Source organism: Nocardia sp. NPDC058518 (genome assembly GCF_042719655.1).
GTDB lineage: Bacteria > Actinomycetota > Actinomycetes > Mycobacteriales > Mycobacteriaceae > Nocardia.
Genome location: NZ_JBHXNJ010000015.1, coordinates 118,313 through 175,399, shown reverse-complemented (window position 1 = coordinate 175,399; position 57,087 = coordinate 118,313). Strand labels below are relative to the sequence as shown.

General features: G+C 67.1%; 55 protein-coding genes, 1 tRNA gene and 1 pseudogene (1 of these 57 running past the window's edge). 27 read left to right on the top strand and 30 right to left on the bottom strand.

What is annotated here, in order from left to right; all coding sequences use genetic code 11:
* Positions 1-15, top strand: a pseudogene (locus ACFWPX_RS24480) (IS5/IS1182 family transposase) (its annotated part extends 127 nt beyond the left edge of the window); the annotation flags it as partial.
* Positions 16-101: 86 nt separating this feature from the next.
* Here the strand turns inward: ACFWPX_RS24480 and ACFWPX_RS24475 are convergent.
* The 4 genes from ACFWPX_RS24475 to ACFWPX_RS24460 all read right to left on the bottom strand — a co-directional run bounded on the left by ACFWPX_RS24475 (position 102) and on the right by ACFWPX_RS24460 (position 2,617).
* Entirely contained in the window at positions 102-527 is a 426-nt protein-coding gene (locus tag ACFWPX_RS24475) for a hypothetical protein (protein ID WP_378929305.1), read from the bottom strand.
* Between the two features lie 133 nt (positions 528-660).
* A complete protein-coding gene (locus ACFWPX_RS24470; RefSeq protein WP_378929303.1) occupies positions 661-1,977 on the bottom strand; it encodes a hypothetical protein in 1,317 nt (438 codons plus the stop codon).
* A 4-nt stretch (positions 1,978-1,981) separates the two neighbouring features.
* Positions 1,982-2,281 carry a WXG100 family type VII secretion target gene (locus ACFWPX_RS24465; protein ID WP_378929301.1) on the bottom strand — a complete coding sequence of 100 codons (300 nt, stop codon included), beginning with the start codon at positions 2,279-2,281 and terminating at the stop codon, positions 1,982-1,984.
* A gap of 6 nt (positions 2,282-2,287) precedes the next feature.
* Entirely contained in the window at positions 2,288-2,617 is a 330-nt protein-coding gene (locus ACFWPX_RS24460; protein WP_378929299.1) for a WXG100 family type VII secretion target, read from the bottom strand.
* Positions 2,618-3,031: 414 nt separating this feature from the next.
* Here ACFWPX_RS24460 and ACFWPX_RS24455 point away from each other — a divergent pair, with 414 nt between their 5' ends.
* Positions 3,032-3,952: a 3-methyladenine DNA glycosylase gene (locus ACFWPX_RS24455; RefSeq protein WP_378929297.1), complete on the top strand. Its 921-nt coding sequence runs from the start codon at positions 3,032-3,034 to the stop codon at positions 3,950-3,952.
* Here ACFWPX_RS24455 and ACFWPX_RS24450 read toward each other — a convergent pair.
* The gene (locus tag ACFWPX_RS24450; protein ID WP_378929295.1) at positions 3,949-5,682 is read right to left on the bottom strand and encodes a BCCT family transporter; all 1,734 of its coding nucleotides are present in this window, start codon (positions 5,680-5,682) and stop codon (positions 3,949-3,951) included. The genes ACFWPX_RS24455 and ACFWPX_RS24450 overlap by 4 nt on opposite strands.
* A gap of 335 nt (positions 5,683-6,017) precedes the next feature.
* On the opposite strand from ACFWPX_RS24450, the gene ACFWPX_RS24445 reads away from it, so the two are divergent.
* Complete coding sequence (locus ACFWPX_RS24445; RefSeq protein WP_378929387.1) at positions 6,018-7,565, top strand: LVIVD repeat-containing protein; 1,548 nt, start codon at positions 6,018-6,020, stop codon at positions 7,563-7,565.
* Complete coding sequence (locus tag ACFWPX_RS24440; RefSeq protein WP_378929293.1) at positions 7,562-8,188, top strand: DUF305 domain-containing protein; 627 nt, start codon at positions 7,562-7,564, stop codon at positions 8,186-8,188. Before ACFWPX_RS24445 ends, ACFWPX_RS24440 begins: the two co-directional genes overlap by 4 nt.
* Positions 8,189-8,221: 33 nt before the next feature.
* On the opposite strand, the gene ACFWPX_RS24435 is transcribed toward ACFWPX_RS24440, so the two are convergent.
* From ACFWPX_RS24435 to ACFWPX_RS24420, 4 genes are all read right to left on the bottom strand, one after another.
* Positions 8,222-9,076 carry an isocitrate lyase/phosphoenolpyruvate mutase family protein gene (locus ACFWPX_RS24435; protein ID WP_378929290.1) on the bottom strand — a complete coding sequence of 285 codons (855 nt, stop codon included), beginning with the start codon at positions 9,074-9,076 and terminating at the stop codon, positions 8,222-8,224.
* Between the two features lie 108 nt (positions 9,077-9,184).
* Entirely contained in the window at positions 9,185-9,841 is a 657-nt protein-coding gene (locus tag ACFWPX_RS24430) for a GntR family transcriptional regulator (RefSeq protein ID WP_378929288.1), read from the bottom strand.
* Positions 9,828-10,559, bottom strand: coding sequence for a maleate cis-trans isomerase (locus ACFWPX_RS24425; protein ID WP_378929285.1), 732 nt, complete (start codon positions 10,557-10,559; stop codon positions 9,828-9,830). The genes ACFWPX_RS24430 and ACFWPX_RS24425 overlap by 14 nt, the downstream gene beginning before the upstream one ends.
* 118 nt (positions 10,560-10,677) lie before the next feature.
* The gene (locus tag ACFWPX_RS24420; protein WP_378929282.1) at positions 10,678-11,418 is read right to left on the bottom strand and encodes an Asp/Glu/hydantoin racemase; all 741 of its coding nucleotides are present in this window, start codon (positions 11,416-11,418) and stop codon (positions 10,678-10,680) included.
* Between the two features lie 86 nt (positions 11,419-11,504).
* Between ACFWPX_RS24420 and ACFWPX_RS24415 the strand changes: the two genes are divergently transcribed.
* Positions 11,505-12,470: a D-2-hydroxyacid dehydrogenase gene (locus ACFWPX_RS24415; protein ID WP_378929279.1), complete on the top strand. Its 966-nt coding sequence runs from the start codon at positions 11,505-11,507 to the stop codon at positions 12,468-12,470.
* Positions 12,471-12,481: 11 nt separating this feature from the next.
* Complete coding sequence (locus ACFWPX_RS24410) at positions 12,482-13,876, top strand: amidase (RefSeq protein WP_378929277.1); 1,395 nt, start codon at positions 12,482-12,484, stop codon at positions 13,874-13,876.
* A gap of 88 nt (positions 13,877-13,964) precedes the next feature.
* On the opposite strand, the gene ACFWPX_RS24405 is transcribed toward ACFWPX_RS24410, so the two are convergent.
* Together ACFWPX_RS24405 and ACFWPX_RS24400 are read right to left on the bottom strand one after the other, a co-directional pair.
* Positions 13,965-14,459, bottom strand: coding sequence for a DUF3830 family protein (locus ACFWPX_RS24405; protein ID WP_378929274.1), 495 nt, complete (start codon positions 14,457-14,459; stop codon positions 13,965-13,967).
* Positions 14,460-14,506: 47 nt separating this feature from the next.
* Positions 14,507-15,748: an aspartate aminotransferase family protein gene (locus ACFWPX_RS24400; protein WP_378912894.1), complete on the bottom strand. Its 1,242-nt coding sequence runs from the start codon at positions 15,746-15,748 to the stop codon at positions 14,507-14,509.
* A 107-nt stretch (positions 15,749-15,855) separates the two neighbouring features.
* Here ACFWPX_RS24400 and ACFWPX_RS24395 point away from each other — a divergent pair, with 107 nt between their 5' ends.
* The 3 genes from ACFWPX_RS24395 (at position 15,856) to ACFWPX_RS24385 (ending at position 19,906) form a co-directional block, all read left to right on the top strand.
* On the top strand, positions 15,856-17,349 hold the full coding sequence (locus tag ACFWPX_RS24395) for an NAD-dependent succinate-semialdehyde dehydrogenase (protein ID WP_378929272.1): 1,494 nt from the start codon (positions 15,856-15,858) through the stop codon (positions 17,347-17,349).
* A gap of 9 nt (positions 17,350-17,358) precedes the next feature.
* A complete protein-coding gene (locus tag ACFWPX_RS24390) occupies positions 17,359-18,432 on the top strand; it encodes a tartrate dehydrogenase (RefSeq protein ID WP_378929269.1) in 1,074 nt (357 codons plus the stop codon).
* Between the two features lie 265 nt (positions 18,433-18,697).
* Positions 18,698-19,906, top strand: a complete 1,209-nt coding sequence (locus tag ACFWPX_RS24385; RefSeq protein ID WP_378912897.1) for a molybdopterin-binding protein — start codon at positions 18,698-18,700, stop codon at positions 19,904-19,906.
* Positions 19,907-20,225: 319 nt separating this feature from the next.
* Here ACFWPX_RS24385 and ACFWPX_RS24380 read toward each other — a convergent pair whose 3' ends face one another.
* From ACFWPX_RS24380 to ACFWPX_RS24370, 3 genes are all read right to left on the bottom strand, one after another.
* Positions 20,226-21,395, bottom strand: a complete 1,170-nt coding sequence (locus tag ACFWPX_RS24380) for a hypothetical protein (RefSeq protein WP_378929267.1) — start codon at positions 21,393-21,395, stop codon at positions 20,226-20,228.
* A gap of 140 nt (positions 21,396-21,535) precedes the next feature.
* Entirely contained in the window at positions 21,536-22,780 is a 1,245-nt protein-coding gene (locus tag ACFWPX_RS24375) for an SPFH domain-containing protein (RefSeq protein WP_378929264.1), read from the bottom strand.
* Positions 22,781-22,783: 3 nt separating this feature from the next.
* Positions 22,784-23,215, bottom strand: a complete 432-nt coding sequence (locus tag ACFWPX_RS24370) for an NfeD family protein (RefSeq protein ID WP_378912901.1) — start codon at positions 23,213-23,215, stop codon at positions 22,784-22,786.
* Between the two features lie 106 nt (positions 23,216-23,321).
* Here ACFWPX_RS24370 and ACFWPX_RS24365 point away from each other — a divergent pair, with 106 nt between their 5' ends.
* Together ACFWPX_RS24365 and ACFWPX_RS24360 are read left to right on the top strand one after the other, a co-directional pair.
* A complete protein-coding gene (locus tag ACFWPX_RS24365; protein ID WP_378929262.1) occupies positions 23,322-24,146 on the top strand; it encodes a DUF3097 domain-containing protein in 825 nt (274 codons plus the stop codon).
* A gap of 112 nt (positions 24,147-24,258) precedes the next feature.
* Entirely contained in the window at positions 24,259-25,071 is an 813-nt protein-coding gene (locus ACFWPX_RS24360; RefSeq protein ID WP_378929260.1) for a hypothetical protein, read from the top strand.
* Between the two features lie 64 nt (positions 25,072-25,135).
* On the opposite strand, the gene ACFWPX_RS24355 is transcribed toward ACFWPX_RS24360, so the two are convergent.
* From ACFWPX_RS24355 to ACFWPX_RS24310, 10 genes are all read right to left on the bottom strand, one after another.
* Positions 25,136-25,639, bottom strand: coding sequence for a hypothetical protein (locus ACFWPX_RS24355; RefSeq protein ID WP_378929257.1), 504 nt, complete (start codon positions 25,637-25,639; stop codon positions 25,136-25,138).
* An 88-nt stretch (positions 25,640-25,727) separates the two neighbouring features.
* Positions 25,728-26,123 (bottom strand): hypothetical protein, encoded by a 396-nt coding sequence (locus ACFWPX_RS24350; RefSeq protein WP_378929255.1) that lies wholly within the window; start codon positions 26,121-26,123, stop codon positions 25,728-25,730.
* Positions 26,124-26,209: 86 nt separating this feature from the next.
* A complete protein-coding gene (locus ACFWPX_RS24345) occupies positions 26,210-27,259 on the bottom strand; it encodes a ferrochelatase (protein ID WP_378929253.1) in 1,050 nt (349 codons plus the stop codon).
* Positions 27,259-28,095: an NADH-dependent enoyl-ACP reductase InhA gene (inhA, locus tag ACFWPX_RS24340; RefSeq protein ID WP_266290283.1), complete on the bottom strand. Its 837-nt coding sequence runs from the start codon at positions 28,093-28,095 to the stop codon at positions 27,259-27,261. The genes ACFWPX_RS24345 and inhA overlap by 1 nt, the downstream gene beginning before the upstream one ends.
* Before the next feature lie 95 nt (positions 28,096-28,190).
* Complete coding sequence (gene fabG1, locus ACFWPX_RS24335; RefSeq protein WP_378912907.1) at positions 28,191-28,907, bottom strand: 3-oxoacyl-ACP reductase FabG1; 717 nt, start codon at positions 28,905-28,907, stop codon at positions 28,191-28,193.
* Positions 28,908-28,991: 84 nt separating this feature from the next.
* Entirely contained in the window at positions 28,992-29,996 is a 1,005-nt protein-coding gene (locus ACFWPX_RS24330) for a VWA domain-containing protein (protein ID WP_378912908.1), read from the bottom strand.
* A complete protein-coding gene (locus tag ACFWPX_RS24325; protein ID WP_266290289.1) occupies positions 29,993-30,943 on the bottom strand; it encodes a DUF58 domain-containing protein in 951 nt (316 codons plus the stop codon). Before ACFWPX_RS24325 ends, ACFWPX_RS24330 begins: the two co-directional genes overlap by 4 nt.
* Positions 30,944-30,972: 29 nt before the next feature.
* Positions 30,973-32,133 carry an AAA family ATPase gene (locus tag ACFWPX_RS24320; RefSeq protein WP_378912909.1) on the bottom strand — a complete coding sequence of 387 codons (1,161 nt, stop codon included), beginning with the start codon at positions 32,131-32,133 and terminating at the stop codon, positions 30,973-30,975.
* Positions 32,134-32,310: 177 nt separating this feature from the next.
* Positions 32,311-33,678, bottom strand: a complete 1,368-nt coding sequence (locus ACFWPX_RS24315; RefSeq protein WP_378929384.1) for an NlpC/P60 family protein — start codon at positions 33,676-33,678, stop codon at positions 32,311-32,313.
* Positions 33,679-34,000: 322 nt separating this feature from the next.
* Positions 34,001-34,552, bottom strand: a complete 552-nt coding sequence (locus ACFWPX_RS24310; protein WP_378929251.1) for a DUF6676 family protein — start codon at positions 34,550-34,552, stop codon at positions 34,001-34,003.
* Positions 34,553-34,835: 283 nt separating this feature from the next.
* Here ACFWPX_RS24310 and acnA point away from each other — a divergent pair, with 283 nt between their 5' ends.
* The 5 genes from acnA to ACFWPX_RS24285 all read left to right on the top strand — a co-directional run bounded on the left by acnA (position 34,836) and on the right by ACFWPX_RS24285 (position 41,407).
* Complete coding sequence (gene acnA, locus ACFWPX_RS24305) at positions 34,836-37,649, top strand: aconitate hydratase AcnA (RefSeq protein ID WP_378929249.1); 2,814 nt, start codon at positions 34,836-34,838, stop codon at positions 37,647-37,649.
* Between the two features lie 131 nt (positions 37,650-37,780).
* Entirely contained in the window at positions 37,781-38,350 is a 570-nt protein-coding gene (locus ACFWPX_RS24300) for a helix-turn-helix domain-containing protein (protein WP_358072240.1), read from the top strand.
* 119 nt (positions 38,351-38,469) lie between these two features.
* Complete coding sequence (locus ACFWPX_RS24295; RefSeq protein WP_378929247.1) at positions 38,470-39,621, top strand: hypothetical protein; 1,152 nt, start codon at positions 38,470-38,472, stop codon at positions 39,619-39,621.
* Complete coding sequence (locus tag ACFWPX_RS24290) at positions 39,618-40,805, top strand: sensor histidine kinase (protein ID WP_378929245.1); 1,188 nt, start codon at positions 39,618-39,620, stop codon at positions 40,803-40,805. The genes ACFWPX_RS24295 and ACFWPX_RS24290 overlap by 4 nt, the downstream gene beginning before the upstream one ends.
* The gene (locus ACFWPX_RS24285; RefSeq protein WP_378912919.1) at positions 40,802-41,407 is read left to right on the top strand and encodes a response regulator; all 606 of its coding nucleotides are present in this window, start codon (positions 40,802-40,804) and stop codon (positions 41,405-41,407) included. The genes ACFWPX_RS24290 and ACFWPX_RS24285 overlap by 4 nt, the downstream gene beginning before the upstream one ends.
* Positions 41,408-41,465: 58 nt before the next feature.
* Here the strand turns inward: ACFWPX_RS24285 and ACFWPX_RS24280 are convergent, their stop codons facing one another.
* Positions 41,466-42,272, bottom strand: a complete 807-nt coding sequence (locus ACFWPX_RS24280) for an alpha/beta fold hydrolase (RefSeq protein WP_378929240.1) — start codon at positions 42,270-42,272, stop codon at positions 41,466-41,468.
* 190 nt (positions 42,273-42,462) lie between these two features.
* On the opposite strand from ACFWPX_RS24280, the gene ACFWPX_RS24275 reads away from it, so the two are divergent.
* Positions 42,463-42,535 (top strand) — tRNA-OTHER (locus ACFWPX_RS24275).
* Between the two features lie 73 nt (positions 42,536-42,608).
* Here the strand turns inward: ACFWPX_RS24275 and ACFWPX_RS24270 are convergent.
* Positions 42,609-43,109 carry a MarR family winged helix-turn-helix transcriptional regulator gene (locus ACFWPX_RS24270; protein WP_378929238.1) on the bottom strand — a complete coding sequence of 167 codons (501 nt, stop codon included), beginning with the start codon at positions 43,107-43,109 and terminating at the stop codon, positions 42,609-42,611.
* A gap of 137 nt (positions 43,110-43,246) precedes the next feature.
* Between ACFWPX_RS24270 and ACFWPX_RS24265 the strand changes: the two genes are divergently transcribed.
* The 4 genes from ACFWPX_RS24265 (at position 43,247) to ACFWPX_RS24250 (ending at position 45,856) form a co-directional block, all read left to right on the top strand.
* Positions 43,247-43,669: a cupin domain-containing protein gene (locus tag ACFWPX_RS24265; protein WP_378929381.1), complete on the top strand. Its 423-nt coding sequence runs from the start codon at positions 43,247-43,249 to the stop codon at positions 43,667-43,669.
* Positions 43,670-43,754: 85 nt separating this feature from the next.
* On the top strand, positions 43,755-44,174 hold the full coding sequence (locus ACFWPX_RS24260; protein WP_378929236.1) for an acyl-CoA thioesterase: 420 nt from the start codon (positions 43,755-43,757) through the stop codon (positions 44,172-44,174).
* 287 nt (positions 44,175-44,461) lie between these two features.
* Positions 44,462-44,881 carry a hypothetical protein gene (locus tag ACFWPX_RS24255; protein ID WP_378912925.1) on the top strand — a complete coding sequence of 140 codons (420 nt, stop codon included), beginning with the start codon at positions 44,462-44,464 and terminating at the stop codon, positions 44,879-44,881.
* Between the two features lie 15 nt (positions 44,882-44,896).
* A complete protein-coding gene (locus ACFWPX_RS24250) occupies positions 44,897-45,856 on the top strand; it encodes an MvdC/MvdD family ATP grasp protein (protein ID WP_378929234.1) in 960 nt (319 codons plus the stop codon).
* Positions 45,857-45,880: 24 nt separating this feature from the next.
* Here ACFWPX_RS24250 and ACFWPX_RS24245 read toward each other — a convergent pair whose 3' ends face one another.
* Positions 45,881-46,153 (bottom strand): helix-turn-helix domain-containing protein, encoded by a 273-nt coding sequence (locus tag ACFWPX_RS24245; protein WP_266290315.1) that lies wholly within the window; start codon positions 46,151-46,153, stop codon positions 45,881-45,883.
* A gap of 215 nt (positions 46,154-46,368) precedes the next feature.
* Entirely contained in the window at positions 46,369-48,000 is a 1,632-nt protein-coding gene (locus tag ACFWPX_RS24240; RefSeq protein WP_266290317.1) for an ABC-F family ATP-binding cassette domain-containing protein, read from the bottom strand.
* A 123-nt stretch (positions 48,001-48,123) separates the two neighbouring features.
* On the opposite strand from ACFWPX_RS24240, the gene ACFWPX_RS24235 reads away from it, so the two are divergent.
* Entirely contained in the window at positions 48,124-48,888 is a 765-nt protein-coding gene (locus ACFWPX_RS24235) for an SDR family oxidoreductase (protein WP_378912927.1), read from the top strand.
* Between the two features lie 91 nt (positions 48,889-48,979).
* Here the strand turns inward: ACFWPX_RS24235 and ACFWPX_RS24230 are convergent, their stop codons facing one another.
* Both ACFWPX_RS24230 and ACFWPX_RS24225 read right to left on the bottom strand, forming a co-directional pair.
* The gene (locus ACFWPX_RS24230; RefSeq protein ID WP_378929232.1) at positions 48,980-51,364 is read right to left on the bottom strand and encodes an MMPL family transporter; all 2,385 of its coding nucleotides are present in this window, start codon (positions 51,362-51,364) and stop codon (positions 48,980-48,982) included.
* Positions 51,365-51,691: 327 nt separating this feature from the next.
* Positions 51,692-52,759 (bottom strand): lycopene cyclase family protein, encoded by a 1,068-nt coding sequence (locus tag ACFWPX_RS24225; protein ID WP_378929229.1) that lies wholly within the window; start codon positions 52,757-52,759, stop codon positions 51,692-51,694.
* Positions 52,760-52,869: 110 nt separating this feature from the next.
* Between ACFWPX_RS24225 and ACFWPX_RS24220 the strand changes: the two genes are divergently transcribed.
* The 5 genes from ACFWPX_RS24220 to ACFWPX_RS24200 all read left to right on the top strand — a co-directional run bounded on the left by ACFWPX_RS24220 (position 52,870) and on the right by ACFWPX_RS24200 (position 56,994).
* The gene (locus tag ACFWPX_RS24220; RefSeq protein ID WP_378912930.1) at positions 52,870-53,769 is read left to right on the top strand and encodes a Ku protein; all 900 of its coding nucleotides are present in this window, start codon (positions 52,870-52,872) and stop codon (positions 53,767-53,769) included.
* Between the two features lie 15 nt (positions 53,770-53,784).
* Positions 53,785-54,321, top strand: coding sequence for a GNAT family N-acetyltransferase (locus ACFWPX_RS24215; protein WP_378912931.1), 537 nt, complete (start codon positions 53,785-53,787; stop codon positions 54,319-54,321).
* A gap of 131 nt (positions 54,322-54,452) precedes the next feature.
* Positions 54,453-55,322 (top strand): MetQ/NlpA family ABC transporter substrate-binding protein, encoded by an 870-nt coding sequence (locus ACFWPX_RS24210; protein WP_378912932.1) that lies wholly within the window; start codon positions 54,453-54,455, stop codon positions 55,320-55,322.
* Entirely contained in the window at positions 55,319-56,332 is a 1,014-nt protein-coding gene (locus ACFWPX_RS24205; protein WP_378929227.1) for a methionine ABC transporter ATP-binding protein, read from the top strand. Before ACFWPX_RS24210 ends, ACFWPX_RS24205 begins: the two co-directional genes overlap by 4 nt.
* Positions 56,332-56,994, top strand: coding sequence for a methionine ABC transporter permease (locus ACFWPX_RS24200; protein ID WP_378912935.1), 663 nt, complete (start codon positions 56,332-56,334; stop codon positions 56,992-56,994). The genes ACFWPX_RS24205 and ACFWPX_RS24200 overlap by 1 nt, the downstream gene beginning before the upstream one ends.
* Positions 56,995-57,087 lie beyond the last annotated feature (93 nt).

The following is a 57,087-nucleotide window of genomic DNA, read 5'->3' as shown; positions in this document are numbered from 1 at the left end:
CTTCAGGACCGCGAGCGTCAAGCTGCTGCTGCGGCAGGAAGAAAAGTCTCACTGCAACGTCTCTCATACTATTACGCCAAACAATTTATGAATCGCAGCCATTAGTCGTCAGTAAGCACGATAAGCGCAACCTTGTCGGACGTCCTGTCGATGGCGATAAGTTCATGGAACTCCATGTGGAGATTTCCGTAGTCGTTTATCGCTGTCTCGTCCAATTTCTTGAGGACGTAGACTGATTCGCTTCGTGCGATAGCGTTAACCACCGACTGCTCAAGCTCGTTCGTCAGCGAAGGTGGAATAGTTCCGCAGTTTAGCAGCCACTTGTAAAATATATCCGTCGCAGAGGTTGCGCCAATTTCGTCAAACGATGACGGTGAGATACTCGAAATCCAGTAGGGGCCGTGGCGGATTCCATCGGGGTCGATTCCCCCTCCAACATAGTCATCTCGATATTCGACCGTGTCGATTACATTCGATATGATTGCATCGTTTGCAGTATCGCCTTGGGCGATCTTGAACGTTCTCACATCAGCCCATTGAAATTTATGATTCCCACCAGCGCCGAAATCGTAGTCGCGGAAATTAACGAATTGCATTCCAAGGTACTCCACCTTGCCCGGTACCACCCTTCGTGTCGACTATGGTTGAATACACTGCCGATTATATATGCCAGCGTTTGATTGGAACACCTGGAACACTATTGAAATCTAGAGTCGCACCGCCGGATCGACTGAATGGGCGGTAGGTGACGGTCGATGGCGGGTTGCCTGGAATCGTCCATACCTCGATATCTCCCTTCGGAGTCTGCTTCACGTCGGGTTGTCCGAGTTTCTCGGTAAGTTCCTGCCGCGCCTGCTCCAGTGCTGCCGCGGTGACGATCTGGACACCTTCAGCAGATTCTGCCCCGATCAGTTCGCCTGCTTCGTCGGTCACGACATCCAAGACTTCCTCAGCCTCTTCGGCGCCCTCATCCAACAGGACCTTCATCGCGATGATCTCCACGAGCGCGAGTGCGACCTTGCTCGTGTCGGGTACCTTTTCGAAGGCGGTGATGGCTGCGACCGCGCCACCGAACGCCCCGCTGAAGCCGAGGATCTTCAGCAGTTTCTGCGCGTTCAGGGCTTTGCGGATGCCGCTCATGGCGTTCGCGATAACCACACCGATACGAACAACGGCCAAGGCGCCGGAGCCGCCCATGGTGAATAGGAAGCCAACGGCCGCGACGCCGATGGTGACCGCAATCTCGGCGGCGAGCATTGTGAACTCATGGTTGATCGCGGTGTTGGTCTCGTGTATTCCGGTGTTGAACTCCGAGATCGGAGCCGCGATATTCTGACCTGCCAGGACAATAGTTTCAGCGGAAGTGCTGATCGTGTTCAGATGTTGCTGGATCAGCGCGCGGTTCTCTACGCGGTCCATATTGTCGAACATCTGCGAAATCGTTTCGAGCCGGGCCTTCGCCCCAGACAACGCTTCGCTGGCCGAAAAAGTAGACCATACAGTTGATACCTCAGCGAGTGCATCGATATCAGCGTTTGGTAGCTTTTTGAATTCCGCGGTAATCTCGTCGAGGAGTTTGTCGAAGAATTCGCCGTCGCCGTCGTTACGAACGCCCATGCTAGCAATCGCGGTTGTAGCCGATGGCAGTTCGACCTTGTATTCCGTCATCGCGGTTATATTCGGACGCGGCGGTGCCGGGTTGCTGTTGTTACTGGTCCCATAGTTGTAGCCGGACGCGTACAGGATGTTTCCAAAATTAGTGAGTGCGTCCGACAGGTTGGTGCAGGCCTGCAACGTGGAGCGTGCAACACCGTCGTAGGCTTGCGCCCATTCGGTGCATCCGGGCGCGTCGCCAGCCATTCCGGCGCCTTTTCCCTTGACCGCATCGTGGACAGACTTGTCCGCAGCGCGAAGGTCATTCGCCAGATCGTGGCACTTTTTCGCAGCATCATAATAGGTGACCCAGTCGACATACATCGTGTCATCCGCCTTGCAGCATACGATAATTTATGTCTATCGCATTCGTGTATCTGGAGTGTGCTGCCTTGGCGGCGGTGCTCATATCACGAATACCATCGACAAAATCACGGGCGCCGAGCGACCATCGTTGGTGAGCTCCCTGATAAGCGTCGGCCGCGACGCTCTCCCAACCGGTGCCGACCAACCCAGCGACTTGGTCATCTATCTCGTCGAGGTGTTCTGCTATGAAGCCGGCGAGCCCGCCGAGTTTGGCGATGACCTGTTCGATGTCGTCGAGGTCGACCTTGAATTCGGATCCCATCCAGGCCTACAAATCGAGACTGAACGTGCCGAGGGCGGCCGCGTTCGTTTCGTCACGTTGACTGTAGGTGTCCGCTGTGACACCCAACTTCTCGGCCATATCGGTCAGCGCGGCGATGATTTCCAGTCCGCCGGTTCGGGTTTCGGCCCATCCTGATGCGAAGGCGTCTGCGTAGTCGCCGGTCCAGGTGGCGCCCGCGCAAGCGTCAACCTCGCGGGTTGCGGTATCAAGGGCTTGTCGCAAGGTGTCTGCCAGGCCATAGACGTACTTGCCGACATCTCGAACTTTGTCGGGGAGCACAGTCAGAGACTGCCCTTCTCCCCCTGGGCTGCTCATGGTTCTGATCGTAGATGAGGATCTACCGCCCGCAAGAATGACTATGTAATTCGTCACATTCAAGCCCCTGGCGCCACTTGCGTGGGTGTCTCGCTGGCTGGGCGTGTCAACTGAACAATTGCTCACGCTGATGAGCGTTTATTCCCGTGTGTGCTGGCCGTGGACTAACGCGTCCGCGTGGACGGCACCACCGCTACTCGTCACTACATCGAGAGTCCCAGCGAGGTTGCCGACTACACCGGACTGCTCGGCCCCGGGTTTGGCGTGAACTCGTGTCGAGCCTTTGCGTCAACTCGTGTCGAAAGCGTGTCACAAGTCTAATCTCGGCCCTCACCACCCCCCTGGGATGGCACCCACCGAACCCCCGATTCAGCCCGGTTCAGAGGTTCCTCACCGGTACGGGACAATGGCTACGTGAGCACCCCCGACCACCTCGACCACCCCACTGACCTGCACATATCGCCGGTCACGGAGTGGCAGGCCGCCGCGCGCGCGCACCGTGACCGGCTCGATCGGCTGGTCGGGCCGTATCTCGAGCGGCGGGCGGCGGGAACCACCCATCCGGTCGTGGATTTCTTGTTCACCTACTACGGCAACAAGCCTTCGCAGCTGCGCCGATGGCATCCGGGGTTCGGGGTCGCACTGCGTGACGCGGGCGACTATCGGGGTGCTCGGGGGTATCACGAGCTTCCCGGCGAGCAGAACGTGTTCACCGCCGACCCGGCCTATCTGGCCAAACGGCGCGACACGATCGAGTTCGTGTCCGGACTGCTCACCGCCACCGCGCGGCGCCCGGCGCAGTTGTCGTGTTTCGGGCTGCACGAATGGGCGATGGTCTATCGCACCGACGACGTCCGCCACCAGCAGGTTCCGCTGCGCTTGGGGCACGCGGGCACCGACGCGGTGGTGGAGTCGATGTCGTTGCGGTGCACGCACTTCGACGCGTTCCGGTTCTTCACACCGGAGGCGGTGGGGCGCAATGTCGAACCGCTCACTCGCGCAGACCAAGTGGCGCGCGAACAGCCCGGGTGTCTGCACGCGAATATGGATCTTTATAAATGGGGTTTCAAACTCGCCCCCCTGATCTCCTCGGACCTGCTGCTCGACTGCTTCGAACTCGCCTGCACCGCACGCGAACTCGATATGCGAGCCAGTCCCTACGATCTGTCCGGCTTCGGCTACGAGCCGGTGCGCATCGAAACACCCACTGGGCGAGCGGATTACGTTCGCGCCCAGGCGGCGATCGCCGAATCCGCGGACGCACTGCGGGATCGCCTGCGCCTGGCCTGCGCCGAGTTGTCGTCGGCGCAGGCCAGGATCGACGCCGCGGACTAGCCGCGTTTGTCGGTATCGACGCGGGGGTTCTCGGGCGTGTCCGGCGACGCTTCCGTGACGAGAGAGAAGTCGCCGTCATGTATTTCGGTGCCCTGGTCGACAGCGACCTCGACCAGTTCGATGCCACGATCCATGCGCACGATCAGCGGGTCGTCACGCAGGTCCTTGTACAGCGACACACACATCGCCACCATCACCACCAGGAACGGCAGTGACACCACTGTGGTCAACGCCTGGAGGCCGGTCAGAGCACCGCCGAGATTGTCGGAATCGGCGATCACCAGCATGATCGCGGCGACGGCGCCGGTCGCCGCGCCCCAGAAGATGACAACCCACTTCGACGGTTCGATGTTGCCGCGCTCGGACAGCGTGCCCATCACGATGGAGGCCGCGTCGGCGCCGGAGACGAAGAAGATGGCGACGAGGATCATCACCACGACCGTGGTCACCGACGTGATCGGGTACTGGTCGAGCAGGTGGAACAGGGCGAAGTTGGAGTCCACCGAGCCGTCGGGTTCGGTGAGCGCACCGTCTTTTGTCTGTTCGGCGATGCCAGCGCCGCCGAAGATCGCGAACCACAGCAGGCTCACCACGCTCGGCACCAGCAGCACGCCCGTGACGAATTGGCGGATGGTGCGGCCGCGGCTGATCCGCGCGATGAACATGCCGACGAACGGCGTCCACGAGATCCACCAGGCCCAGTAGAAGATCGTCCAGCTCGACAGCCACGTCTGCATCGCGTCGTCACCGGCGCCGGTGCGCGAAGCCATCGTCGGCAGGCTCTCGATGTAGTCGCCGAGCGAGGTCGGCAGCATATTGAGGATGAACAACGTCGGCCCCGCGATGAACACGAATGCCGCGATCGCCAGGGCAAGCACCATATTGATGTTGGACAGCCACTGGATGCCGCGCGCGACACCCGAGACCGCCGACAGAACGAAGGCCACGCACAGGCCCGCGATGATCGCGACCAGGCCGATCTTGCCGATGCTGTCGATCCAGCCGTTGAATTCCATGCCGGCGCCGATCTGCAACGCGCCGAGGCCGAGGGAGGCGGCCGAGCCGAACAGGGTGGCGAAGATCGCCATCATGTCGATGACACGGCCGCCGATACCGTCCGCGTGGTGACCGAGCAGCGGCCGGAACACCGCGGAGATCAACTGCGAGCGGCCTTTTCGGAATGTGCCGTAGGCGATGGCCAGACCCGCGACGGCGTAGATCGCCCACGGGTGCAGGGTCCAGTGGAACAGCGTGGTGGCCATGGCGACCTCGGCGGCTGCCGGGGAACCGGGCTCGGCGGTGTGCGGCGGCGGATTCACGAAGTGCGACAGCGGTTCCGCCACACCCCAGAACATCAGGCCGATGCCCATGCCCGCGCTGAACATCATCGCGATCCATGACACGGTGCGGAATTCGGGTTTCTCGTCGTCGTCGCCGAGCGGGATCCGGCCGTAGCGGCTGATCGCCAGCCAGATCACGAAGATCACGAACGCTGTCGCGGTGAGCACGAACAACCAGCCGGTATTGGTGATGACCCATTTCTGAGCGGTGCTCGCGGCGGAGGCGAGGCTTTCGTCGTCGAAGACACCCCAGGCGACGAAGGCGAGTGCACCGATCGCGGTGGCGCAGAAGATGAGCAGATCCAGCCTGGATTTGCCTGGCGACCTACCGGCTACCACTTCCCGGGGCGGCGGTGTGCCCCCGGACCTTCCTACGACATCGTTCGACATGGATCCGAGTCCTCTCCGATCGCGGAAACTCCCCGCCTTGACAGACGCTGGCCGTACAGAGCAACCGTACAGCGTATGGGCGGCCGCCCGAGGTAAGCACGAGCCCGCCCAACACCCTGTTCCCCGAAACACCCTTCCGCAACCATTCATCCGGCCTACCATTCGTGACACGGCACAACTGTCTGAGCCAGTTGTGTTGTCAGCAGCATTGATTGGGGAGGGCAACGATGCCACCGAAACCGCGCACCGACACACCATCCAGCGCCGAGGCCACGACCCGGCCGGTCGAACCAGGGGCAACCGCACCACAGCCCCCTGACCGGCGACATTCTCTGATCCGGTATGTGGCAGCTGCCGCGATCACCGCACTCGTGGCGCTCGGCCTGCCGTCGGGAGCGTCCGCGGATTTCGGTGCGGACCTGACCGGTGCGGTGCACGAATTTCTCGAGGTGGGCCGAACGGCGGTGCCGCGCGCCGACTGCGGGCCCGGATCGCTGCCGGAGACCGGGTTGCAGGGTGATGTACCGGCGATTGACCGAGACAGTGGGCGCAGCACCCAGGGTTATCGCTGCAATATATCCATGATCGGGGGCTACGCCGGGCGGGGAGCGGGCATCACCTCCACCAGTTTCGAGCACTGCGCCTACGTCGGCACCTTCTTCCCCGGGAACATGCTCAGCGAGCACCCCGGCGTACAGGTCCTCGATGTCTCCGATCCCACCGCGCCGCGGCTGACCGCGACGCTCGCCGAGCCCGCCATGCTGGCCGGGACCTGGGAGACGTTGAAGGTCAACACGACTCGCAAACTGCTGGTCGGGACGGGCGTGCCGGTGGGCATGGGCGCCGGATACCTGTCGGTTTACGACGTCTCCGATTGCGCGCATCCGCGCCTGCTCAATCCGGGGACCGGCACGAATCTGCTGATGCCACTGCCGATCACGACGCACGAAGGCGGCTTCTCGCCCGATGGTCGCACGTATTGGGCGTCGGGCCTTGTGCCCGGATTTCTCAGCGCGATCGATCTCACCGATCCGGCGAATCCCCGGGTGATCTGGCAGGGAGTGACGGGGATCGAGGCACACGGGCTCGGCGTGAGTCCCGACGGGAACCGGCTCTACATCTCCGCGCTGGGCGGCTTCACCGTGCTCGATGTGAGCGCGGTGCAACGACGCGACCCGAATCCGCACGTGCCGCATCTCGGCCGCACCTTCTGGACCGACGGGTGGGCCACCCAGCACAGCGTGCCCGTGACCTATGACGGCGTGCCCCATCTGTTCACCGTCGACGAGGGCGGTGCCGGTGGGGTGAAACTCATCGACGTCTCCGACGACAGCGCGCCCCGCATCACCGCCAAGATCAAACTCGAGATCAACCTGCCCGCCAATATCGACTCCGGTATCGGTTCCTCGATGGGCGGTTCGGCGTTCTCCTACGAATCGCACTACTGCACCGCCGACCGTCCCGACAACCCGACCGCGCTGGCCTGCGGCTGGATCTCCTCCGGTATCCGGGTGTTCGACGTCCGCGATCCCGGCGACATCCGCGAGATCGCCTACTTCAACCCGCCTGCCAAGACCGGCCGTAACCTCGAGATCTGGAACTCGCCCCACGCGCTGGCCTCGATCATCGGGATCCCACTGATGAGCGCCCCGGCCGCGCTGCGGGCGATGGCCGAGGGGCTGTTCGATCCGGCGCAGGTGCTGACCGCCCGAGCAGGCGATATCGCGTTCGGTGACCTGTCCACGGACTGGTGCCTTTCGCCGCCGGAGTGGCGTGGCGATCAGCTGTATGTCACCTGCTCCGACAATGGGTTCATGGTGTTGCAACTCGACAACGAGGTGTACACACCGCCCGCGAATCAGCAGTCCACGGTCGGGTCGTGACCGTGAACCGGGTGATCCGCCTGGCGTTCGCGGGCGCCGCCACCCTTTTCCTGCTGGCGCTCGGTGCCGCACTGCGACCGCTCTTCGTCACCGAAACAGCCACGCCCGCTCCGATTCTCACCGCGACGGAGCTCGGCTTCGTCCAGGACATGACCGCCCATCACCAACAGGCGCTGATCCTCACCGAACGCCTCGACCCGGCCGCCGACCCCACCGTGCGCAGACTGGCCGACCAGATCGCCGACACCCAGCGGGTGGAGATCGGCACGCTGCTCGGCTGGACCCAACTCGCCCGCGCCGCACCCACCGCGGCTGTGCCGATGACCTGGATGGCCCGAACCCACCAGCACTCGACCACTGCCTCGGCAACGATGCCCGGCATGGCCACCACGGCCGACCTCGACACCCTCGCCGCGGCCCGCGCGGCCGACGCCGAAATCCTCTTCCTGCAACTGATGTACCGCCACCACGCGGGCGGCGTCACGATGGCCCGCGCCGCCGACACGCTCCTCACCTCGGGCCCGGTAAAACAGGCCGCCCGCGCGATGGCCCAATCCCAAAGCCAGGAACTGGGCTACCTCGGCATGCTCCTCGACCTGAGAGGTGCCCGGCCCACCTCCTGATCGAGATCAGCAGGCGCCGGCACGGATCGGGTCTCAGGTGCGATCGGTGAAGTGGGCGTTGAGAGCCGATTGGGTGAGTTGGGTGTTGCCGTAGGTGAAGGTGCCGTGCTCGGCGAGCTCGTTGGCCGCGTCGAGCAGGTGGCGGTAGAGCAGGCGCGCGATGCTGCCGCCTACGGTGACCCGGCGGACGCCGAGGTCGGCCAGTTCGGCCATCGACAAGGCGCCACCGGTCAGTCCCATGACGACATTGAGTGGTCCGTCGAGCGCGTCGACGAGGGCGGCGATCGTGGTGGCGTCGGCGGCCCCGGGCACGAAGGCACAGTCCGCGCCCGCGGCGAGGTAGGAGTTGGCACGGCGAATCGCTTCGTCGAGACCCGCGTCCACGAGCAGAGCGTCGGTGCGACCGACGAGCACGAACGGTTCACCGCTGGCAGCCACCGCCGCGCGCGCCGCGCGGACCCGGTCCACCGCGTGCACCTCGTCGAACAGTGGGGTGGTTCGGTCGCCGGTGAAGTCCTCGATATTGCCGCCCGCCGCACCGGCGTCGATGGCGAGCGAGATCGTGGTCGCCACTTCCTGGGCGTCGGGGCCGTACCCCTCCTCGAGGTCGGCGCTGACCGGTACCCGCACGGCGGCGGTGATCTCGTTGATCCGACGCATCATCGTCGAACGATCGACGCGACCGTGCTCGCCGTGCTCGGTGAAGAAATCGTGATCGGGGCGACCGAAGGAGAACGCGACGCCCGCGCTGGTGGTGGCGATCGCCGGAAATCCCACTGATTCGAGAATCCGGGCGCTGCCGGCGTCCCAGGCATTCGGAAGCAGGAAACAACCCGCGCGGTGCAGGTCGACGAAAGCCTGTGCGCGTATTCGCTGTTCGCTGTCCACAAGAGCTCCTGGGGGAATCGGAGTGTCCTTACGAGCCCATTCTGCCCCGCCCTGCCCATCGACCACACAGTTGCTCGACTGGTGGAAGGCAGTGCCGCTGACCTGAAACTAGCGCGCACGCAGGCGACGCACGGCGTCGTCCATGTGTTCCACGAGTAGGGCGCGTGCCCGCTCGGGCGAGCCGGTGCCGATCGCTTCGTGCAGTTCGACGTGTTCGCGGGCTTGTTCGCGGAGGTCGGGGTAGGTGGTTTGGAGCGCGCCGAGGCACATGCGGGTTTCGATGAGCAGGGTGCGGGCGGCCCGGACGAGGCGGGGACTGTCGGCGGCGGTGACGAGGGCTTCGTGGAAGGCCTGGTCGGCGTCGGAGACCCCGGGAGCGTCGCCCGCTTCGGCGGTGAGCCGCATGGCGGTGACGCTGGGTTGCAGTGCGGCGTAGGCGATATCGCGGCGGCCGTCGAGGATGAGATCGAGTGCGCCGCCTTCCAGGGCGGTGCGGGCGCGATAGATGTCGACGACGTCGTCGGTGGTGAGTTCGATGACGAAGATGCCGCGGTTGCGGATGCTGAACAGCAGGCCCTCCTGGACGAGGCGTTGCATGGCCTCGCGCACGGGTCCGCGGGAGACGCCGAAACTGGTTGCCAGATCGGCTTCACCGAGCTGGGCGCCGGGGGCGAGCGCACCGCGCATGATCGCCTCGCGCAGTCGGCCGGCGATCATCTCCGCGGTGGACTGCTGGTTGACCGGCTCGAAATCAATGATCGACATGCCGACTCTCCTCCGCGAACAACGCGCCGAGTTCAGGGGCGAAGGCGGTGACCCCGGCCAGCCGCAAACCTTCCCAGATGGTGACCTGGTTCGCCGTGAGCACCGGCTTACCGAGCGCGGCTTCGAGTTTCGGGAGCACCTCGAGAGTATGCATGGCGGTATCCGGGATGAGCAGTGCCTGGGCGTCGGGGTGGTCGTTGGTGACGGCCAGAGTCAGGACCTGGTCGGGGTCGAGGGTGCCGACCTCGGCGGCGGTGTCGATGCCGGCACTCGACATCGACACCACCTCGATGCCCGCGTCGGCGAGGAAGTCGACGAACAACCGCGCCACCTCCTCGGGGTAACTCGCGACGACGGCCACCCGCCGCACACCGAGCGCACGCGCCGCTTCGACGAACGCGAAACTCGTACTGGAGGCGGGCACACCGGCCGCCTCGGCAAGGCTCTCGACCTGACCGCGAGCGCCCTCGGGCCCATAGACGAAACTGCCCGAGGTGCACGCCCAGACAACGGCGGCGGGTTCCTCGGGTGCCAGCAACGACGCACCGTGACGCAACTTCTCGGGGCTGCCCAGGTCGAGCAGTTCGGCGATCGCGTGCAGATCGGTGCCGTAGATGTGAGCCACCGGCATCGCGGCGTCGAGCAGGGCCGCGGCGCGCGGGTAGTCGTCCTCGGCGGCGTGATCGGGATAGATGAATCCGATTGTCGGCATATGCATCTCGCTCCGTTCAGAAGACATCGACGAGCCACTTTCCTGGGCAGAATGTCGCGTCAGCATTGGCTCAGAAGACATCGACGAGCCACTTTCCTGGGCAGAATGTCGCGTCAGCATTGGCTCAGAAGACATCGACGAGCCACTTTCCTGGGCCCATCATGGGCAGTTTCATACGACCCAGGCAGGCCCACATGGTCAGTTGATTGGCGGTGAGGACCGGTTTGCCGAGTGCCTGTTCGAGTGGCTCGATCACGTCGTAGGTCGGCAGGTTGGTGCAGCTGACGAAGATCGCTTCCGAGCGTGGGTCGTCGGCGCCGAGAATCCGTTCGGCGATGGTGCGGTAGTTGACCTTCCAGATACCGCCGCCGAGCCCGAGGTGATCGGACTTGATCGTGGCGCATCCCGCTTCGTCGAGGAAGTCGTGCAGCTTGCCGGTGAGGACCTCGTCGTAGGGCGTGATCACCGACATCCGGGTGATGTTGAGGTGCTTGATCGCTTCCACCAGGGCGCCGGAGGTGGTCACCGCGTCGGGTGCGCCCGCCAGGCAGATGGTTTCCCGCAGGGATCGTTCGTAGGCGAGTCCGTTGATGAAGCTGCCCGAAGTACACAGGTACGCGACGACTTCCGGCTCCACGTGCAGGACGTCGTGAGTGGCCGCGGTGAGGTGCAGCGGGTTGGACACCAGTTCGGCCATGGCCAGCGACACCGGCACCGGTTCATAGGGGGTGCGGGCCAGATGCAGACTCACCTCCAGGGGCGCCCACCGCCACAGTTCCCGTTCGAGGGCGAGGTCGAACGGCGCGATCACGCCGATGCCTCGTTGGGCAACCGGCCCGTCGATGTCCGGGAAGCTGAACTCCACTGCGGCCCCTCTCGCGCTCAGCCGGGCAGACCTCCGAACACGATCGGATTGTTGACAATCATACGATCTGATCGTACGGTGTCAATGTGGAAAACGGGCCGATTGTCACCGTCCTACATCGTGACAGTGTGCCCGAATCGGACCTCATGGCCCCCGTTGCCGAACGCGCCGACGTGCGCTACACCGAGGCCGACGGGCTCGCCGATGCGCTAAGCGGCGCCGATGTGCTGTTCGTCTACGACTTCCAGTCTCGCGCCGTACCCGGTGCGTGGCACAGCGCCGACCGCTTGCGCTGGCTGCACATGGGTGGCGTCGGCGTGGATCCGGTGATGTTCCCGGAACTGCGAGCATCTGATGTGGTGGTCACCAATACCCGCAATGTCTTCGACGCGGCCATCGCCGAATATGTTCTCGGACAGATCATTTCGTTCGCCAAGGACCTGCCGGGGTCGATCCGGCTCCAGCAGCGGCACGAGTGGCGGCACCGGGAATCCGAACGCGTCGCCGGCGCCACCGCGCTGATCGTCGGGACCGGCTCGATCGGCCGCACCATCGCGCGACTGCTGCGCGCCGCGGGAATGACAGTGCGTGGGGTCGGGCGCCGTGCGCGCACCGGCGACCCGGATTTCGACACCATCAGCGACGATCTGCATGCCGAATTGCCCGGCGCCGACTACGTGATCGCGATCGCGCCGCTCACCGCGCAGACCACGCACATGTTCGATGCCGCCGCGTTCGCGGCGATGAAACCGCATGCCAGGTTTGTCAATGTCGGGCGCGGGGAACTAGTGGTTACCGACGATCTCGTCGCCGCGCTCGGCAACGGTTCGATCGCCGCGGCCGCACTGGACGTGGTCGACCCGGAGCCGCTACCTGCCGGTCATCCGCTGTGGGATCTGCCGAATGTGGTGCTCACGCCACATAATTCGGGCGATTTCCACGGCTGGCGCACCGAGATCGTCCGCGCATTCACCGACAACTTCGGCAGGTGGGCAGCCGGTCTGCCGCTGAACAACGTTGTCGACAAGACGCTCGGGTACGTGCCCGGCTGAAGGAGCCCGCCATGACGCAGCCCGATCTCCCCACCGATCCCACCGTGATGACGGCGGTTCAGCTGGTTTCGGCCTACGCGGTCGGCCAGCTCTCCCCCGTCGAGGCCGCGCAGGCCTGTCTGGATGCCATCGCCGCCCGCGACGGCGCGCTCAACGCGTTCTGCCTGGTGGATCCGGATCGGGCGCTGGTGCAGGCCAAGGATTCCGAGGCGCGCTGGCAATCGGGCAATCCGCGCGGGCTGCTCGACGGTGTGCCGATTTCCATCAAGGACATCTTTCTCACCGAGGGGTGGCCGACCCTGCGCGGTTCCACCTGTGTCGACGCGGGCGGACCGTGGCTGGTGGACAGTCCGGTCGCCGCTCGGCTGCGCGAGGACGGGCTGGTGTTCGTCGGTAAGACGACCACGCCGGAGATCGCCTGGAAGGGGGTCACCGACAGTCCACTCACCGGGGTCACCCGCAATCCCGCCGATCCGGCCACGACGGCAGGCGGGTCGTCCGGGGGCAGCGCGGCGGCGGTAGCGGGTGGGATGACGCCGGTCTCGGTCGGCACCGACGGGGGTGGCAGCATCCGGATTCCGGCCTCGTTCTGCGGGATCGTCGGTTTCAAACCCACGCACGGGCGGATTCCGCTCTACCCGGCCAGCCCGTTCGGCCCGCTCGCGCACGCCGGACCGATGACGCGCACCGTGGAGGACGCGGCGCTGCTGATGGACATCCTCTCGCTGCCCGATCCGCGCGACCCGACCGCGTTGGCGCCCACCTTCACGACCTTCCGCAGTCAGATACAGCGCGATGTGCGCGGGCTGTCGGTCGGCTACTCCGCCACGCTCGGGTACGCGCAGGTGGACCCCGAGGTCGCCCAGATCGTCGAGAGTGCGGTGGCGCGATTGGCCGAGGCCGATCTGACCATCGATGCGGTCGATCCCGGATTCGCCGATCCGCGTGCGGCTTTCGAAACGCTGTGGGCCGCGGGTGCGGCGACCATGCTGGCGAAGTTCCCCGCCGGGTCGCGCGAGAAGGTGGATGCCGGTTTGGGCGAGGTGTGGGCGCGCGGCGAATCCGTCAGTGCCATCGACTATCTCGACGCCCGCCACGTCGCCGCCGAGGTCGGCATCACGATGGGCAACTTCCATATGGCCTACGACGTCCTGATCACCCCGACCATGCCGATCACCGCGTTCGAAGCCGGACACGATGTGCCGCCGGGCAGCGGGCTGAGCGGCTGGCCCGACTGGACCCCGTTCACCTACCCGTTCAACATGACCCAGCAGCCCGCCATCAGCATCCCGGTCGGCAGAACTCGCGCCGGAATGCCGGTGGGCTTACAGATCGTCGGACCACGTCATTCCGACGACTTGATTCTCGCGGTCGCCAGGCACGCCGAGTTCGTGCTGAACTACTGAAGTAGATAGACCATTTCGGCGCCGCCGTATCTGTTCGGCGGCGCCGAACAGATACGGCGGCAAGCGAAAGTCTTGCCGTAGTGCCTGCTCATGCGCGGGCGAAGGCCAACGTCTCGCCCTCGACACCGCGCAACCACAGCCCGTTGCAGGCAGCCGCCAAGTCCGCGAGCCCATCCTCGATGGTGGCGAAGACGCTGCCGGGAACCCAGCCCAGGTCGCCGTTGATCAGCAAATTGTTGCGGCCGTAGAACAGGGCCACGTCGGTCGCGCCCTGGGCGTGGTGGGCGGCCGAGCCTGGTTCGTAGCCGTAGGCGGGGTTGCCGATTTCCCACGGCTCGAAATCGAAGAGGCAGACGTCGCCGGGAATCGGTGTGACGGTGGGGTTTTCGCGATGCGGTGCCGCGGTGATGCGTGGCACCAGGGCGTAGACCTCGTTGCGGGCGTATTTGGCGTGGAAGGCGTCGCCCTCCTGCGGGAGCGCATCCCAGACGGCGGCGCACGTGAGCGGAGCTTCGTCGTCGAGGAGGCGGGCGCGGCAGGTGACGCCGGCTTTGGTGAGGGTGATGCTCATGTAGCGGGCCATCGGGTCCTGCTTCCTGTGCGGTGCGAGCAGAGCGTGGTCGGTGCGGACTACAGCTCGGCGAGAACCTCCGACCAGATACCCAGGGCGTCCTTCACCTGGGTGTCGGTGACGATCAGCGGCGGGATCATGCGCACGACGTTCATGTGCGCACCGCAGGTGAGCAGCAGCAATCCTTTGTCGACGGCCGACTTCTGCGCGGCGGACGCGGTCTCGGTGTCGGGTTCACCTGTCGCCGTGGTGAATTCGGCGCCGACGAGCAGGCCGAGCCCGCGAACATCACCGATCGCCTTGGTGGCGAGCGCCCGGACACCGGCGAGCAGCTGCGTGCCGCGAACGGCGGCGTTGTCGACGAGCCCCTCGGCCTCGATCACCTCGAGAGTCGCGACGGCGGCGGCACAGGCCACGGCATTGCCGCCGTATGTCCCGCCCTGTGACCCCGGCCAGGCCTTCGCCATCAACTCCCGCGACGCCGCGATGCCCGACAGCGGGAAGCCGCTGGCCAGGCCCTTGGCGATGGTGATCACGTCGGGGCGAACGTCGAAGTGCTGGTGGCCGAAGAACTTTCCGGTCCGGCCGAAGCCGGTTTGGATCTCGTCGAAGACCAGCAAGATCCCGTGCCGGTCGGCGCGCTCGCGCAGACCGTGGAAGAACCGGGTGTTGCCGGGTATATAGCCGCCTTCGCCCAGCACCGGTTCGACGATGAACGCCGCGGTTTCCGCGGGCGAGGTGAGGGTGGCGAGCAGGTAGTCGAGCTCACGCAGCGCGAAGTCGGTGGCTTCCTCCTCGCTCCAGCCGTAGCGGAACGCGGTCGGGAACGGGGCCACGTGCACACCCGACATCAGCGGGCTGAACCCGGCCGAGAACCGGGTCCCCGAGGTGGTCATGGTCGCGGCGGCGACAGTACGGCCGTGAAAACCGCCGTGGAAGACGATCACGTTCGGCCGCCCGGTGGCTTGGCGGACCAGGCGCAGCGCCGCCTCGACCGCTTCGCTGCCGGAGTTGGCGAAGAACAGCGCGTCCAAGCCCTCGGGCAGGACGGTGCCGAGCCGCTCGGTGAGTTCCAGCAGCGGCCGGTGCAGCACCGTCGTGTACTGGCCGTGGATCAGGCTGGCGACCTGGGCTTGCGCGGCCGCGACCACGGTGGGATGGCAGTGCCCGGTGCTGGTGACGCCGATCCCGGCGGTGAAATCCAGGTAGCGGCGACCGTCGGTGTCGTAGAGGTAGCAGCCTGCGCCGTGGTCGACATGGACGGGCGTGGCCTGCTTCAGGACGGGAGACAGCTCGGTCATCAAAGACTCCCCAGATTGTCTATTGTCGGATTGTTGACAATATGCATAACATGGCGGCAGGGGTCACAGCAATGGTTGATCCACCGCGTCGGGAGTGAGGACACCGTATGGACGAGTCCGGGGGCAGCGCGCAGCTGCTCGAAAACCTGAGCGCAGCCGAACGCGCCGCGATCGACAGCGTCCCGAAAGGGTTGTTCATCGGCGGCCGTTGGCACGACTCCCCTGCTACCCTGCCCGTCCTCGACCCCGCGACCGGCGCGGAGCTGTGCGCGGTCGCCGATGCGACCGCGGCCGACGGACTCGACGCACTCACCGCCGCGGCCGGGGCACAGGCGGACTGGGCGAACACCCCGGCACGCACCCGCAGCGACATCCTGATGCGCGCGCACCACGCACTGCTCGCCGACACCGAACGCCTCGCCCTGATCATGACTCTGGAGATGGGCAAACCACTGACGGAGGCGCGCGGCGAAATCGCCTACGCCGCGGAGTTCTTCCGCTGGTTCGCCGAGGAGGCCGTTCGCCTCGACGGCGGGTACATGCCCGCGCCGACGGGCGGTTCCCGGTTTCTGGTGACGAAACAGCCGGTGGGGCCGAGCCTGCTCATCACGCCGTGGAACTTCCCGATGGCGATGGGTGCCCGCAAGATCGCGCCGGCCCTGGCCGCAGGCTGCACCTGCGTCGTGAAACCCGCCGAGCAGACGCCTCTTTCGATGCTGGCGCTCGCGGCGATCCTGGCCGATGCGGGGGTGCCGGCCGGGGTGGTCAATGTCGTCACCACCGCCGACCCCGGCGCGCTGATGGGACCACTCATCGCCGATCCACGCTCGCGCAAACTCTCCTTCACCGGGTCGACCGCCATCGGGAAGCTCCTGCTGGAACAGTGCGCCCGCACGGTCATGCGCACCTCCATGGAACTGGGCGGCAACGCACCGCTGCTGGTGTTCGACGATGCCGATCTCGACGAAGCGGTCGAGGGTGCACTGGCCGCCAAAATGCGCAATATCGGCCAGGCTTGTACGGCCGCGAACCGAATTCTCGTGCAGCGCGGCATCGCGGAGGAGTTCGCCGCACGACTGGCCGCGCGGATGGCGGCTCTGCCGATGGGCCGTGGCACCGAGCCCGGCGTCGTTGTCGGGCCGCTCATCGACGCCGACGCCGTCGCCAAGGTCGAGTACCTGGTGGCGGACGCACGCCGACGCGGTGCCGAGGTGCTGCTCGGTGGCACGGCGATCGACGGTCCCGGCACGTTCTACCCGGCGACCGTGCTCACCGGCGTCCCGGACGACGCCGAGTTGTGCCGGACCGAGATCTTCGGGCCCGTCGCCGCGATCGGCACCTTCGACACCGAGGACGAAGCGATCACGCGCGCCAACGACACCCCCTACGGGCTGGTCGCGTACGTGTTCACCGAGAACCTGCGACGGGGGCTGCGCGTCTGCGAAGCTCTCGAAACGGGGATGGTCGGCCTGAACCAGGGCGTGGTCTCCAATCCGGCCGCACCGTTCGGCGGGGTGAAGGAATCGGGGCTCGGGCGCGAGGGCGGGTTCACCGGGATCGACGAATTCCTCGAGACCAAATACATCGGCGTCAAGGTTTAGGGAGACAGCGTGCGCACATACCGGATCGCGACCATTCCAGGCGACGGAATCGGCGTCGACGTGACCATCGAGGCGGTGAAGGTGCTCGACCGGGTCCTGCCGGGAATCAGCTGGACCGAGTTCGACTGGTCGTGTGAGAACTACCTGCGGACCGGTGCGATGATGCCGGCCGACGGGCCGGCGCAGCTCGCGGAATTCGACGCGATCCTGCTGGGCGCCGTCGGATTCCCCGGGGTGCCCGACCATATTTCGCTGTGGGGCTTGCTGATTCCGCTGCGGCGCGCCTTCGCCCAGTACGTCAACCTGCGGCCGGTGCGGCTACTGCCCGGCACGGAATCGGCACTGCGCGACCGCACCGCCGACGACCTCGACATCCTGATCGTCCGCGAGAACTCCGAGGGCGAGTATTCCGAGATCGGCGGCATCCACAACCCGGGCAGGCCGGACGAATTCGTCCTGCAGGAATCGGTGTTCACCCGCACCGGCTGCGAACGGATCATCCGCTACGCCTTCGACCGCGCCGCCGAACGCTCGGGAAAGCTCTGCTCGGCGACCAAATCGAACGGCCTGATCCACTCGATGCCCTACTGGGACAGTGTTTTCGAGCGCGTCTCGGCCGAATATCCGTCGGTGCAGACGCGGCAGATGCACGTCGACGCGCTGGCCGCGGAAATCGTGCTGCACCCCGACCGCCTCGACGTGATCGTCGGCTCGAACCTGTTCGGTGACATCCTCTCCGACCTCGCCGCCGCCGTCACCGGCGGACTAGGGCTAGCCCCCTCGGGCAACATCAACCCGGCGGCGGACGCACCGTCGATGTTCGAGGCCGTGCACGGCAGCGCACCCGACATCGCGGGCATGGGCATCGCCGACCCGGTGGCCCAGATCCTCGCCGGCGCCATGCTGCTGTCCCACCTCGGCGAGCACGCCGCTGCGGCCGCCGTCGACCGGGCGGTCTGCGATGTGCTCGCCGCGGGGACGGTCCGCACACCGGACCTCGGCGGCACCGCCACCACCGCCGACCTGGGCACCGCAATCGCCGACCGCGCCGCCGAACTCGCGAACGCCCTCACCGAAGCGTGACCCGGATACCACCGGTGCCGAGGAAACGGCGGCGGTCCGACGCCCGAACACGCGGGTCGATGCGGCGCACCAGCGTCTGAGCGGCCGGAGCCCGTCCCGCACGCGAGCGGCGGGCACGTACGTGACGCCGAACTACGCACCGTGCGGCGTGCGCTTGCGTGAGCACAACGTCATCGCGAGGCAACTGCCCAGAAAATCGCAGGCAATCGGTGGTGCGCACCATGAGTCGCAGTGTCGGTGACGGTTCCTCGGAAGGCGAGACGTGGTGACGAGCGCACGGGTGGGCGTAGTTCCGGCAGTGCAGTGTGGGCTGGGTCGGGTGCGCGCGCAGATAGCCGCCGATCTCGAACCGATCGCGGTGCGGGAGCGACCCGTGGCCGAGGCGGTCGGGGCGACCCTCGCCCTGGCCCTCGCCGCGGGCACTCCCCTGCCGCGGGTGGACAGCGCCGCCATGGACGGCTACGCGGTCGCGGGTCCTGGACCGTGGTGGCGGCTGCACCAGCAGGTCAGCTACGCCGGACGTGGCTGCTCGGTGGTCCTGGCCCCCGGCGAGGCGGTGCGGATCGCGACCGGCGCCGCGACCCCGCTGGGCACCACGGCGACCCTGCGCGACGAACACATCGTGACCACGACCGTGTCCGGCAAGCCGGTCGTGATGCGAGCGCCCGGCGCACCGGTGCGCGACGACACCCGTCGCCAAGGCGAACACTGGAGCAGTGGAACAGAATTGGCTCGCGCCGGTGCCCGTGTCTCGGCGGCACTGGCTTCCGCGGCGCTCAGCGCCGAGGCCGAAACCGTCACCGTGCGTGGACCTCTGCGGGCCGATGTGGTGATGACCGGCGACGAGATCCGCGCCGTCGGCCCGCTCGGCCCCGGCGAAACTCGCGACTCCCTCGGCCCCGTGCTGCCGGAGTTCCTGCGCTGCTGCGATATCGAGAGCACCGGCCTGTGGCACCTCGCCGACAGTCGTGACCTGCTGCGCTCCTGGCTCACTCTGAAATCCCACGCCGACCTGGTCGTGATGGTCGGCGCCACCGGCCGCGGCGCTGCCGACCACCTGCGCACCCTGCTCGCCGACCTCGGCGCCCGCATCATCGTCGAACGGGTGGCGATCCGCCCCGGCGGCTCCACCCTCGTCGCCCAGCTCCCCGACGGCCGCGTGCTCCTCGGCCTACCCGGCAACCCCTTCGCCGCCGTCGCGGCCCTGTTGGCCATCGGTCCGGCCATCGTCGACGCGCTCACCCTGCGCTCCCCCGGACCCACGATGTGGGGCCGCCTGTCCGACGCGGGCGTCATGGAAGGCGAAGCCACCCGCATCGTCGGCGTCCAGCAACACCCCGGCGGCGTCTGGCGCAGCACCGGCCCCGCCCACACCCCCCACCTGGCCGGCCTCATCGCCTGCCAAGCCCTTGCCATCCTCCCGCCCGGCACCGGCCGAGGCTCCCTCGTCGAACTCCTCCCGCTCCCCCACTGAACTACAACCACCGCTTTTCACGAAGCCCTGGTTGTCCGATGAGCCGCCGGGGCACGCGAACCGTCTCGCCGCGACATGCGCGCAGTCGCCCACAGCACGAGGTGGTACGCCAGCACAGCCGGCACCATGACCAGCAACACAATGCGCAGTGACACCGTCACTGCCGCGACAATCGAGAAGCCGAGACCGACGCCGTCGGGCGAACCGAACCCCTGTCGGGCCGATAGGATCGCCAGAACCCATCGCAGGGAGAAATAGACCGCGATAAGGATTGTCGGCACACGGACAAGGCGCCAGACAGCGAACAGCCGGGCTGTGCTCATCGGGCCAGTTCCGGGCCGGAGGTGAGGAAGGCGAGCAGCAGGGCGTTGCCGATCACGCCACCGGTGGCGAAACGCAAGCGAGTCCCGCTGCGTAGCGACAGACCGAAGAGCTCCGTGGTGCGGAACAGGCGTGTGAACCTGTCGCGGTGACCGAAGGCGCGGGCCGGGGCGAGCGCGAAACCGGTGGCCGACACCGATATTCCGAGGATCAGGGGGCCATTGTCCATGTCGCCGATGCCGTCGTAGCCGTCGCCGTACTCCTCGATCGCACCGAAGCCGAGAACACCGCGCTCTTGGCGGAACAGCGCCGCCGCCAATTCCTCGGCGAGCGCCCGGTCGGCGAAACCGGCGAAGTAGGCAGCCAATCCGGTTCCCGATGCGCGCGGAGCGTCCTGGGCCTGCCCGTCGACACCCATCCGTTGGATCACCAGCCCGGTGCCAGGATCGATCTGCACCGCGCGTACCCGCTGTGCCCAGTGCGCGATCACCGCCGTGTGGTCGGCGCCGGTGGCCCGACCGTGGACCGCTATCGCCGCCGCGACCGCCGCCACATCGGTCGGGTAGGCCCGGCCGGGAAAGGTGTCGAGCAGCCCGGTCGGCGAGGCGAGTAGCCGCCGCTCGAAGGCGGCGATCAGCGCATCGTGCTGGACCGCGAGGTCGGCGGGGAACGCGGGATCGACCAAGCGCGCCATGCCGAGCGCGAGCGCGGGGTAGGAGAGGTAGGCGTGTCCGTCCGCACTGTCGAGATCGGCCAATCCGTCCCTGTCCTGCCAAGCAGAGGTGAATTCGGCGCGCAACTGGGGCAGCAGACTCTTGGTCGCCGCACGGGTGACGACCGGCGCGTACCGTTCGCGCCACTCGGGATGCTCCAGCACCACCTGCGCCAATCCCAGCGCGGTCATCTGGTGCGCGAGCAGCCCCCACATCCCGACCAACCGATCCCGCCCGCCGGTGGCACGCCACCGATCGTCGTCGGCTTCGAAAGCCACCACTTCCTCGGCGAGACCGCGTGCCCGTCCCGGATCACCTCGATACCACTCGTCGGCATCGCGACCACACCACCACCGTGGCAGCGAGCCCGCGACCGCAACCGCCACCACGATCGCGATCACTATCGCGAACGGACGGCGAAACCCACGCAATCGCCGCACTGTCGAGCTCCTCATCGAACGAAGATACCTGCGGGGCACGCAACGCGACCGCGCCGAATCTCTTGGCGGACCGATATTTTCGAGGTTCGGAGGAGAACAGAACGGCCCCGACGCAGCCTTCGCGTCGGGGCCGTTCACTGGTCGGATCGGCGAGATCAGCCGTGATGGGGCGGCTGCCAGGGGCGACCGTACGGGTCGTCGGGGCGAGGCGCCTGCTGTTCCTGCGGGGCGATCGGGGGTGGGGTCGGCAGCTCCGGGTCGGCGGCCTTGGCCACCGAGGTCTTCGGGCGCGCCACCGGTGTATCGAAACCTTCGACCGGGGTGCGCGCGGTGGCTTCCGCCGCGCGGACGGCCTCGGCGATCTTCGGGTCGGAGGCGGTTTCGAACCAGTCGGCGACGTCGGCGTCGTCTTCGATCTTCACCGGAGCTTCGTCGGTGGACGGCTCGTAGCGGAAGACGCCGTCCTCGCCCTTGGTGGCGAAGTTCTGGGCGAAGCCTTCCAGGGCCTTACCGAAATCGCTGGGGACCAGCCACACCTTGTTCGCGTCGCCCTTGGCCACCATCGGCAGGGTCTGCATGTACTGGTAGGCAAGCAGTTCCGGAGTCGGCTTGCCGTTCTTGATGGCGGCGAACACCTTCTCGATGGCCTTCGCCTGACCTTGGGCCTGCAGGTAGGAGGCGGCGCGTTCACCCTGTGCGCGCAGGATGCGGCTCTGGCGTTCGCCCTCGGCCGACAGGATCGAGGACTGCTTGCCGCCCTCGGCGGTCAGGATCGCCGCCTGCTTGGCGCCCTCGGCGGTCTTGATCTGCGCTTCGCGGTTGCCTTCGGCGGTGAGGATGGTCGCGCGCTTCTCGCGATCGGCCTTCATCTGCTTCTCCATCGATTCCTGGATCGACGGCGGCGGATCGATGGACTTGAGCTCCACCCGGGCCACGCGAAGGCCCCAGCGGCCGGTGGCCTCGTCGAGCACACCGCGCAGCTGGTTGTTGATTTGATCGCGCGAGGTCAGCGTCTCTTCCAGGGTCATGCCACCGACCACGTTGCGCAAGGTGGTGACGGTGAGCTGCTCGACCGCGGCGATGTAGTTGCTGATCTCGTAGACGGCGGCCTGCGGGCTGGTGACCTGGAAATACACCACCGAGTCGATCTGCAGGGTGAGGTTGTCCTGCGTGATCACCGGCTGCGGCGGGAACGACACGACCCGCTCACGCAGATCCACTTTCGCGCGGACGCGATCGGCGAACGGGACGAGGAACGTCAGCTGACCGGACACGGTGCGCGAGTAACGCCCGAGCCGTTCGATCACCGCCGCCTCGGCCTGCGGGACGAGCGCGATCGATTTGAAAACCACCACCACGACCAACAGGACGAGGACTGCGGCCACGATCAAGGCAACCATGTTCTAGGGACCCTTCCAGACGACAGCGGTCGCGCCATCGATCTTCATCACATAGACAGTCACACCGGCTTCGTACACTTCGCTCGGGTCGAGCGGACGCGCCGTCCAGACTTCGCCACCGAGCTTGACCTGACCCGAATACTCGGCCACCTGCTCGAGCACCAGCGCCGACTTGCCCGGCAGCGCATCGGCATTCGTCGGCGTGGGCGGCGGGGTACCGAACTTGCGCCGCAGCAGCGGGCGCACCCCGAGGAACAGCACAGCGGCCATCGCGGCGAACACCAACGCGTCGCCCCACACCGGTAGGCCGGTAGCGGCGCTGACGCCCGCGGTGCCGAGTGCGGCTACGCCCAGCGTGAGCAGCATGAGATCCCCGGTGAGCATTTCCGCCGCCGCGAGAACGATGCCCGCGATCAGCCAGACTATTGCGGCCACACTGCCAGCGTAGCCCTGATGACCCGTTTGCGGGCGGCCTCGCGTGATCAGTGGGTCCGGTGCGGCGCTGCGGCGAAGTGGGTTCCGTGCGCGGTAGTTTCGGGGCGTGAGTGCACGAGACAGCTACGGCGATATCTATTCCGGACACGATCGGACCAAGAAGAAGCCGGTGCCGACGGTGAGTGCCGAGCGCGACCTGGTGGTGGAGGACGCGGCGAGCGGATTCTGCGGTGCCGTAGTCGGTTTCGACCGCAGCTACGACGGCGAGTTCGTGAAACTCGAGGACGCGCGCGGTGTGGTGCGGTTGTTCGCGATGCGGGAAGCGGCCTTCCTGATCGACGGGAAACCGGTGACGCTGACCCGCACCACCGCCGCCGCGCCGAAACAGCAGACCCGGTCGGCGTCGGGCTCCACCCGCGTCGAGGGCTTGCGCGCAAGAGTCGCGCGGACCAGCCGGATCTGGGTGGAAGGCGTGCACGACGCGGCGCTGGTCGAACGGGTATGGGGCCACGACCTGCGGGTGGAGGGCGTGGTCGTCGAGCATCTGGAGGGCCTCGACAATCTCGGTGCCCGGCTCACCGAGTTCGAACCCGGTCCGGGCGCGCGGGTGGGGGTGCTCGTCGACCACCTGGTGACCGGCTCGAAGGAGACGCACCTGACCACCGGCCTCGGACCGCATGTGCTGGTGACCGGCCATCCGTACATCGACGTGTGGCAGGCGGTGCGCCCGGCCGCGCTCGGCATCGACGCCTGGCCGACGGTGCCGCGCGGCGAGGACTGGAAGACCGGAATCTGCGCACGCCTCGGCTGGGGAACCCCACAGCAGGGCTGGCGCCGTGTCTACGATGCGGTCGGCTCGTTCCGGGATCTGGAATCCCCGCTCATCGGCGCCGTCGAACGGCTCATCGACTTCGTCACCGAGCCGCAGTGACCGCACAGCAGGTCAGGTGGGTCCTCGCACCGAAAACAACGGTCCGCGTAGACACCATCGGCGGCCGCAGTGCGCGCACGCGATCGTCGGCGAACCTTTATGCTCGATGATTATGTGCTCTCCCAGTGCCACGCTGACGCTGTGGGCCGGCTCCTGGCTGGCCGGTACCAGCGCGCCCGACGACGTGCTGGAGGCACTGCACGCCTGGGCGCCGCGCCACACCATCGCGGCGGGCGACCCGGTCACCGGCGGGCGCACGGATCTGCCGTGGACCTCACGCGGCGAGGCGGGCTCCGGTGCCATGCCACTGCTCAAGGTGATCCGCGAGGCGATGGCCCCGGCCGGAGCGCAGTTGCGCCTGGTCCTGCCCGCGCCGGGTGACGTGCGTGGGCTGCCGGTCGGCACCGCCTTCGCGGCCGACGCGATCGACGCCGAGGAAGGCCTGCTGCTCGGTGTTCCCGGTGAGCCGGGCACCGGCCTGATCCCACAGTGGGACGACGACGAGACCCTGCAGTGGACCGTCTACGGCGTCGACCTCCCCCGCATCGCGGGTCACGATATGTCGCTCGGTGAGGCCGAGTACACGATGCGCGAATCGGTCCGCGACGCCGCCGACGCCCTCATGCAGCTGCACACCACCTCGGTCGGCAACGGTGACGACGATCCGCGCGAGCAGATCGAGGCGCAGCTCGCGGCCTACTCGCGCCACGCCTACCCCGACTCGATCCCGTTGCGCGCCAAGCGAATTCTCGATACCGCCGATCACGTGGCCGCGATCCTCACCGTCGCCCAGCACGAACCGGCGTCGTCACCCACCTCGGCCACCGCGATCGGCGCGCACGAATCCCTGCTGCGCCCGCTGTGGAACACGATCCGCGAGGCCCGCCTCGTCGCGGTCCACGCCGCCGCCCGCCGCGACGGCTAGACCTGCCGACTTCGAGGCGCCGCGCAGCGCCGCGGCGCACGCCGGATCCGACGGTGCCGATTCGTCAGCGACGATAGGGCTGCTGGTACTGCGGCTGCTGCGGGTACGGGTACGGCGCCTGCTGCGGGTACGGCATCGGCTGCTGCTGCGGATAGGGCTGGGGGTACTGACCCTGTGGATACTGCGGCGCGTACTGGGCCTGCGGATAACCGGGGCCGGACGGATGCTGCTGCGGGTACGGCTGCTGATACTGAGCCGGATACGGCTGGGGCGCCATCTGCTGGGGCGCCATCTGCTGCGGCGGCATCTGGTATGGCGGCATCTGATGTGGCGCAGCCTGATTCGAGGAACCGCCGAACTTGCGGATCAGCACGATCACCACGATGAGCACGATCACGGCGATGATCAGATACCAGACCCAGTCCGGGAAACCGCCACCGACGCTCACGCTGCTGCCGCCCCCACGACGGGCCAGCACCGCCTCCTCGTCGCCCGCGAGTCCGCGATCGCCGGTGAGCAGACCACCTCCCCGGGATAGTGCGGTCGCTGTCATATCGGCATAGTTCATCGGGCCCTCCCCGTAGCGTCACCGGACCTTCGGGCGAAGGTCCGCGGCGATGCTAACGCAGAGCCGACCCGAAGTGGGAAGTGCCAGTTCAGAATCCGCCGAGGGCGGCCTTCAGGTCGGGGACATCCAGCGACTCGAGCGTGGCGTCGCGGACCCGCGGGCAGGTGCGGATGGTGACAGTGTCGACGACGCGGCGATTGTAGGAAATGGCGGCATTGGCGACGGTGTCGTTCACTGTCCACAACCTCATCGCGCCGGTGAACGCCACCCGCGCCACCCTCGGGCCCAGCGCCTTCCACGTGCCCTTCTGTCCGTCGAGGATGCCGCACAGTTCCTGTACCGAGGCTTGCGAAATCGTGGGCTCGGTGGGCTGCGGGGGCTGGGTCTGGTAGCCGGAGTCCTTGCCGCACCCGGTCAGGCCGAGCGCGGCGGCGGTCAGTACCAGGGCGAACCCGGCGGCGCGGCGCGGCGGTGTCGAGATCATCGGAAATCCTCCGATCAGTCGAGCGCAACTGTGGAAAGGCTACTCCTCGAACCGGGGCTTACCGATGAATGGTTATCCGGTTGTGTTCAGCGCCGGACCGGGCGCGCGGGCAGTTCGCAGCAACCCGGAGCGCACAGGGCACCGTCGACGGTGCAGCCGTAACCGGGGACTTCGCCGAGTTCACGCACCGGACCGCCACGTACCTGTTCGGCGATCAGTTCGACGACCATCCGGGAGAACCGTGGGTCGGTGCCGGGGGTCCCCGCGCGGGCGAACGCCATGCCGAGTTCGGCGGCGCGGGTCGATGCTTCGTTGTCGAGGTCCCAGATCACCTCGAGGTGATCGGAGACGAAACCGACCGGGCACACCACCACGGCGTCGATTCCCTTGCCGTGCAGCACATCCAGGTGGTCGACGATGTCGGGTTCGAGCCACGGCACCTGCGGTGGGCCCGAGCGCGACTGCCACACCACGTCATGATCGGCGAACCCGGTTGCCGCGGCACACAATCGGGCGGCTTCGGCGACCTGGCGACTGTAGAGGCGCCCGCCGTCGGCAGGCGGGCCCGCGGTCACGTCGGCGGAGACAGGGATGGAATGCGCGGTGAACACCAGACGCACACCGGCGCGGCGATCGGCCGGAATCTGTTGCACCGCAGCGGTGATCGCGTCGGCGAAGGACTCGATCAGCAGCGGATGATCGAAGTACTGGCGCAATTTCACCAGTTCGGGGGCGCCGTCACCGACCGCGGCGCGGGCACGGGTGATGTCCTCGTCGTACTGACGGCAACCGGAATACCCGCCCCACGCGGAGGTGGGGAAGACCAGTGCCGAGCGCACGCCGTCGGCGGTCATCCGCGCGACCGTGTCCTCCACCATCGGGTGCCAGTTGCGATTGCCGAAGTAGACCGGCAGGTTCAGCCCGGCATCGGCCAGGTCGGCCTCGACCGCGGCGATGATCTGCTGATTCAACGCGTTGATCGGCGAGATCCCGCCGAAATGCAGGTAGTGCTGCGCGACCTCGGCGAGCCGTTCGGGGGGTACCCCGCGGCCCCGAGTGACGTTCTCCAGGAAGGGGATCACGTCCTCGGGACCTTCGGGGCCACCGAAGGACAGCAGCAGCAGGGCGTCCGGCATCAGCTCAGGGACATGTTCTCCGGGAACCACATGTTGTGGCTGGCGCCGCCGTCGACGTAGATGATCGAGCCGGTGGTGGCGGGCAGCCAATCCGAGAGCAGTGCCACGATCGACTTGCCGACCGCGCGCGGATCGTTGCCGTCCCAGCCGATCGGCGACGCACCGTCCCAGTACTGGTCGAGCTGCACGAGCTGCTTGGCATCGTCGGTGGCGGTGCCTGCGATGGCCTTGGCGGCCAGGGTCTTGATCGGGCCCGCGGCGATCAGGTTGGAGCGCACCTTCTTGGCCGCACCCACCTCACGCGCCACGTAGCGGTTCACCGACTCCAGCGCGGCCTTGGACACGCCCATCCAGTTGTAGTACGGCATGGCCACGCGCGGATCGAAGTCCATGCCGACCAGCGAACCGCCCTCGTTCATGACGGGGAGCACGGCGCGAGCGAGCGAGGCGTAGCTCCACGCGGAGATCTCGAACGACTTGGCGACATCGGGGCCGGGGCCCTCGAGGAACGGCAGCGCGCCGGGTCCCATGATCGAACGCGGCGCGAACGCGATGGAGTGCAGCGCGCCGTCGATGCCCTCGGGCGCGAGCTCACGCAGCTTCTCGGTGAGCGCGGCCAGGTCCTCTTCGTTGGTCACGTCGAGGCCGATGGCAGGCGGCACTTCCTGCGGCAGCCGCTTGGCGATGCGGTCGATGAGCCGCAGGCGGTCGGGGATACCGGTGATGATCACCCTCGCGCCCTGCTCCTGCGCGATCGCGGCCGCGTGGAACGCGATCGACGAGTCGGTGATGATGCCGGTGACCAGGATGGTCTTGCCTTCGAGCAGTCCGCCCATGAGTTTTCGGTTCTCCTGAAATCAGTTGAGTTGTCGGTGGATCAGTGACCCATGCAATGGCGGCCGTCGACGTGGACAGCAGTGCCGGTTGCGGATCAGTGACCCATGCCCATGCCGCCGTCGACCGGAATGACGGCGCCGGAGACGTAGCGGGAGTCCTCGGAGGCGAGGAAGCTGACCACAGCGGCGATGTCTTCCGGCTGGCCGAGACGCTGCAGCGGAATGTACTTCTTCGCCATGGTCTTCAGATCTTCAGGCAGATCCGCGGTCATGTCGGTCTCGATGAAGCCCGGGGCGACCACGTTGGAAGTGATCGAACGCGAGCCGAGCTCCCGAGTGAGCGACCGCGCCATACCGATGACGCCGGCCTTGGACGCGGCGTAGTTGAGCTGACCGGCCTGGCCGGCCATGCCGACCACGGAACCGAGGAAGATCATCCGGCCCCAGCGACCCTTCAGCATGGCCCGGTTGGCACGCTTGGCACAGCGGAACGCACCGGTGAGGTTGGCGTCGATGACCCGCTCGAACTGATCCTCGGTCATGCGCATCAGCAGGGTGTCGTCGGTGATGCCCGCATTGGCGACCAGCACCTCGACCGCACCCTGGTGCTCCTCGACCTCGGTGAACGCACGATCGACCGACTCACTGTCGGTGACATCGCATTTCACACCGAACAGACCCTCGGGCACCCCCGATCCACGATGGGTGACGGCGACCTTGTGGCCGTCGGCCAGCAGACGCTGCGCGACGGCGAGACCGATACCGCGGTTACCGCCGGTGACCAGGACCGACCGGGATGTGACGTTCGACATAGGGTCCAACCTATCTGTTCCGATTCGTGCGCCCCGCGTCAGGGTCGCGCCGTTGCGACAGCTCACAAGGCGGGGCGGTGGGAGCTAGGGCAGGCGTTGACGATAGAGCAAACTGACCACGACTCCCGCCGCGATGGCCAGCATGCCGAGCAACAGCCAGGGCCTGCTCGCATCGCCACGCGTGGTCTCGTAGCCGATCTGTTCCTCGAGGGTGTCGTAGACCGCGGTGAGTTCGGCCAGCGACGAGGCGGTGTAGAAATCACCGCCGGACAGCTCGGCGATCTCGCGCAACGAGTCGTTGTCCACGGGCACCTTCACCCGCTGCGAACCCTTGCCGTCGGAGTCCGGGATCTCGACCGTGCCCCATTCGGTGCCGAAGGAGATCGTCGAGACCGGGATGCCCTTGTTCTTGGCCAGGCGTGCGGCGGTGAAACCGTGCCGCGGGTTGTCGACGTCCTTGTCGTCGGGCACGGTCTGCTTGCCGTCCGACATCAGCACCACCCGCGCGGGCGGGGGCGTCTCGGCGCCACCGAGCACGGCGGCCAGGGTGTCGATCGACTGCAGGGCGGTGAGGATGCCCTCGCCGGTGGCGGTGCGCTCGGCCAGCTTGATGTTGTCGATCGAGTGCTTGACCGCTTCGCGGTTGGTCGTCGGCGACACCATCACCGAGGCCGTGCCCGCGAACGTGACGAAACCGAGGTTGATGCCGGGGGTCAGGCCTTCGACGAATTCCTTACCGGCCTTCTGCGCGACCTGCAGCCGGTTCGGCGGCACGTCGGTGGCCTCCATCGACAGCGAAACATCCATCACCAGAACAACGGTCGCGCGGTTACGCGGCACCTTCTGCACGGCGGTCGGACCGGCCGCGGCGATGGTGAGCAGGACAAGTCCGGCCAGGATCAACGCGATCGGCGCGTGGCGCATCGGGCTCGGTCGCGACGGGGCGACGCGCTCCAGGATGGCCATGTTGCCGAACTGCAGCATCCGCTTGTGCCTGGCGCGCTGCACCAGCACATAGCCGAGCACGAGCAGGGCGACGACCGCGAGGAAACCGAGCCAGACGACGGCCGTGAAATGCGAAATACTCACTGGCGAGGCACCCGCCCGCTCGGGGCGCCGAGGCTGTGGCGCCGGGTGGACACGAACCGGACCACGTCGGCGATCCAGTCCCGATCGGTCTGCAGGGTGAGCACCGGCGCACCGCAGCTGCGCAGCGCCTGCGCCACCTGCTCACGCTGGGCTCCGGCCGCGGCCGCGAAATCGGCACGCAGCGTGGGGGTGACGCTGAACTCGCGGGTGCGCCCCGATTCGGGATCGTGCAGCACCACGTCGCCGCCGTCGGGCAGCGCGATGTCGAGCGGGTCGAGCACCTCCACCGCGAGCAGGTCGTGGCGCGCGGAGATCGCGCGCAGGGAACGCTGCCAGTCGACGTCGCCGAGGAAATCGCTGATCACCACGGCCAGACCGCGTTTGCGTTGCGGACGGCGCAGCGATTCGATCCCGGCCTTGAGATCACCGCGCACACCGTCGCGGGCGTGCGGGGTGGTCGCGATACCGCGCAGCAGGGTCTGGGCGTGCATGCGCCCGCTGCGGGCGGGGATGCGCACCAGATCCTGACCGGTCGCCACGACGGCGCCGATCCGGTTGCCGCCGCCCGAGGTGAGGTGGGTGATCGCCGCGGCCGCCGCGATCGCGAGATCGCGCTTGTGCACCCGGCCGGTGCCGAAGTCCAGGCTGGACGACAGGTCGACGACGAGCCAGGTCTCGAGCTCGCGGTCGGCGATCATCTGCCGCACGTGCGGATGGGTGGTGCGGGCGGTGACCGACCAATCCATCTGCCGCACATCGTCACCCGGCTGATACAGCCGCGCCTCCCCCGGTTCCGAACCCGGACCGGGGATCAGGCCCTGGTGGTCACCGTGCAGCACGCCGTCGAGACGGCGCCGCACGGTCAATTCCAGGGTCTTGAGCGCGGCGGCCAGTTTCGGGTCGGTCAGTTCACCGGCACGGAACGACGGCGGAGCGTGAGACGACATGGGCACGCGGACAACGGGTTCCGGCGCACTCACTGGGGCGCGACGGAGCCGGCGGGCTGGGACTGCTGCCCGTTCACCGGCTGCGGCACAGGCTGTTGCTGGGCGGGCGGCTGCGGCACCGGCTGCGGGGCGGCCTGACCGTTGACGGCCTGCGGAGCGACCTGCGGCAGACCGACGGTCTGCAGCACCCGCTTGATGACGTCCTCGGGCGAAACCTCGTCGGCCAGTGCGTCATAGGACAGCACCAGACGGTGCCGGAGCACGTCCGGGATCACCTCGACGACGTCCTGGGGCACCACGTAGTCACGGCCACGGATCAGCGCGACCGAGCGCGCCGCGGCGATGATGCCGAGGCTCGCACGCGGGGAAGCGCCGTAGGAGATCCAGCTCGCCACATCGTCCATGCCGAATTCGCCGGGCGTGCGGGTCGCGGTGATCACGCGGACCACGTAGTCGACGAGCGCGTGGTGCACGAAGACGTTGGCGGCCACCTTCTGCAGGCGGATGATGTCCTCGGGCTCGAGAATCTGATTCGGCTCGGGCGCGCTCACACCCATCCGGTAGATGATCTCGCGCTCTTCCTCGACCGAGGGGTAGTCGACGAGGACCTTGAACAGGAAGCGGTCGCGCTGCGCCTCTGGCAGCGGGTACACGCCTTCGCTCTCGATCGGGTTCTGGGTCGCCATGACCAGGAACGGATCGGGCATCGGGTAGGTCTTGCCGCCGATCGACAGTTTGCGCTCGGCCATCACCTCGAGCAGTGCCGACTGCACCTTGGCCGGTGCGCGGTTGATCTCGTCGGCGAGCACGAAGTTCGCGACGACCGGGCCGAGCTCGGTGTCGAATTCCTCGCGGCCCTGCCGGTAGATGCGGGTACCGATGAGGTCGGTGGGCACCAGGTCCGGGGTGAACTGCACCCGGGAGAACGAGCCGCCGATGACCTTCGCGAAGGTTTCCACCGCAAGAGTCTTCGCGACGCCGGGCACACCTTCGAGCAATACGTGTCCGCGTGCCAGCACGGCGACGAGCAAACGCTCGACGAGCCGATCCTGACCGACGATAACCCGCTTGACCTCGTAGATCGCCTTCTCGAGAGTCTGGACGTCACGCTCCAGGGTGCTCGGCGCAGCCGTACCGGCGTCCTTCGCCAGCTTCGGCCCGCTCACACCTTCCGTCGAAGTCACCAACATCCCCGCTTTCGCTTTGGTCCTGTGCGTGCGGCACCAACTATTCCATTGAATCGCCCGGTGCGCCGCAACCGGCCAGTACTAGACGGGGATTCGTCATGTGCGTGACGGCACTCACCCGCGGCGGCGAGTGTGGCGCCCATCGCACCGATTTCGCCCCCCACCAGCGGCGATACGCTCTCAGCCGGTGACGATGCGGACCGCGTACGGCATGATGCCGTCTTCGCGGACCGGGGAAATCTTCACGACATCCCCGGATTCAGGGGCCTCGATCATCTTGCCGTTGCCCAGATACATCGCCACGTGTTCGCTGCCACCGGGGCCCCAGAAGAGCATGTCGCCGCGTTCGCGATCCTCGACGTTCACCCGGGTGCCCGCGTTGTACTGGTAGCCGCTGTAGTGCGGCAGCGAGACGCCGATACCGGCGAAGGCGTAGAGCATCAGGCCCGAGCAGTCGAAGCCGACCTTCTCGAAGTCGCCGTGGGCGTCGCCGGTGCCGCCGTCGCGGATGCCGAGGGTCGGCCCGTCCTCGTCGCCGCCACCCCAGGCGTAGGTGACGCCGAGTTGCGACATCGCGCGGTCGACCACCGTTTCGACCGCGGCCGAACCGGTGACCTGTGGCTGCGAGGGGCGCGGCTTGGTTCTGCGCGGGGACGCCGGGGTCGACTCGAGGTCGGTGTGCGGGCGCTTGCCCTCGTTGAGCTGGGCGGCGCGGTCGCGGGCGGCTTTGTCGGCAGCGGCGCGCGAGGCGGCGGCGTTGGCCGCGGCCAGCAGGGCCAGCACCTCGGCTTCGCGCTGCTCGTCCCAGCTCAGGAAGATCTCGCGCTGGCTCTGGAGTCCGGCGACGGTCGAGCGGGCGACGTCGAGGGCGGACTGCGCGGCGCTGCGGTCGCGGCGCAGGTTGTCGCGGGCCACGGCCTGGGTGTCGAACTCGGATTTCGCGATGTTCACCGCGGTCTGGGCGGCGTCGCGCTGGCGTTGCGCGCCCGCAGCGGCGGTATCGGCGTCGACCTTGGCTTGGCGGGCGGCGGAATTCTGGTTGGCCTGGGCGACCTGGGCGCGGCGCAGATCGTCGAGGATCTGCCGCTGGTTCCTCGACACCATGCCGAGCACCTGCGCGCGGTCCATCGCGGCATCGGGGGTCGACGAGGCGAGGTAGGTGATGACCGAGCTGTTGACGGGGCGCACGTAGGCCTGAGTGGCGACCTGATCGAAATCCTGGCGTGCCGCAACGACTTTCACGCCCGCGTCGGCCAGTTGGGTCTGGCTGTCGGTGACGGCGGCCGCGGCCGCGTCGGCGGCGTCGCGTGCGGTCTGCAGGTCGACGAGCGCCCGGTTGACCGCTTCGCGTTTGCCCGCGAGCTCGTCGTCGAGTTCGCGCAACTGCTGATCGGCCGCGGCGACGCGATTGATCAGCACGCCGATCTCGCTCACCCGCGCGTCGACCTGTGCGCCCGCGCCCGCGATCTCGCCGTCGGACGGATTGGGTGGCGGGGGTGGTACCGCCGCGACCGGTCCCGCGACGCCGAGTACAACCAGCACCGCCAGCAAACCGATCGCTATCCGTAATAGACCTGGTTCGTCCTGCCTGCCCGTACCGCGCACGGCACCTCCGAGTATCTCGACTCGACATACGCCACCGGCACATCAGCCGAAACACCGACCACAAGAGTCGACCAATGCCCCCTGTACCACTGCATTCACGATCGCGATCACCGCAACCGTACGACACATAGTTCCCAAAGGAAACATCTGCCACAGCGGCACGCGGCAACAATTCATCGATTGCTCAGAATTTGCCTGACGCAGGACAGTTTTCTACCCGAAAGAACAGACCACTGGTCTGGAAATGTGACTGGAGTGAAACCAGTTAGTTGGTGGAACTCGCATCGATGCGCGGCGACGCGGCGGCGGCCGGTTCCTCCGCATCGGGACCGCGGCGGACCTTGACCAGGTACAGCCCGGCGATCACCAGCACCATCAGGGTCATCAACACCGCGGTGATGACGCCCCAGGAGACGCCCTCCGGCTGCTCGAGCCGGTTGACGAAGGCCTGCACGGCCTCTTCGGGGTGGTTGCCCTTGTACTTGGCCGAGTCCTCGGCCCACTCGAGCCGAACCCGGCTGATGCTGTCGCTGTAGGTACCGATCCAGTCGTCGCTGAACACCGCGACGGTGCCGTGCGTGCTGTCACCGACCTCGGTGGCCAGATCACGTAGGCTCGAGTCGTGGCCGGGATTACCGGGAACGATGACGACACTGAGCGGGATCCCCTCGGATCGCGCCTGTGCGACGATCGCCGCCAGTTTCTCCTGATCCTGACCCTTGGGGGCCGCGACGTGATTGTCGGCGAGGTCGGACGCGACGCTGCTCAGCACGGTGTTCGGCGGCAGTTCGGCCGCCATCGGCGCAAAAGTGGTCATGTTCCATCCGGTCTGTCGAGCCACGATCGCCGGTGTCGCGACGGGCGTCCAACACTGCCAAGGTGAGCGTCACTGCGTCTTCCCCGACTTCGCTCGTCAGGCACAGTACGCGACGTAGCGCTCGACCACGCCTACACGGCACCACCGACGGCCCCCGCGTATTTCATAGGACAAGCGTACTGTTAGGCTCGTACGGCGAGGAAACCGGCGTCTCACGGCGCCGGATACCCCCTCCGAAGACGCGAGTCGCCGGCACAGCCCCGCCGGCGGCACACCCTCACACATGAGTGGAGCTGACGTGACGAAGATTGATACCTTCGGCGCCAAAGGCACGCTCGAGGTCGGAAGCAACTCCTACGAGATCTTCCGTCTCTCGGCTGTTCCCGGCACCGAGAAGCTGCCCTACGCCCTGAAGGTGCTGGCAGAGAACCTGCTGCGCACCGAGGACGGCGCGAACATCACCGCCGACCACATCCGCGAGATCGCGAACTGGGACCCCTCGGCACAGCCGAGCGTCGAGATCCAGTTCACCCCCGCGCGCGTGATCATGCAGGACTTCACCGGCGTGCCCTGCATCGTCGACCTCGCCACCATGCGTGAGGCCGTCACCACCCTCGGCGGCGACCCGAGCAAGGTGAACCCGCTCTCCCCCGCCGACATGGTCATCGACCACTCGGTGATCCTGGACGTCTTCGGCCGCGCCGACGCGCTGGAGCGCAACGTCGACCTCGAGTACGAGCGCAACGGCGAGCGTTACCAGTTCCTGCGCTGGGGCCAGGGCGCCTTCGACGACTTCAAGGTCGTCCCCCCTGGCATGGGCATCGTCCACCAGGTCAACATCGAGTACCTGGCCCCCACCGTCATGGTCCGCAACGGCCAGGCCTACCCCGACACCTGTGTCGGCACCGACTCGCACACCACCATGGTCAACGGCCTCGGTGTGCTGGGCTGGGGCGTTGGTGGCATCGAGGCCGAGGCCGCGATGCTCGGCCAGCCGGTCTCCATGCTGATCCCGCGCGTCGTCGGCTTCAAGCTGACCGGTGAGATCGTGCCCGGCGTGACCGCCACCGACGTGGTGCTCACCGTCACCGACATGCTGCGCAAGCACGGCGTCGTCGGCAAGTTCGTCGAGTTCTACGGTGCCGGTGTGTCCGAGGTGCCGCTGGCCAACCGCGCCACCCTGGGCAACATGAGCCCCGAGTTCGGTTCCACCGCGGCGATCTTCCCGATCGACGAGGAGACCATCAACTACCTGCGCCTGACCGGCCGCACCGACGAGCAGCTCGCGCTCGTCGAGGCGTACGCCAAGGAACAGGGCATGTGGCACGACGCCGACAAGGAGCCCGCGTACTCGGAGTACCTGGAGCTGGACCTCGGCACCGTCGTGCCGTCCATCGCCGGTCCGAAGCGCCCGCAGGACCGCATCCTGCTCAGCGAGTCCAAGAACGCGTTCCGCTCCGACATCGTCAACTACGTCGGCGAGGGTGAGCTCACCGCGCTGGACGAGGCGGGCGAGGAGTCCTTCCCCGCGTCGGACTCGGTCGCCGTGTCGGCCAACGCCGCCGACGACACCTACACCCCGGCCCACTCGGCCGCCTCGGGTGCCAACGGTCGTCCGTCCAAGCCGGTCGAGGTCGTCGGCGAAGACGGCAACAAGTTCGTGCTCGATCACGGCGCTGTCGTGGTCGCGGGTATCACCTCCTGCACCAACACCTCCAACCCGTCGGTCATGCTGGGCGCCGCCCTGCTCGCCCGCAACGCGGTGGAGAAGGGTCTCGCGACCAAGCCGTGGGTGAAGACCAACATGGCGCCGGGTTCGCAGGTCGTCACCGACTACTACGAGAAGGCCGGTCTGTGGCCCTACCTGGAGAAGCTTGGCTTCTTCGTCGGTGGCTACGGCTGCACCACCTGCATCGGTAACACCGGTCCGCTGCCCGAGGCGATCTCGGCCGCGATCAACGACAACGACCTCTCGGTCACCGCGGTGCTCTCGGGTAACCGCAACTTCGAGGGTCGCATCTCCCCCGACGTGAAGATGAACTACCTGGCCTCCCCGCCGCTGGTCATCGCCTACGCGCTCGCGGGCACGATGGACTTCGACTTCGAGACCGACGCGCTCGGCCAGGACACCGACGGCAACGATGTCTTCCTGAAGGACATCTGGCCCTCGGCCCAGGAGATCGACGACACCATCAAGGCGTCGATCAGCCAGGACATGTTCCGCAACTCCTACGCCACCGTCTTCGACGGTGACAAGCGCTGGCAGGGTCTGGCCACCCCGGAGGGTGACACCTTCGCGTGGGACGAGAAGTCGACCTACGTGCGCAAGGCGCCGTACTTCGACGGCATGTCGATGGATCCCTCCCCCGTCACCGACATCTCCGGCGCTCGCGTGCTGGCGCTGCTCGGCGACTCGGTGACCACCGACCACATCTCCCCGGCAGGCCCGATCAAGCCCGGCACCCCCGCCGCGCAGTACCTCGACGCCAACGGTGTGGCCCGCAAGGACTACAACTCGCTGGGCTCGCGTCGCGGTAACCACGAGGTCATGATCCGTGGCACCTTCGCCAACATCCGGCTGCGCAACCAGCTGCTCGATGACGTCTCGGGTGGTTACACCCGCGACTTCACCCAGGACGGTGGCCCGCAGGCGTTCATCTACGACGCCTCGCAGAACTACCAGGCCGCGGGCATCCCGCTGGTCGTGCTCGGTGGCAAGGAATACGGTTCGGGCTCCTCGCGTGACTGGGCTGCCAAGGGCACCAGCCTGCTGGGCGTGAAGGCCGTCATCACCGAGTCGTTCGAGCGCATCCACCGCTCCAACCTCATCGGCATGGGCGTTGTGCCGCTGCAGTTCCCGGCCGGGCAGTCCGCCGCGTCGCTGGGCCTGACCGGCACCGAGACCTTCGACATCGCGGGGATCACCGCCCTCAACGAGGGTGTCACCCCCAAGACCGTCAAGGTCACCGCCACCGCGGAAGACGGCAAGGTCACCGAGTTCGACGCGGTCGTCCGCATCGACACCCCCGGTGAGGCCGACTACTACCGCAACGGCGGCATCCTGCAGTACGTGCTGCGCAACATGATCCGCGGCTGATTGTTCGACCCGGTGGCGCAGCATCGTAAGGTGTTGCGCCATAAGGGCATTCATTTGCCCGTGAATAATGCGACAGCCCCCGTCTCGGTTCGCCGGGGCGGGGGTCCGTGTATCCGCTAGCTGGAGGAATCATGCCCAAGGTCAGCGACGACCACCTCGCCGCCCGCCGCAGCCAGATCCTCGACGGTGCACGACGCTGCTTCGCCGAATACGGCTACGACGGCGCCACCGTGCGCCGCCTGGAAGAGGCCATCGGCCTGTCCCGCGGCGCGATCTTCCACCATTTCCGCGACAAGGACGCCCTCTTCTTCGCCCTGGCCAAGGACGACGCCGAACGCATGGCCGAGGTCGCCGCCAACCAGGGCATCGTCCAGGTGATGCGCGATATGCTCGCCCGCCCCGAGGAATTCAACTGGCTCGGCACCCGCCTCGAGATCGCCCGCCGAGTCCGCACCGACCCCGAATTCCGCGCGGGCTGGACCCAGCGCTCGGCCGAACTGACCGCCGCGACGCTCGCCCGCCTGGAGCGGCGCAAGGCCGCGGGCGCCCTGCGCGACGACGTCCCCACCGACGTCCTGCTCGGCTACCTCGACCTGGTTCTCGATGGTCTCATCGCCCGCATCGCCTCGGGCCACACCAACGAAAACCTTTCCGCCGTACTGGATCTCGTCGAGGCCTCGGTGCGGCGCAAGGAATCCTGAGACGCCACACCCGCCTGTTGTGAGCGGCGTCCACCGGTCCCTGCGTGGGTGGTGGATGTGGCCTACATTGGTCTCCGGGGTGGTCCTGATTCACGCAACACTCAGGGGTGGTGGCGGTCGTGCTCGAGCATGCGTCCGGGGCGAAGACACCGTGGCCCGGTGCTGCGCGCGATGTGCCGCGTGACCGGTCGGTGCGGGTGCCACGCGATGCCGTGGATGTCGCTGCGGCGGGAACGGTTGTCGCCGCGGCAGCACTCGGCGCGCTGACGCTGCTCGCGACCATCACCACCACCGATTCCCGGACCACGGTGGCCGTGACCGCGGCGCTGCTGGCGGTGTGCCTGCCGATCTATCTGCGGCACATCGCATGCGCCGTCCGCGACGCGATTCCACCCGCCGGACACCGCACGTCCGTGGTCCTGGCCACGCTGGTCATGGGCGCGTCACCGCTGGTGGGCGCCGGGTGGTTGAACAGCGTGCATCTCGTCGCCGTGGTCATCGCACTGACACTTCGACCAGCGCTCGCGATGCCGATCGCGCTGGCGCTGGTCGCCGCTGTCGCACCGCTCGCCACCCTGCTCGGAGCGTCGGCGCCGGAGACGATCTGGTTGGCGGTGACCACCGGCATGCAGGTGGTCGCGGTCTACACCCTGGTGTGGATGGTCGTCGCGCTGCGTCGATTGCGCGGTGCGGCGGCGGTGCTCGCCGAGCAGGCCGTCGCGAAGGAGCGGCTGCGCATCGACGCAGCGATCACCCGAACTGTCGAGACAGCGCTGGAATCGATCGCCGAATCATGTGATCGGGCAGCGGAATTCACTACCCACGGCGACGCGGCGGCAGCGCGCACGGAACTCGGTACGCTCGTCGCCACCGCACGGAGTGGTCTGTCAGAGGCGCGAGGATTGATCCACAGCTTCCAGGAGCCCGACTTCCGCCGCGAGATCATCTCCGCCGCAGCACTGCTGACGGCGGCAGGTATCGACGCCCGCATCGACCTGCCCGCGGCCGGACCGCCGACGCCCTACCGAGACCCCCTGCGGGCCGAGCTACGCCGCGTGCTCGCCGGGCTGCTCCGCGATGGCCCGACCGGCCCCGTACTGATCGCCGTGCATCAGGTCGACGCCCATTGGCTGCTCAGCTGCACCGTCGGCGTGTCGAGCGACGGCAACTCCGCCGCGTCCATCGACGCCGCCGATTCCACCAGCTTCGCCCGGACCGCCACCGCAAACCGTCGAACCGAAAACTGTTCCCGCATCGCTGGTTCGACATGACTGAGGTCGCGCACCCGCTGGTCGGCCCCTGGCTCGCGACGCCGCGAACCGCACGATCGCTGCTCATCGGTGCGACCTGTGCGACCGGCCTTCTCCCGCCGACGCGGGCGACTTTCGCAGGAACCGAGCAGGTGGGACCCGCAGTCCTGTGGTGGGCGCTCGCGGCCGGGCTCGTTGCCGTCCACCTGTACCACGCGTTCAGCATGGTCGGCCCGTCCCACAGCTTGGGCAGCGACGGCACGGACCATCAGGTGAGTACCGACGACCGCCGTCCGCGCGGGTGGCCTGCGACGTTCGCGCTATCGGCGGCGCTCGTCTATCTCCCGATGATCTGGTCGCCGACGGCGTGGGGCATCAGCCAGGTGTACTTCGTCGCCTCCGCCGCGCTGCTGTTGCGTGGCGTGCCGCGTGGCCTGCTCGTCACAGCACCGATAGTCGTCACTGCTGTCGGCACTGCGGTCACCGGTGTCGACTCCCGACATCTTGTCCCGGCCATCGAAGTCGTGGTTGTGTTCACCGCGCTCGCAGGTTGCCTCGTCGGTGTGACTCACCTGGTCCGCGCGGTGCACCAACTCGACCGCACACGCTCCTTGCTCGCCGAACGAGCAGCCGACCGAGAACGGCTGCGAGTGTCTCGGGACCTGCACGACTTACTCGGACAAAGCCTTTCGGCGGTATCGCTCAAAGGTGACCTGGCCACCGCCTTGCTGCCGAATGATCCGGACGCGGCGCAGTCGGAGATACACGGCATCGGTGAGCTCACCCGCGACACTCTCCAGGCGATGCGGCGGGTCACCCTCGGTGAACACACCATCTCGCTGCACACGGAAGTCGTCGGTGCCCGCGCGCTACTGTCGGCCGCCGGAATCGACACCCACCACCGACTCGACCTGCCTGCGCTGACACCCGAAGTCGACAACACGTTCGCGTGGGCCACTCGCGAAGGCGTCACCAACGTGTTGCGCCACAGCACCGCACGCACCTGCTCGATCGTGGCAGGTCGGCGCGAGGGAATGTATTTCCTCGAAATCGTCAACGACGGCGCGCACCGCACGAAAGGCACCGGACACGGGCTGTCCGGACTCGCGGAGCGCACCTCCGCTCTGTCTGGAACCGTGTCCGCGCGGTGTGGCAGTGACGGCAGTTTCCGTCTGCGTATCGAACTCCCAGGGGGGACACCATGATTCGCGTGCTCGTCGCCGAGGACATGCACATGATCCGGGGTGCGCTGGTCGCCCTACTGACCCGCGAGGAGGACATAGAGGTGGTCGCCGAACTCGACAGTGGCAACCACGTCATCGACGAGATCACCCGCACCCGACCGGATATCGCCGTGCTCGACATCGACATGCCCGGTCTCGACGGCCTCAGCGTCGCCGCGCTCATCAACGAACAACTGCCCGAAACCCAGGTGCTGATCCTGACCGGACTGAGCCAACCGGGCTACCTGCTACGCGCGTTGCAGGCGCACGTGCGCGGATTCGTCGTCAAAGACGCGCCTGCGCAGACGCTTGCCGACAGTATCCGCAAGGTCGTCGCAGGTGAGCGGGTGATCGACACCGACCTGGTCGCCGCGGCATTGGAGACCGGCGCAAGTCCGCTGACCGCCCGCGAAGCCGAGGTCATCCGAGCGGCCGAGACGGGGATCAGCACCGACGAGATCGCGACGACGTTGTTCCTGTCGCCCGCGACCGTGCGCAACTATCTGTCGAACGCGATCACCAAGATCGGTGGGCGCAACCGCATCGATGCGATCCGCATCGCACGCAACGCGGGCTGGCTGTGACATCGCCCGGCCGACGAACCCGACCGCCGATATGCCGCCGGGTTCGCGCTGCCACCACTCAGTCGGAAGCGGCCGTGATCGTCGCCACCACCTCGCTGGGATGCGACACCGGGGAGGCGTGCGACGACTTCACCTCGCTGACCCGAGCTTTCGCACGCTCGGCCTGGAATCGTTGGGACGCGGGCGGCAGGATCTGATCTTCGGTCGAGACCAGATACCACGACGGGACCGACGCCCACGACGGCTCCCCACTCGGCTCGGCCTGCGCGGCTGCCGCCGTAGGACGTTGGCGCGCGGCGAGGCTCGACGCGACCTCGGCATCGACATCGTGCGCGAACACAGCACCGTACTGTTCGGATTTCAGCGTCACCTCCGCCCCGGCGTCGGTGGGCTGGATCAGCAATGCCGGACCGATCCTGCTGCCCGGGTACTTCGCGGGATCCGAGAGTTCCTGTACGGCTTCCCCCTTCATCGGCGCGAAACCGGCGATGAACACCGCGGCTTTGACATCGGGCCGGTGGATATTGCTGATCACCGCACCGCCGTAGGAGTGCCCGACCAGCACCACGGGCCCGGCGATCTTCGCAATCGCCGACGTGACAGCGGCCGCGTCCGAACTCGGACCGCGAAGCGGATTCTCCGGTTGGACCACCTGATAGCCCTTGCCGCGCAGCAATCCGGCGACCATATCCCAGCTGGAACTGTCGGAGAACGATCCGTGCACCAGCACGATCGTCGGCTTGACCGCGACAGCGGTCGTCGGCGCCGAGACTGATCCCACATCGCTCCCGCACCCGGCCGCGACCACCACGGCGGTAGCGGTGAGCGCGATAGTGACAAGTCGGAGCCGGACAAGCTTGTGCATGGCGTTCCATTCTCGTAGTCGTCGGTCTCTCGACTGAGAATCACAGCCCGACCCGTGTGCCGAGTAGATGCCGATGTCTACGGAATCCGATGGCAAATGTCATCGTTCCAAGCGAACTCTGTTCCGCTGTAATCGATCTCACGGAACCATCACGACGACACCGAGAATCCTGAGCTACGCTCGAGTCGGCCATGGAGTAGTTCAGCAGGTAGAACGCCGACTCCACAGGACGGATGTCGCGGGTTCGATTCCCGCCTCCATGGCCGCCGAACTTTTCACCGATTGCGCGCGGTGGGATCCTCATCGGCGGTCATTTCACCGACAGGGATCGGCGGGTCAGGTCGCCCACCCACTGAGCAACGCTCGCGAGATCCGGTCCAGGGCGGCACGATCCGCGGGCTCGAGCACCGACAGCATCGCGGTCTCGTTCTCGGTGTGCGCCACGACCACCGTGTCGACGAGTGCGCGCCCCTCCTCGGTGAGCGCCACGCGCACGGCGCGCCGATCCTCGCGATCGGCGATGCGGCGAACCAGGCCCGCCGCTTCGAGCCGGTCGATCCGGCCGGTCATCCCCGCGCGCGAGAGCATCAGGGTATCGGCGAGCACCGACGGGTTGAGTTCGAAGGGCGTCCCCGAACGGCGCAGTGCCGCAAGCACATCGAACTCACCGCGTTGCAAACCGTGTGTGGTGAACACACTTTCGATCCGCGCCGTGGCGATGTTCATCAGCCTGCCGAGCCTGCCGAAGACCGCCATCGCCTCGAGCTCCAGATCGGGTCGCTCCCGCTGCCACTGCGCCGTGATCGCGTCGACGACATCCGGTTCGCGTTCATCCATGGACACGATTCTATTCGCTGAGATATAGTTCGGTAGCGAATTATCAACCAGCGAATGGAAAAGACATGACGAACGCCCGCGACATCGCCCTCTGCCTGCCCGAGGACGCCGAGACCCTCGGCACCGAGAACGTGCGGATGCGCCTGCTCACCGACGCGAATGCCAGCGACGGCGCGGTCAGTACGCTCGAGGTCACCATGGTGCAGGGTGCCGACGGCGCCGCACCGCATTTCCACACCCGCTCCGACGAGCTGTTCTACGTCGCCGACGGCGAACTCCAGGTCATGGCGGGCGATCGCATCCTCACCGTCGGCGCGGGCGGCTCACTGGTCGTCCCACGACAGATGCCGCACGCCTTCGGCGCCACCCCCGACAGCGGCGCGCGCATCCTCATCGCCCTGATGCCCGGCGTCCAGCGCTTCGAGTACTTCCGCCTGCTCGACCGCCTCATCCACGGCGACGCGACCCATGACGAATTCGTCGCCGCCCAAGAGGAATTCGACAATCACTTCGTCGACGCGCCCGCCTGGTGGGCCGAACGCAACGCCCATCGAGCCTGACCCGTCATGCACCAGCCCTGCTACTGTGGCCGAGATTGCATCCGGATCGGGAACAACACGACCGGAGCAGCCGGTTCTACGCCGTATGACGTTCTCCGTACCGGTCCTCGTCCGCGGCTACGAGCTCGACACCCAGGGCCATCTCAATCACGCCGTCTACCACCAGTACGGCGAGCACGCTCGATGGGAGCTGCTGCGCGCGGCAGGCATCCCGCAGGACAAGTTCATCGCCAGCGGCGTCGGCGCGGTGGTGCTCGAGTCGACCATCAAGTACAAGCGTGAGCTGCGCGGCGGTGACGAGGTCACTGTGACCTGCGCCTTCGACTGGCGGGAAGGCGAGAAGGTCTTCCGGTTCCATCACCAGATCATCAAGCTCGACGGTACCGTCGCCGCGGAGATCACCGTCGTGGCCGGCGCGATGGATCTGACGGCCCGACGACTCGTCGCCGACCCGGCCCAGCACTTCCGCGAGCTCGCCGAGAATCCCGAACTGCTCGGCCTCTAGAGACCACACACGGCGCGGCAGGCAACATCCGGCACAGACCCGGGGACGCCTGCCGCGCCGTTGTCATCTGCGTTTGCTGCCGGATTGCCCATGAGAACACAGTTGGCGCATCCGAGTTGTCCGAAATTCTTTCCCCGCAAGGCGATCACGCGCCGCTCGGCGGTTTGCCCGGCGCTCCGCAAATCTTGCGAACCCGCTCGGCGGGCCACGCGTTCACGCTATGATCCGAAGCACCTTTTGGGGTTCTGGCAAATCGCGAGCAGACGAGAAGATCGGAGTGAGTGCCCATGACCGACGCCATCCACCTCCCCGCAACCGCGTTGTCCCGGGATCGGGGCCCCGCCTTGCGCGGATTGCTGGTGGCCGAGTCCGATCGCGACATCTCGGTGCGCGTGGACGGTGGCACCTGGACTTTCGACCGCAACGACATCGTGCGACTCACCGAAGACCGCGCGGGCGCGGGTGAACGTCAGGTACGGGTCGACATCCGCCCCGGCGCCACCGCCGACTTCACCCGGCGCATGCGCGTCGAGCTGGTCGACCGGCCGATCACCCTCGCGCCGGAACCGTCGGAGGCGCTGGGCGACGAGCAGCTGGCCCGGGCCACCCGCGGCTGGGCCACGAAACTGCGCATCGCCGAACGGGGTGGTGTCACCGGGGCGACGTTCACCTTCCACGACGGCATCAACTGCGACAGCCTCGACTGAAACGGCACAGAAGTTATGGAAGGCGCTACCGACGCCGTGCTCATCGTCTCCGAAACCGACGACCTGCACGCCGATGCGCTGGCGTCGACCCTGCGAGAACACCACGGGCTCGACCCGATTCGACTCGACCTGCGCGACTTCCCTTCCGAGACAGGGAGTTTCCGGCTCGACAAGGCGGGCACCAACCGCGCGCTCTCTCATGTCCACGGTCTCGACGACGTGCGCGCGGTGTGGTGGCGCAGGCCGCACCCGTGCCGGGTGCCGCACGGCGTGCGCGCCGCCGACGACGAGTTCCGCCAGGCCGAGTGCGACGGATTCCTGCAGGGCATGCTGTGGTCGATCCCGGCGTACTGGGTCAACGATCCGGCCGCCGAACGCACCGCGACGCGCAAGATCGTGCAGCTCGAAACCGCGCAGCGTGCGGGTTTCACGATCCCGGAGACGCTGATCACCAACGACCCGGACGAGGCGCGCAGTTTCGTCGAATCCCGCTGTGGTCCAGTGGTTTACAAACGCACCGGCACCGGCCGTGGTGAGTTCTCGGAGACCAGGATCATCACCGGGCCCGAGCTGAGCAGACTCGACTCGATCCGCTCGACGCCGACGACATTCCAGGACTACGTGGAAGCCAGCTGCGATCTGCGGGTGGTGTGGGTCGACGGTGTCGAGTGGAGTGTGCGCATCGACTCCCAGGCGGGGGTCGGCCGCATCGACTCGCGCCTCGACACCTCGGTCGCCTTCGCGCCCGATCGGCTACCGGCGTCGGTCAGCAAGTCCCTCGCGACCCTGATGGGCGCGCTCGGACTCAGCTTCGGTGTCGTCGACCTGCGCCTCGGCAGCGATGGCGAGTACTACTTCCTCGAGGTGAACCCGCAGGGGCAGTTCGCCTACCTCGAGATCAAGACGGGGCTGCCGCTGTTCGCCAGCCTGGCGAATCTGCTGGTCCGCGGGGACGGAGCCGTCGCAGGCTGGTAGCGGCCGGCGTCGACGACGCGCGGCTCAGTCGGCCGGATTCTTGCGCCGGTTGGCGCCGCCGCGCCCACGCAGTTCGACATGTGACTCGACCAGCACATTGTGGATGAAGCCGTACGAGCGGCCGGTGGATCTGGCCAGGGTGCGAATGGACGCGCCCGCCTCGTACTGCTTCTTCAACTGGGACTGCAGCCGGTCGCGGGACTTGCCCGTTACCCGGGTGCCCTTGCCCAGCGCTGCCTTGCCGATCGTCGATTTACCCTTGGCCGACCTAGCGGCCTGTCTGGCACTGTCGCTCATGGCTTCCTCCGAGTCGCCGAGCACTCCTTCCAGGCTAGACACTCCGCACTCGGTGATCAACGAAAACAGTGATCAAACTCACGCGATACCGGCGAGTTCCTCCCCGACACCGCGTTTCACGCACGACACACCGGCCCCTGGGCGGTGTCTGACCTTCGCCTGACTCCGGGGCGCCGCGTGGTGACGCTGCGCTACCGCCTCCGCGCCCTGACAGATCAGGCGAGGTCGATGAGCTCCGCGTACTCGGCGGACCAGTGGTCCTCGGTGCCGTCGGGAAGCAGAATGACCCGCTCCGGGTTGAGCGCCTCGGCCGCGCCCGGATCGTGCGTCACCAGCACCACGGCGCCCGCGTAGGTGCGCAGCGCCTCGAGTACCTGCTCGCGCGAGACCGGGTCGAGGTTGTTGGTCGGCTCGTCGAGCAGCAGCACGTTCGCCGCCGAGGACACCAGCCCGGCCAGCGCCAGACGCGTCTTCTCACCGCCGGACAGCGTGCCCGCGGGCTGGTCGAGCTGCGGCCCGGTGAACATGAACGCACCGAGCAGGCTGCGCAGCTCCTGCTCCCCCGCGTCCGGGGAGGCGTGGCGGATGTTCTCCCACACCGAGGCCTGATCGTCGAGGGTGTCGTGCTCCTGGGCGAAGTAGCCGACCTTGAGCCCGCGCCCCTGCTCGACGCCACCCGCGGTCGGCGTCTCGACACCGGCGAGCAGTTTCAGCATGGTCGTCTTACCGGCACCGTTGAGCCCGAGCACCACCACGCGGCTGCCCTTGTCGACGGCGAAGTTCACGCCGGTGAAGATCTCGAGCGAACCGTAGAGCTTGGTCAGGTCTTTCACCATCAGCGGCGTCTTGCTGCAAGCCGCGGGCTCGGGGAACCGGATGCGGGCGACCTTGTCGCTCACGCGCACGTCGTCGAGCTCGTTGATCAACCGTTCGGCGCGACGCACCATCTGGTGTGCCGCAGCGGCTTTGGTGGCCTTCGCGCCGAGCTTGGCGGCCTGCTGACGCAGCGCGCCCGCCTTCTTCTCGGCGTTGGCGCGTTCGCGGACGCGGCGCTGCTCGTCGGTGGCGCGGGCGTCGAGGTACTTCTTCCAGCCCATGTTGTAGACGTCGGGCTCACCACGCACGGCGTCGAGGAACCACACCTTGTTGACCACGTCGCCGAGCAGTTCCACGTCGTGGCTGATCACGATCAGTCCGCCGTCGTGGTTCTGCAGGAACCCGCGCAGCCAGGTGATGGAGTCGGCGTCGAGGTGGTTGGTCGGCTCGTCGAGCAGCAGGATGCGGTCCGAGCGCCCACCCGAGCCGTCGGACGCGGAGAACAGGATGCGGGCCAGCTCGATGCGGCGCCGCTGACCGCCGGAGAGGGTGCGCAGCTGCTGGTCGAGGACACGGTCGGGCAGACCGAGGCTGTTGCAGATGCGCGCCGCCTCGCTTTCGGCGACGTAGCCACCGAGCGAGGAGAACTGGTCTTCGAGGCGGCCGTATCGGCGAATCGCCTTGTCGCGCGCGGCATCGTCGGCGACCTCGGCCATTTCGACCTGGGCCTTCTCCATGTCGCGCAGCAGGACGTCGAGCCCGCGCGCCGACAGCACCCGGTCTTTGGCGATCACATCGAGATCGCCTTCCTTCGGGTCCTGCGGCAGGTAGCCGATGTCGGTGGAGCGAGTGATCTTTCCGGCGTACGGTTCACCCTCGCCCGCGAGGATGCGCAGGGTGGTGGTCTTGCCCGCACCGTTGCGACCGACCAGTCCGATCCGGTCGCCGGACTGCACCCGCAGCGCCGGCCCAGGGGCCGAGAGCAGGGTGCGGACTCCGGCCCGGACCTCCAGGTCGGTCGCCGTGATCACAGAGTTCTCCTCAGAGTAAGACAAACGGGAAAGGTATTTCGGCAAGAACCACTTATTTTACCGTCGACGTCTCCGGAAGCCGAACCCGGCGCTGCCCGATGTGAGCGTGGTTACTCTCGTGCCATGACTACCGATCTACTTGGCCGCACCGCTCTCGTCACCGGAGCCAGTCGCGGCATCGGGCTCGCGACCGCGGCCGAACTGATGAGCCGGGGCGCGAACGTACTGATCACCGCCCGTAAACCCGAACCGCTCGAGGTCGCCGCGACCGAGTTGCGCGCGCTCGGCCACAAGGGTCAGGTGAGCACTCTCGCCGGCAATGCCGGCGATGCCGACGCGCGCGCCGAGGCCGTGGCCAGAGCCGTCACCGAGTACGGCTCGCTCGACATCCTGATCAACAACACCGGCATCAACCCCGTCTACGGTCCGCTGATGGACGCCGATCTGGGCGGCGTCAGCAAGATCTTCGATGTGAACGTGGTGGCCTCGCTGGGCTATGTGCAGCAGGCCTACCGCGCGTGGATGGCCGAGCACGGCGGTGCGGTGGTGAACGTGGCCAGCGTCGCGGGCATCCGGTCGTCCGGCGTGATCTCGGCCTACGGCGCCTCCAAGGCGGCGCTGATCCGGCTCACCGAGGAGCTGGCCTGGCAGCTCGGCCCCAAGATCCGGGTCAACGCGGTGGCGCCGGGCGTGGTCAAGACCAAGTTCGCCGATGCGCTGTATTCCGACGACGAGGAGCGCGCCGCGAGCGTGTATCCGATGAAGCGGCTCGGCGCACCCGAGGACGTGGCCCGGCTGATCGCGTTCCTGGTTTCCGACGAGGCCGCGTGGATCACCGGTGATTGTGTGCGGGTCGACGGCGGCTTCCTCTCCACCGGCGGCATCTGAGACATCGCACGGATGCCGAAGGGCGACACCGGAACTCAACCGGTGCCGCCCTTCCGCCTTGTCGTAGCTGAATCAGACCGGCGGCGCCTGGTCAGTCCGAGGTCTCGCGGCTTCCCGCCGACGCCGAAAGACTCTCCTGGACGCGCGTGTTCTCCCGCACTCCGGTGCTGTCCTCGATCCGCGTCGCCTCGGCCCGCGCTGCCTCGGCCCGCGCCGCCTCAGCTCGCGCGAGCGGATCCACGACGACGATCTCCTCGGCCCTGGCGGCGGCCAGCGGATCACGCACCACCACTTCACGTTTCGGCGATCGCACCGAGCCACTGTCGTCCAGGCCCCACCGGTCGTGCAGGCGGTGCAGGAATTCCGGTGCGTACCAGTTCGCTTCGCCGAGCACCTTCATCGCGGCGGGCAGCAGGAACCCGCGCACGAGGGTGGCGTCGACGATCACCGCCAGCGGCAGGCCGATGCCGAACGCCTTCATGAAGGTGATGTCGGAGGCGAGGAAGCCGAGGAAAACCAGCGAGATGAGGATCGCGGCGGCGGTGACGATGCGCCCGACCCGCTCCAGGCCGAGCGCTACCGCGGTCTCGTTCTTGCCGGTGCGTTCGTATTCCTCCCGGATCCGCGACAGCAGGAACACCTGGTAGTCCATCGCGAGCCCGAAGGCGGCGGCGAACAACATCACCGGGACCGTGGCGGACAGATCCCCGGTGACGGTGAAGCCGAGCACCCCGGACAGGTGCCCGTCCTGGAAGATCCACACCAGCGCACCGAAGGTCGCGGTCAGGCTCAGCGCGCTGAGGATCACCGCCAGCACCGGCAACACCACGCTGCCGGTGAGCGCGAACAGCACGATCAGCATCATGATCACCACGAAGCCGAGCGCCCACGGCAGTTCGTTCTCGATGGCGGCGACCGAGTCGGCATTGGCCGCGGCCACGCCACCCACCAGCAATTCGCTCGGCGTGCGCACCGCGCGCACCTGATCGACCAGACCGGCGAGGGCATCACTGTCGCCGGTGGTCGGCACGATCGACAGGTAGACGGCCTTCTCGACCCGGAATCGCGTGTTGACCGCGGTGGGTTCGACGAACAGCCCGCCCTGGGCGTAGCTGCCGGTGGCGGTGTCGACGCGGCGGACATTGTCCAGGTCGGACATGGCACGGGCGATGGTGTCGAGTCCCGCCGCGCTGTAAGCACTTTCAGGGAGCACCGCGACGAGCGTGTGCTGGTCGCTCTCGCTGAAGTCGCGTGCCACGATCTCGGTGACCTGGCGGGAGTTCATCGATTCCGGCAGGGTTCGTTCATCCGGGAAACCGAGTTTCACGCCGAGGAACGGCGCGCCGAGCAACAGCAGCAGGGCGGTGACAGCGAGTCCGATCGAGATCGGCTTGCGCATCACGGCGGTGGCGAGCTTGTGCCAGGCGCCCTCACCCGGTGCGGGGCGCGGGGCGCGCAGGAACCACCAGCCGAGCTGACCCTTGTCGATGCGTGTGCCGATCAGCAACAGCGCGGCGGGCAGCACGGTCAGCGACACCAGCGCGGCCAGCGCCGCGACGACGATGCCCGCGTACCCCATCGACCGGATCGCCAGCAGTGGGAAGAACAGCAATCCGGCCAGCGCCACCGCGACGGTGAGCGCGGAGAATGCGACGGTGCGGCCCGCGGTGCGCAGGGTGGTTGCCACCGCGCCGGCCGGGGTGCGGCCGTCGGCGAGTTCGTCGCGGTAGCGGTTGACGATCAGCAGGCTGTAGTCGATGGCCAGACCGAGGCCGAGCAGCGTCGCCACATTGGTCGCGGTGACCGACAGCGGGGTGAACAGGGTGAGCAACCACAGCGCGCCCATGGTGGTGAGCACGGTGCCGATCGCGACGAGCAGCGGCAAGCTCGCGGCGACCAGGCCGCCGAAGACGAACAGCAGCGCGATCAGGGTGAGCGGGAAGGCGATGGCCTCGCCCTTGGCGATGTCGGTCTTGCTCTGCTGCACGGTCTCGTGCATGAGCATGGCGAATCCGCCCGCCCTGACCTGCAACGATCCCTGTCTGCCCGTCAGCTCCTCGGAGATGGCGGTGACGCGTTCGTCGATCTCGCGTTCGCTGCCGAGCACACTGGCGACGATCAGACCCTGCTTGCCGTCGACACTGCGCAGCGCGGGCTGGTGGGAGGTCCAATACGACATCACCTCGGTGACGCCGGCGCGTTCCTGCAGGTTGGCGACCAATGCCGTTGCCGCCGCGGTGGATTCGGGGTCCTCGACCGACGACTCGGTTTCCACCAGCAACAGCAGGTTCGGCGGCGCCTGCCCGAACTCGTCGCGCAACACCTCGAGCGCACGGCTGGATTCGCTGCCGGGGTCGGTGTATCCGCCGCCCTCCACCCGCTCGAACAGCGTGGCACCCAGTGCGCCGAGCACCACCGCGAGCACCGCGAAAACGCCGAGCACCCAGCAGCTGCGCCGCCTGGTGAATTCGAACACCGGATTGTCCCCTAACTCGTCACACAACCGAGCGGCACGCATATCGACGTGCGGGGGCTCGAATCACTTCCGGCCGTCCGCCTCGTCGGCCCGATCCTGTTGGCGGGTCGGCGCGTTCGCGAGGCGATCGTAGCAACTTCGTGGCGGCACCGCCGGGCCTCTGGCACACCCTTGTTCTTCCCCGTCGGCTACCGGTCTCGGCCACCCCGGCACGGCGACCGTCTCGCCACCTCCACCGGCGGCGTCAAGGGCTCTGTGAGTCGAGTGCGGTGAACGCCCAGGAGTGTCCGGCACGCCGCCTCGCGGCGAGGAGCCGATGCTCTTCGGCTACCGACCGGACGCACCGATGACCGAGGCCGCGACAGCGCGACGCAGATTCGGAGGCAGGTCGGCGAACAGTGCGCGCATCGCGGCGAGGGTGCCGCGGAGGTCGCCGTGGCCGGACAGGTAGGAAAGCTGGAGAGGGGCAGGCAAACCGAAGAACACCTCGAAGAACACCGGGACCTCGCGGGGCGGAAGGGCCAGCAGCGCACGTAGTCCCGCGCGGCGCAGGGCGGCCACTGCCCGCGCTCGCGGAGTCCATACCGTGCCACCCGTGACGACGGTGTCCGCCGCGGCGAGTGCGGCGGCGACGCTGTATCCGGTCGCGGGATGGGTCAGACCACCGGCCGCACCGAATCGACCACCGCCCGGTCTACCTCCCTGCACCGGAAACCGCACTCGCTCAACAGGTTCGGCTCCGGTGAGCGCGATCCCTCGCGCACGCAGCCGGTGTTCGAGTCTGCGTCGCAGCACCTCCGGCGCGAGCGCCGGTCGACCGGCGAGGCAGGTCTCCTCGAACAGCGCGGTGCCGGCGCTGAGCGGTACCGCGTACAGAAACGACGGTGGGTCGTCCGGATCGGCGCCGTTGTCGAGGCGCCAGTCCATGAACAGCGTCTGCTCGAGTTCGTCACTGGCCATGACGACGCCGTACGCGGTCTGCTCGGCGCGACGCGCCGATCGCGCCAACCCCCGCGCATCGACCACCTGACCGGTGCGGGTCAGGCCACCGGCCGTCCGCACTTCTCGCCCGTCCGCCTCCACGGCCCGGTCCGCGAGCACGGTCGCGCCGTCCAGCGTCAGCGACGACTGCAGCGCCGCCGTATCGAACACCTGATAAACGCGATCGATCCGATGCTCGCCCACCGCCCACGCCGTCGGTGCCTCAACCGCCGCCGCCACCACGCCGGAATCCAGCCACTCCGGGAGCTCATCGGCCCACGCCGCATAGGTCGGCGTCCACACCCGGTCCGGATGCGGATCGATCACCGTGACATCGCGCCCCGCGGCCAGCGCACGATGAGCAACAGCCCGCCCCGCCGGACCGAGCCCACAGACGATCACCTCCACACCCACCCGTTGATTGGACCAGACGCAACGATTTCAAGCTCCGGCGGATCACGGACCAGCACCTATTCGGGATCGCTTGCTCGCCCCCGCGCGACATTTCGACCATGATGGGGTGCATGAGATCGATCTGGAAGGGCTCGATCGCTTTCGGGCTGGTCAATGTCCCGGTCAAGGTTTATACCGCGACCGAGGACCATGACATCCGGTTCCACCAGGTCCACGCCAAGGACGGGGGCCGGATCAAATATGACCGGGTCTGTCAGGTGTGTGGCAATTCTGTACAGTTCGCCGATATCGACAAGGCCTACACCTCGCCCGATGGCGAGCAGGTGGTGCTGACCGACGCCGATTTCTCGAAGCTGCCCGCGGCGGAGAAGCACGAGATTCCGGTACTGGAATTCGTGCCGTCCGATCAGATCGACCCGGTGCTGTTCGACAAGAGCTATTACCTCGAACCGGATTCCGCGACGCCGAAGGCCTATCAATTGCTGGCGGCGACCCTCGAACGCATCGACAAGACCGCGCTCGTGCATTTCACGCTGCGACAGAAGACCCGGCTGGCCGCATTACGTGTGCGGGACGGTGTGCTGGTCCTGCAGACGCTGCTGTGGCCCGACGAGGTGCGGGCCGTCGAATTCCCGTCGCTCGACGACGCGCCCGCCCCGCGCCCGCAAGAACTGAAGATGGCCGAAACTCTCGTCGAGTCGATGTCGGGCGATTTCGACCCTTCCGAATACACCGACGAATACCAGATCGAACTACAGAAACTTCTCGACGAGGCGATCGCCAGCGGCACCGGCAAGGTCGAGCCCGCCGCGGAAACCGAGCCCGTCGAACAGGCCGATGCCGAAGTCGTGGATCTGGTCGCCGCGCTGCAACGCAGTCTCGAGGCCAGCGGCCGCCGGGAAGCCGCCCCGGAGAAGCCCGCGAAAAAGGCCGCCAAGAAGGCCGCACCGCGCAAGGCCGCCACGAGCAAATCCACCGCGTCCAAGACCGCGACCCGCAAGGGCGCGTAGGGCACACTGGCGGCTATGGACACCGCCATCGCTGTCGTGCCGATGGGATTGGGGCATCTGCGTCAAGTCCTCGACCTCGGCCATCAGGTCTTCGACACCACCATCAAGCCCTACACGTCGTGGTCGCTCACGGCCGTCGCCGAGCACCTCGACAGCCCCGACAACGCCTGCTGGGTGGCCCTGGACTCCGACCGGGTGGTCGGGTTCGTGCTCGGGTCGATGGAGTTCGAGCATCGCGACGACTGGGCGTATCTGGAATGGATCGCGGTCGCCCCCGATATGCAAGGCCACGGGATCGCGCGGCGGCTGGTGAACGTGTGCTCGGAGGCGTTGTTCGCGCGCGGCGCCCGCCATATCGTCACCGATGTCGAGGACCGCAACAGCGCCTCGGCCGCGCTGATGACCAGCAGCGGGTTCGTGCCCGCCGCGACCGTCACCCTGCTGGTGCGGCCCAACCCCGCCGCCCCGGACGACGACGCCACGCTGCCGCCGATCACCAAACGCGACCTCGTCCGCCGCGGCAGATTGTCGGTCGAGCACCCGCTCCGCTGATGTCCGTAAGTTAGACGGGCGTCCCACTGTTTGCGAGGATTTCGCTCACGCCAAGTCAAACCGTTGTCGGCGGGTCGTGCCGACAGCTTGGATGACCGAGTTCATCTTCTGCGAGCAATTCGGGAGTACAAGTGAAATTCCGTCGGACACTGGCGATCCCAGTGCTGATAGCAACCGCGGCCCTCACCCTGACCGCGTGCGGTTCCGATGACGCGTCGGGCACGGTGGTACGGATCGGCACCACCGACAAGGACAGGGCATTCGAGGTCTTCGAACAGAAGGCGAAAGAGCAGGGCATCACGCTGAAGGTCACCAATTTCTCCGATTACAAGCAGCCGAATACGGCGCTGTCGCAGAATCAGATCGACCTCAATCTGTTCCAGCATCTGCAGTTCCTCGGCCAGTACAACGTGGCGAGCTCGGACACGCTCACCCCGATCGGCTCGACGTACATTGTGCCGCTGGGTCTCTACTCGAAGAAGCACAAGGCACTGGCCGATATCCCGGCCGGTGGCGAGATCGCGATTCCCAACGATCCGACCAACCAGGCGCGCGCGCTGTTCGTGCTGCAGGCCGCCGGGTTGCTGAAGATCACCGGCACCTCGGCCCAGCCGACCCCCGCCGACATCGACAAGGGCGCCTCCAAGGTGCGTGTGACACCGGTGGATGCCGCCCAGACCGCGCTGTCACTGCCCTCGGTCGACGGTTCGGTCATCAACAACACCTTCCTCGAGCGTTCGGGCGTCGATCCGAAATCGGCGCTGTACAAGGATGATCCGAAAAATCCGGCCGCCGAGCCCTACATCAATGTGATCGTCAGCCGGGCCGCGGACAAGACGAATCCGACGTATCTGAAGCTGGTCGAGATCTGGAAAGATCCGGCGGTGGCCACCGCGCACGCCGAGACCACCAAGGGCACCGCGGTCGCGGTGAACCGGCCCGGTGCCGAGCTCGAACAGATCCTGGACCGGGTGCAGCAGGGCATCCGCACCACCAAGTGAGTGCGCAACCCGCTGCCGTCGAATTCCGTTCCGTCACCAAGGTTTTCGGCAGCGGCAACGATCGGCACACCGCACTCGACGACATCGACCTGCGGATCGAGCCGGGTGAGATCTTCGGCGTCATCGGCTATTCCGGGGCGGGCAAGTCCACGCTGGTGCGGCTGATCAACGCGCTGGACAAGCCGACTTCGGGCACCGTCACGATTTCCGGCACCCCCATCACCGGGGTGCCGGAGTCGGCGGTGCGCCGGCTGCGCCGCGATATCGGCATGGTGTTCCAGCAGTTCAACCTGTTCCGATCGCGCACTGCCGCAGGCAATATCGAGTATCCGCTGAAGGTGGCGGGCTGGAAACGGGCCGAGCGCAAGGCCCGCGTGGCCGAGTTGCTCGAATTCGTCGGGCTCACCGACAAGGCGCGTGCCTACCCCGATCAGCTCTCGGGCGGGCAGAAGCAGCGGGTCGGGATCGCGAGAGCGCTGGCGACCTCGCCCTCGCTGTTGCTGGCCGACGAGGCCACCTCCGCACTCGACCCGGAAACCACCGGCGAGGTGCTGCGACTGCTGAAGAAGATCAATGCCGAGCTCGGGGTGACCATTGTGGTGATCACCCACGAGATGGATGTGATCCGCGCGGTTGCCGACCGGGTGGCGGTGCTCGCCGAGGGGCGGATCGTCGAATTGGCGGCCACCTTCGATGTTTTCGCCGCACCGCAGGCCGCGCCGACACGGTCGTTCGTGGCGACCGTGCTGCACAATCGGCCCGACGCGGCGGAGCTGGATCGATTGCGGGAGCTGCACGGGGGCAGGCTGGTCACTGTCGACATCGACGATCACAGCGGGATCGGGGCGGCGTTGGCCGCCGCCACCGCCGCCGACGTACGTTTCGAGATCGTCTACGGCGGAGTGAGTACGTTGCAGGACAAGACTTTCGGCAGCGTCACCCTGGCGCTGCACGGGCCCGATGCCGCGCTGGATCGCGTGGTCGCCGACCTGGAACGGAAGGCGGGCTGATGGAGACCAACTGGGAGAAGCTGCGGCCCACGCTGTTCGAGGCTATCGGGACCACGGTTTATCTGGTCGGCGTGACGTTCGTCGTCGCGGGGGTGATCGGGCTGGTGCTCGGGACCGCGCTCTACACGACCCGCAAGGGTGGACTGCTGGCGAACGGGCCGATCTACTTCGTGCTCAATGTGTTCGTCAATGTGGTGCGCCCGATTCCGTTCATCATCCTGCTGGCCGCACTCGGCCCGGTCACCCTGGAGGTGGTCGGCACCACGATCGGCTCGGAGGCGGCGCTGTTCGTGATGATCGTCGCGGCCTCGTTCGGGATCGCCCGGATCGTGGAGCAGAACCTGGTGACGGTCGATCCCGGCGTGATCGAGGCGGCGCGTGCGGTCGGTGCGGGACCACTGCGGATCATTCTCACGTTGCTCATCCCGGAAGCGCTGGGGCCGTTGATCCTCGGCTACACCTTTGTGGTGATCTCGATTGTCGATATCTCCGCGATGGCGGGCACTGTGGGTGGCGGCGGACTCGGTGATTTCGCCATCGTCTACGGGTATCAGCAATTCCAGTGGCAGGTCACGATCGTCGCGGTGCTGATCATCATCGCCGGTGTGCAGGGCGTGCAATTCTTCGGAAACTGGCTCGCCAGAAAAGTGCTGCGCCGCTGAATTCAGTAGTGGGGGGGGGGGGCGGCGGGCCCGGCGGCGCCGAGCGGATGTGTGTATTTGTTAGGTGGCTCCGCCCCGCTGAGGCTGGGCGCC

Coding starts and splice junctions, on each gene's coding strand:
- ACFWPX_RS24405 (WP_378929274.1), bottom strand. CDS start 14,459: ATGGCCCGCTACATGAGCATCACCCTCACCAAAGCCGGCGTCACCTGC.
- ACFWPX_RS24235 (WP_378912927.1), top strand. CDS start 48,124: ATGACTACCGATCTACTTGGCCGCACCGCTCTCGTCACCGGAGCCAGT.
- ACFWPX_RS24215 (WP_378912931.1), top strand. CDS start 53,785: ATGGACACCGCCATCGCTGTCGTGCCGATGGGATTGGGGCATCTGCGT.
- ACFWPX_RS24270 (WP_378929238.1), bottom strand. CDS start 43,109: ATGGATGAACGCGAACCGGATGTCGTCGACGCGATCACGGCGCAGTGG.
- ACFWPX_RS24220 (WP_378912930.1), top strand. CDS start 52,870: ATGAGATCGATCTGGAAGGGCTCGATCGCTTTCGGGCTGGTCAATGTC.
- acnA (WP_378929249.1), top strand. CDS start 34,836: ATGAGTGGAGCTGACGTGACGAAGATTGATACCTTCGGCGCCAAAGGC.
- ACFWPX_RS24280 (WP_378929240.1), bottom strand. CDS start 42,272: ATGCACAAGCTTGTCCGGCTCCGACTTGTCACTATCGCGCTCACCGCT.
- ACFWPX_RS24200 (WP_378912935.1), top strand. CDS start 56,332: ATGGAGACCAACTGGGAGAAGCTGCGGCCCACGCTGTTCGAGGCTATC.
- ACFWPX_RS24355 (WP_378929257.1), bottom strand. CDS start 25,639: ATGAACTATGCCGATATGACAGCGACCGCACTATCCCGGGGAGGTGGT.
- inhA (WP_266290283.1), bottom strand. CDS start 28,095: ATGGGCGGACTGCTCGAAGGCAAGACCATCCTGGTCACCGGCATCATC.
- ACFWPX_RS24290 (WP_378929245.1), top strand. CDS start 39,618: ATGACTGAGGTCGCGCACCCGCTGGTCGGCCCCTGGCTCGCGACGCCG.
- ACFWPX_RS24380 (WP_378929267.1), bottom strand. CDS start 21,395: ATGAGGAGCTCGACAGTGCGGCGATTGCGTGGGTTTCGCCGTCCGTTC.
- ACFWPX_RS24395 (WP_378929272.1), top strand. CDS start 15,856: ATGGACGAGTCCGGGGGCAGCGCGCAGCTGCTCGAAAACCTGAGCGCA.
- fabG1 (WP_378912907.1), bottom strand. CDS start 28,907: ATGTCGAACGTCACATCCCGGTCGGTCCTGGTCACCGGCGGTAACCGC.
- ACFWPX_RS24285 (WP_378912919.1), top strand. CDS start 40,802: ATGATTCGCGTGCTCGTCGCCGAGGACATGCACATGATCCGGGGTGCG.
- ACFWPX_RS24360 (WP_378929260.1), top strand. CDS start 24,259: ATGTGCTCTCCCAGTGCCACGCTGACGCTGTGGGCCGGCTCCTGGCTG.
- ACFWPX_RS24265 (WP_378929381.1), top strand. CDS start 43,247: ATGCGCCTGCTCACCGACGCGAATGCCAGCGACGGCGCGGTCAGTACG.
- ACFWPX_RS24250 (WP_378929234.1), top strand. CDS start 44,897: ATGGAAGGCGCTACCGACGCCGTGCTCATCGTCTCCGAAACCGACGAC.
- ACFWPX_RS24320 (WP_378912909.1), bottom strand. CDS start 32,133: ATGTTGGTGACTTCGACGGAAGGTGTGAGCGGGCCGAAGCTGGCGAAG.
- ACFWPX_RS24450 (WP_378929295.1), bottom strand. CDS start 5,682: ATGTCGAACGATGTCGTAGGAAGGTCCGGGGGCACACCGCCGCCCCGG.
- ACFWPX_RS24245 (WP_266290315.1), bottom strand. CDS start 46,153: ATGAGCGACAGTGCCAGACAGGCCGCTAGGTCGGCCAAGGGTAAATCG.
- ACFWPX_RS24300 (WP_358072240.1), top strand. CDS start 37,781: ATGCCCAAGGTCAGCGACGACCACCTCGCCGCCCGCCGCAGCCAGATC.
- ACFWPX_RS24430 (WP_378929288.1), bottom strand. CDS start 9,841: ATGTCGATCATTGATTTCGAGCCGGTCAACCAGCAGTCCACCGCGGAG.
- ACFWPX_RS24465 (WP_378929301.1), bottom strand. CDS start 2,281: ATGGGATCCGAATTCAAGGTCGACCTCGACGACATCGAACAGGTCATC.
- ACFWPX_RS24260 (WP_378929236.1), top strand. CDS start 43,755: ATGACGTTCTCCGTACCGGTCCTCGTCCGCGGCTACGAGCTCGACACC.
- ACFWPX_RS24425 (WP_378929285.1), bottom strand. CDS start 10,559: ATGCATATGCCGACAATCGGATTCATCTATCCCGATCACGCCGCCGAG.
- ACFWPX_RS24460 (WP_378929299.1), bottom strand. CDS start 2,617: ATGAGCAGCCCAGGGGGAGAAGGGCAGTCTCTGACTGTGCTCCCCGAC.
- ACFWPX_RS24255 (WP_378912925.1), top strand. CDS start 44,462: ATGACCGACGCCATCCACCTCCCCGCAACCGCGTTGTCCCGGGATCGG.
- ACFWPX_RS24350 (WP_378929255.1), bottom strand. CDS start 26,123: ATGATCTCGACACCGCCGCGCCGCGCCGCCGGGTTCGCCCTGGTACTG.
- ACFWPX_RS24470 (WP_378929303.1), bottom strand. CDS start 1,977: ATGTATGTCGACTGGGTCACCTATTATGATGCTGCGAAAAAGTGCCAC.
- ACFWPX_RS24410 (WP_378929277.1), top strand. CDS start 12,482: ATGACGCAGCCCGATCTCCCCACCGATCCCACCGTGATGACGGCGGTT.
- ACFWPX_RS24310 (WP_378929251.1), bottom strand. CDS start 34,552: ATGACCACTTTTGCGCCGATGGCGGCCGAACTGCCGCCGAACACCGTG.
- ACFWPX_RS24375 (WP_378929264.1), bottom strand. CDS start 22,780: ATGGTTGCCTTGATCGTGGCCGCAGTCCTCGTCCTGTTGGTCGTGGTG.
- ACFWPX_RS24345 (WP_378929253.1), bottom strand. CDS start 27,259: ATGCCGGACGCCCTGCTGCTGCTGTCCTTCGGTGGCCCCGAAGGTCCC.
- ACFWPX_RS24325 (WP_266290289.1), bottom strand. CDS start 30,943: ATGTCGTCTCACGCTCCGCCGTCGTTCCGTGCCGGTGAACTGACCGAC.
- ACFWPX_RS24400 (WP_378912894.1), bottom strand. CDS start 15,748: ATGACCGAGCTGTCTCCCGTCCTGAAGCAGGCCACGCCCGTCCATGTC.